Origin of the sequence: Candidatus Methanoperedens sp. (assembly GCA_012026795.1) — an archaeon.
In the GTDB taxonomy this organism is placed as follows: Archaea; Halobacteriota; Methanosarcinia; order Methanosarcinales; family Methanoperedenaceae; genus Methanoperedens.
In genome coordinates, this window is record VEPM01000002.1 from 1 (window position 1) to 57274 (window position 57274).

A 57274-nucleotide genomic window follows, 5' to 3' on the forward strand; every position below is an offset into this window, starting at 1 on the left:
AGCATAGTTAAGAGCCCGTTTCAGGTCTGCTTTTGCGTATGCCAATGCCTGGTCCGGTGCTGATATCTCAATAGTTGATGACATGGTCTTTGCCATTTTAATATCCATGCGTGTAAGATTGAGTGAAATGATGGTTGACAGGATCACGAAGAATATGCCGATAACAACGAAGGGAACGCGGGCCGAGTCGTCGCGGAGGAAGAGCCTATTCATTTCCTTTTCTCCCATAAAGACAATGTTGCCTGTGCCCGGTTAATGTTTATTCGCGAAAAAACTTCAATAATGACCCTGTCTTTTGCCTCAATTATCGTGATAGCATTATTCACATACATATCCGCAAGTTCAGTCGAAAATGATCTGATCTCTTCACCGGTTGCAGCCTGTATCTCTTCTTTTGCAGTTGCCTTAAGATAATTTTTGAGCTTATCTGACATTGTTCCTGATAAGTCGGAGCTAACGTTATCCAGTGTGTTATTTATCTCATCATTTATTTCCTGGTCAAGGGGTATTTCAGAATCCAACAGGAGGCCATTGACATCTTCAATCATTTTGTTCCTGGATTCATCAAGAACAGGTCCCAGCTTTTGATCCACTATCAGGCCAACGGAATCATCAACTGTATCATTAATTATGTTATTTATTTTATTAGAGATCTCCGTCTCTATCACATCACGGGCCGACTCATTGTTTTTCAATTCTTCCAGAGTAAATGAAAAGTTTCCGAACCTGCTGTTATTGAAATTATTCTCGATAATATCCTCCACGCGTTTGCGTGAAATTACGATGCTATAAGGCATCGTGATATATGCTGATTCCACATATGCGTTACGAGGTACAGGTTCCCCGATATCCAGGTTTCCCCCGATGGGGGCGCCGGTAAAAGGCCGCCATAATATTGTGAAATTATAATCATACCTGTCCCCGATTTGCTCATCAAGATAATTTTTCATGATATTTTTTGAACTGCTTGAATAATTTGTCATCATGAAATTCAATTGTGTTCTTGTTCCATTGTAATAAATAACCCACTGCACCGCCGCATTCTCAGCCGCAATATCAGAAAAAGTCTTATGTTTTAATTGTTTCCCTGCAATTATTTTTTTACCTGTTACAAAAACCGGGGAATTATTCAACGGGCCAGCAACTGCATCTAACTGATCGCCTGCCACTATATATTCAAATTCATACACCTTTCCATTCAGAAGCGTGAGCAGTGTATCCCCCGAATTCTCCTGGCTTTTTGATTCAAGCGCCGATTTGACCTGGGTGTTGCCTGTTATTGAAGGAAGAAGTATTACTGCCGAAATAGAGATCATGATAAGGAACAGGAATATATCAAAAGTAGTAGAGAAACCAGCTGTATCTTTATATAAATTGTTCCTCTCATTCTGTTTTGTCATCATTTTCTCCATATTTTAACAGTAAGTATACCTGGCTGCTCCTCTACATCATTGAACCTGACAGTTACAGGTATTGAAGCAGAAACACCGATCTTTGATTCGCCTGAGTCCGGATTTTTGATAATGATATTATATTTCCGGTTTTCTGAATTTGAATCGATCTTGAACATGAAATCGTAATAGGAACTATATTGCTGTAATATTTCAGCAGGGTCGAGATTTTCCAGTTTTTCCGAATCAATCACACCAGGGTAGCCGCCAGTCAATGCACTATCCCTGCCAAGCTTCTGGGCAAGATTTGCTGCATCCTCATAATGCCCTGCGATGAAAGATTTTTCCTGGTATGTCGTATAAGCCTGGGTAATAACCGCGATAAAAACAATAAATCCAACGACAGCCAGAGCCATAGCTGGAAGCTCGGTATAGGGTTCTATCAATCCTTTTTCATCACTGGTAAACGAAGACATAATCTCTTTTTTGAATTTCCGTTTGATTCTTATAATGGATTATTACCTTTTCGATGAACAGGGGCTTATCAAGGTCAGGGGTAAAAGGGCTCACAGCGAGCTCTTTTCGCGTTGATTCGAATATCGCATCTACTTTTTGTTTATCAACCTCAGTATCAAGAGGACTTGATATATCCCCGTTTTTTCCGCCACCTATAGTATCGCTTATATATTTTCGAAAACCGGATGTATTGCCCCAATTACTGTTCGGGGGATAGACGTATGTTATCAAAGGTTCGGCATATATTAATTCCCTGTCTTCCCATATAGAGGAGCTAAGATTTGAATGTACATTAACATATTCCGTGGATATCTCTATTCTTATATCCCTGTTATTCTCTTCGAAAACGTAGTTGTATTTATATCCTGGTATGGTAATACTGTCAACGGCTTCTATTTTTGAGGTTATATCATAGGCTATGGTATCAAGATCCAACCTGCTCTCCCGCTCCTGGAACATCGGGTATATTTTAAAAGCTGTAAGAAGCAGTATTGCTGCAAAAAGGATCAATCCGATCCGCGTAATAAAAAAATCAGCCCATGCGCTGTCATTTCGTACGAATAATGTAAATACTCCGGTTTTATTCGATCCTGACATAAGTACCATTTTTGTTTTTTACAAGTTCCATTGTTAAATCATACTCTCCGGGATAAAGCACGAACGGCCTGTCCAGTTCCGTGGTGTTTGCACGAAAACGTGCTATCGATGATCTTGTTTGCACCCTGCCGTCATCCAGGACATAATAAAATACATTATCAGTATGCAGATTTCCTGCTTCCGGAGGACTAACATTACCATCAGGCATTCCCCCAAAAACCACAAATGCGGCATTATCCGGTATTTCTACATGTATGTTTTCCACGGTTCCTGAGAAGTCGGCAGGATCATCAATATCCCGCGCTCCTCCCTGGATATATATCAAAGAAGCGCTCTTGTCGATTAGATCAAGCTGTCCTTTGAGCTTTTTTTCATTTGCATTATCTATGAAAAGATATACAGCCTTTGCAGATAGGCCGATAATAACCGAAAAAAGAATAACAGTAACCACAAGTCGCATTGGCAGGCCTTCGGCAGCTGAGTCATTATCAAAGAAATTTTTATGTGTCATAAATTTATTTATTTTCCAAAGCAATTTTCCCCAAAAATAGCCTGATACAATAAGAATCTATCTATCCTGATCCATCAAAATCTCTGCTTAAAATCGCTAATATTGCGGCGATCCTTTGCGAATTTGAATAATACTATAAAAATTAATACCCAATTTTTAAAAGGTCTATTCTGTTAATATCTTTTAAATCATCAAAGTGTGCATCATCGGAAACGATCTCATTTAAACCATTCTTAACCATTGTCACATAATGAATTGCATCCCCCAGTTTCCAGCCTTTATTCGGCATTGGAAGTGCTTCAATGAGAATTTCCGGATTAAAGGATAGCAGCATAACTCCATGCTGGTTTATCTCTTTCAATATTCCTGCTATTTTTTGTTCTGAAAGCTTTTTGCCTTTCAGGAACGCATATATCTCGACCATTGTATGAACAGAGGTCGCTGCGATCTCCTTTCCGGAAGCTACGTCTTCAAGGTACATCTGGGCTACGTCTCCCAGCCTGTTATCCCCTATAAGGTTTGCTATGAGTATGTTGGCATCTACGTATTTCATTCTGTCCCCATTGCCGCATATCCTTCTTCTATGCCCTCATCTATCGTGCCTTCGTGCCTGATTATTCCATGTACCCGCTTTACAGAATTTATACTTCCGCGGTGAGGATAAAGTACTGCCCTCCCTTTCTCGATAACGAATTCCACAGTTTCCCCGATATTGATCCCCAGCGCCTTACGAACATCTTTTGGGATAACTACAAGATATTTTTCATGTACTTTTACTTCAGTCATAGTTATACGTATAACGTTATACGATAAAAACTTTATTATGGCATGAAGATACTCCTGATAAAAAACCCTTTTCATCATAACATAATTATTTAACCTTTGGTGCAAGTACTGATTTCAATGATTTATATAAAGAGGTAGGACAATGGTACGATTGGAACGAGAAGGAAATTCGTTCGTATTCATAACAGGGAAAACTCAACCTGTGCAGGATATAAACATCCTGGTAAATGCGTTATCTGAACTTCGAAATAGTTCTCCTGACGCCTTAAAAATAAAAGAAGGGCTTCTGTATATTGATAATTCAAATGAGTCTGATATCCTGGATGAAATTAAGAATATACTCAAAAAAGCCCTGGAGAGTAAAGAATAAACGTATAGATAATTATCCTCTTTTAGGTATTGATGCCAAAATTGTTCCTTATACCTGTCATCAATGTTCTGGATGTACATGATGCGGCAATGAGGGAATGGCTTGGCGGTCTTGAAGATAATGCCATTAAAGGACATCTTGAATATCCATTTAAACTTGAGAGATTTTTTTCTGAAAGCGCAAGGCTCGCATTAATAAATGGGGACAAAGTTCATGATGAAATCCTTTACCTGTTCAATAGTATTGATCCGCAGGCAGTTTTCCTTAATATTTCAACAGATTTCCATGAACTTGAAAATAAATATAATAAACGGATGATCTCACCGTTTGAATTCTGGCTGGAATATTATGAGAATATCTCAAAAGATATAAGCGAACCTGCAAGAACACTTTACAGGATATATTTAAAAGAGACCATTGATAAAAATATCAGGCTCATAGAAAGTAAAGAGCGCCTTCCTTTGAATGTACTTTTTTATGGGCTAAATATAAAATCAAGAGATGAACTTATTCCTGTCTATGATGAAGTCTTCAGCCTTGTCGAGGTATTCACATTAAAAATGGCGCGGGCAGTCAATGAGATTATGAATCTTCGTGAAAAGCCAAGACACCTGTGGCATAGTCCATTCAATTCAGCGCGGATGGGTATTTCATATGAAGAGACTGAAAAATTTTATGATGAGCTCCTGAGCAGGTTTAAAAGGCTTCTTAAATATAAAGCAAGAGATTATTTCGTAAAAAACTTATGGGAACATTCGAGGACATATGCAGAATCGCATGAAAAATTTCTTGATCATAAGATAAATGAAGATGAAATTAAATTTTCAAATATTACAGAATGTATGAAAATATTGGGATTACAGATAGGGCGATCTGAAATTGTGATACTTTGCGAGCCTGTGGATTATAATGCAATTCTTAATTTTTTAAAAAATAATGCGGACCCGGCTTTCTCAGGTTTTTCCATGCAGGGGGTAAGTCTTACCGGGCTATTTGAAAAAATGAAACCATTTATCCAGAAAAACAGGATAATGCAATGTAATTATGAAATTGCCATGGACATTCTCGGGCGTGAAATACCAGAAAGATTCACAGGTCATAGTGCTACTCTTGTCCCGAAATGATTTTTCACCGTGCTAAAAATAGGTAATGAATATTCCCCATATCACAAGAACAATCCCTCCTGCAATAATGAAGCGTGTGAATGTCTTATTGACAAGATCGCTTAGCATTGACGGACCCGACCATTTAACGATTATCATCTTATTCCCTGTACTTACGAGGCTTGCGAGAATTGCAGTTATCGCACTTGTGCTATATGAAATATCGCCGTTCACTGCAAGCGCGGCTGCTGATGCCGTTACTACGGCGCTGCTTATAAAGCCGCCCAGCGCAGTAGCATAAACACCTGCTGCACCAGCCCAGAGGTTAGCATATTTTGAAACGATAGATAATCCTGTAAAGCCAACAGCAAATCTTATCGCGGGTGAAAGCGCGAATGGTGATTGCAATTGGATCGATTCGCTAACGTGTCCGGTGTTTTTTGATCCTAAAACTACAGATGCAGAGTAAATAATGATAAATATATGGGGAATTGCCATCAGAAAGGCTACCTTTCCTGTCGGATCCGCAATAAGGGCGATTATGAGGTTTCGAATAAGCATTGAAGAATTGCACAAAATAATCCCTGTAAAACTGGATTCGGTCAATTCGTGTCTATGTTTTGCCATAGCTGCAAGCGCTGCTGTTGTGGCTTCGCTGTTAACAAGCCCTCCCAGCATTCCGGAAATAGGGACTCCTTTTTCCGTCCCCATGTTTTTCATTATTACAAAGCTGGCAAAGCTAATGGAGGCAACAAATATCACAATTAAAAGGATCGTTCTTGGATTTATGACTCCCAGATAAACTGCATCAGGAGCCAGGGGAAAGAGTATGAAAACAACAGCGAGAAACCGGACTGCGCTTAATATTTCATCGTCCCTGAGTTTTGTTGCGAAAGAATGGAGAGGTTGCTTTTCTGCAAGGAGAAGTGTGATAATAACAGCCCCGGCGATAGCAGGGACGAATTGATCATAAGATATTAAAACACCAAGAAGGAAAGTACAATATAGTGCAATCGGACCTGTTATACCAGGGGCTTTTAATACTACATTTTTAATATATATGTATAATGTTGATATTAATGCAAAAAATGCAAGTGATATAAGAAGAATACCGGGATTGACTTTTAATGCTATGAATGAGGATATCATACCTGCGATACAGGCTATGGTAAATGAGCGGACCCCGGCGATCAATTCTTCTTTCTCAGGCCGCCTGTGTTCCCTTTCAATGCCAATAAGTATTCCAATAAGCACAGCCAGGGCTAATTTCTTAAAGAAATCAAAATTGACATCCATATCATTGAAAAATTGCGGTACAAGATCAAGCATTGATATTCTAATATTAATACTTTTATAAATACTTAATTTCTTTCATCCCTCAAAGAGTCTGAATTGCAATTCCTTAAGTAATGCATGTAAGCATCAACCAGTCCGAAACAGCCAGTCAGCATCATATCCCCGTAAGGAGAAGCAAAACTGAACTCCAGTTTTGAGCCGCGCATGATCTCACGTTGCGGACCCGTGACCAATATTGAGCCAATATTTTCAAAGCCAATCGCTTCTTTCACATAACACCCGTGCCCGCCATCATTAAAAACCTCATCAAACCCGAGTGTTCCATTACATAATCGCATCAGGTAATCATCAAGTTTCCCTGAGGTCATCTGCTGTGTGTGGTGTTCCATTAATGCGATGAGTTTTCCATTATCAATGATCCCGGAAAGTGTGTGGCCATTGCCGATATTTACAACAAGATGCGGCTCGCGGGCACACTCATCAAGAAGTGCTCCCCGTATTGCAGCCATTCCCGTATCCATCAGCATTGCACCAGGCAATGTTCTTTCCACAGCGATCATCCTTGTAAAGCGCTCCGGGATTTTTTTCGTATTATTCGTATATACAAAAGAATCAAGTGTTGCGCCTTTTTCAATGATTTCCCTGAAATATTCAAACCGGAAGACGCGATTGCTTCCGGCCGGAGAAAATCCGTGATCCTGGACAGCTACGGCAAAATTTTGCGGGATTGGAACACCAAAAAGAGCAAAGGCTTCCGTAAGGGCGGCTTTATCTATATCGCACATTTTGATAACCGAAGCATTTAGTTCGGTTACTTCATTCTCTTTTACAATGACAACACCTATTTCCTTTGTCTTTTCAAGATCGTCATTCAGGGTGAGAGCTGCTTTTTCTGTGGCAAAAACTGATAGGTTTGCTTTTAAATGCCTCTTTATTGCGGCCGCACATGGGCCTCCCCCCATTGTTTCACCCGTAAGGACAATATCTTTTTTCAATGCCGTCTCTTCAATGATCCTCTGGGCAATGATCCGGGTCTGCGATGGCAAAACCATCTTAAAGCAATTTTCAATATTCTCATGGCTGTCATAGAGAAGAATATCCTGTGTCCCCATTCCGACATCAATAGCAAGAAGCTTCATCGGAGATCACTTAAGATTTAATAATATTTATATCGAACTATCATTTAGAGCTTAGCCATGATATAATCACTCAGCTTTAAATAACCCGATGAGAATTCAAAGATTAATTGAACGCTCACCGCAAAGAACGCAAAGGGCGCAAAGATTTGCTGCTATGCTTTGCGTTCTTTGTGGTTTATTGTATCGTTTCCTTTCGGGCTAAATATGCATGATTGACTATATCATCGACCTTAATTCTTCCACACTTAAGCTATTGCAGCTTCCCTTACTTTATTAATCTGTGGATCAAGACTTTTGATAATATACTGAATATTATCAACCGCGCTCTCCTCAAAATATGCTTCATTACATTTCGAACATATCCATGCTGGAACATCGTCGATCAATAAATGATAGCCCAATCTATTCAATGCGTATGTTGTTTTTCCTTTTTTCATCTCTCCGCCACAAAAGTGACATTGCATTTTATTTTCTCCGAGTTCTTAGATTTGTTTCCCTTGTAGAACATTCTTCAGCGGCTTTGAACTATGACTGATCGCAGCAATTTCAATAATCTCTCCTTTGATACGATATATTATTCTGTAGTTTTCATATATCTTCTCACGTATATTCTCGTCCTCATATTCAGGCACAATTCGCCCAGCTTTAGGAAATTGAGGAATAGATTTTACGGCTGCATTTATTTTGTTAGCAAAAAGAGTTGCATAAACTTCTGAATCCTTGGCAATGTATTCACATATCTCTTCAAAGTTAGAAGCTGCCTTTGGAGACCACCTTATCTTTTGAGCCATTTGGCCATCCGCTTTTCAACCTCTTCATGAGGTATTCCCTTACCTTCATCAAGCTCCTTCAGACCAGCATCAACCTGCTGCTTGAAATACAGTTCTGCCATAATATCATCGACAGTAATCTCTTCAGGAAGAGCCTCTATCATACGGATGACTTGTTGTTTTACACCATTCACGCTTATTACCTTCTGGCCAATAATTTCTTATTCCTCCTATATCTATCTTATCTCCCCTCTCCTCCTCAACTCCCTCACAGCCTCCTCCACCCCAGTCCCATGCTCTCCCTTCGTTACCAAGCGTGCAACTTTTTTCAGATCAGGATGCGCATTCCCAACAGCCACCCCAAAACCAGCCACCTCAAGCATCTCGATATCATTCGGGGAGTCCCCGAAAGCCACGAAATCCTGCACATCAAGACCCATCATTTGCGCGATCCTTCTCAACCCTGTACCTTTATTGACCTTTTTGCTCTTGATATGAATCGCGAACCCGGTATCAACAATATCCACAGGCGCATTACCCAGGAGTTTTCTTGCTTTATCCACATCGAAATTGCGCCGCAAGCCTATTTCGGTGATCCTGTTCTCACGGTCAAGCATCTCAAGGGAGGAAAAGTGCTGCTCCAATATCTCTAAAGCCTCCCTGCACTCTTTTATATGGGATGTGTCAGCTTCAACTTTCCCGCACTCAACGACCCCGCCATTCTCAGCTATCACGATACCTCTTGTTCCCAGGAGTTTTGCGACTGTCCGGGCAACGCAGAGTACGTTCCCTGTAGCAACGACTACCTGAACGTGAAGGCTTCGTAATGCTGCAACGGCTTTACAATCGATACTCCTGTCGCTATATGTAATTGTTCCGTCAATATCGACTACGACAGCTTTGTATTTCACATCCTTAATATCGATTCTTAATCCTTAAGCCCTTCTGACGTAACCGAGAATATCGCTTCGCCCTCAGGTAGATTCGGAGAATCCACAAGCCTTGCTATTCTCTTCTCACCTTTGGATTTTCGCAGGTACAGCCTGAATGTCGCGGTATGTCCCACGATATGCCCGCCAATGGGTTTTGTGGGGTCGCCGAAGAATGCATCGGGTTTTGACATCACCTGGTTGGTAACGATAATCGCAGCATTATAAAGACTTGCAAACTTCATGAGGTCGTGCATGTGCTTATTGAGTTTCTGCTGCCTGTCTGCTAAAGTTCCGCGCCCCACATATTCAGCCCTGAAATGAGCGGTCAATGAATCAACGATCAGCAGGCGCACCGGCTTATCGGTATCCCTGAGCTTTAAGGCAAGATCATTTGCAGTATCCACAAGCAGTATCTGGTGGTTTGAATTATAGGCTTTTGCAACATGGATGTTCTTCAGGAACTCCTCAGGATCATACTCTGTCCCGTATTTTGCAGATAATCCCATTACCATCTGGGTTATCCTTTCTGGCCTGAAGGTATTTTCAGTGTCAATTATTATCACTGATCCTCCGAGTCCTCCTTCTTCCTTTGGGAGCTGCACATTTACAGCCATCTGGTGGCCAACCTGCGTCTTTCCCGAACCGAATTCCCCGTAGAACTCCGTAATTGACTGGGACTCAACCCCGCCCCCCATGAGGTCGTCAAAGGCCCTGGTGCCAAAACTTAATTTTCCCACAAGCTTCCTGCGCTCAAGAACAAGGTCGCCTGTTTCAAATCCCCCGACATCTGCGGCCTGTCGTGCCGCATTAATGATCTTCTGTGCGGTTGATTCCCCGATCTCAGCTATACTTGCAAGTTCGGATGAGGATGATACGGCTATGGCTTCAATTGAGCCAAAACCCGCTTCTTTCAATTTCTCTGCTGTCGCCGGACCTACACCCGGTAAATCTTCCAAAGTTTTTCTTTCTGCCATGTTGTTTCTCCAGTGCACATTTTGTTTGTTATATGGTGCACAATTATCCATTATCTTGGCGTATCTATTAATAAACCTTATGAGAGCGGGGTGAAAGTAATATTACTTCCTGATAACCTGGATGCTTGTCCTTGCTCCTGCGCTCAGTTCCACTTCCTCGTTCCTTCCCGATTTTGCAAAAACATCCACAATGCGGATCTCACTTCCGATTTCAAGTTCATTTATAAGGTCTGCATGTTCGCCCCACAGCGCAACTTTTATGCGCCCTGTGTCATCTGAAATATAAATATTTGACACCTTGCTTTTTGTTCCATCAGGCCTGTCGAATTCCCTGATCTCATCAATTCCAGATACATGCCCGGCCACGCTATAAGCTGAATTAATACCGATATCGGATATTGGCGTGAGAGGTTCGTTATAAGTAACTACCGCGCTGCTTCTTGTAATTCCCCCGCCTGAACCAAGCGACAGTTCTATCGAGTTGCTGAATGTATTTTCCCGGGCGTATGCATTCATTACTTCCACTATATCCCCTGCATTTACACCAGGGGATTCAGCTTTTGCATCCCATAAAGTAACCCGGATTTTCCCTGTTTCATCACCTATGGTAATATTTAAGACCTTACCTGTCTTTCCATCCTTGCGTGCAAATGTACGCACTTTCCCAATATCAAGCACCTTGCCAAGAACATTCAGGTCGTTCATTCCTGCTTTAATCTCGCTGATCTTATGTGGCTTTAAATTTACAGGGACTTCTTTTTCTATATGCTCGACATTCCCGCCCCTTCCCACGTTTACTTCAAGCCCGCGCTGCCCCTGTTTGACAAACCCTTTCACTTTAATAGTCTGCCCTATCTTTAAATCCCCGATCTTCACAAGGTCGGCAGCCTCATCCCATAACGCAGCCCTGATAGAGCCGGTTTCATCCGCAAGATTAAGATTTACAACGCGGCCCATTGTATCATTATCTCGTGAAAACTGTTTAATATCCCCGACAGCAGTCACCTTTGCAATAAAAACAACATTGCCCTTATCTGCTGTCATATCCTTGATCTTAACATTCTCATTCAACCCCAGTTCGCTTGCAACAAGCATAGCTGCGGTGCGCGGATCGCAAAGACCGTTCATTTCCGTAAATTTGGTTTCAACCCTTGACCTGAATTCGTCGGGTGTAAGTTTCCCTTGAAGTTTTTTGAAGATCTCTTCAATCTCTCCGAAATTCACCATATTATTTTTTCTTTCCCTTTTCAGTTTCTTTGGAGGTCCCTGATATATATTTTTTCACTTCGGAAACGGCCAGCTTCCTGAATTTTCGCGTTGAAAGTTCAATCACTCCTACCTCGATGTTCAATTCATTCAGGCCGCCTTCTGTTACTGTCTTGAGAGCTTCAAGCCCAAGAACAATAGCTTTATCAAGATCAATATCCTCAGTATAATTTTTCTCCAGGAACTCCATTATTTCAGGTCTTCCTGAGCCAATTCCGGTGGCTTTGTATTCAAGCAAAGCCCCACTGGGGTCGGTCTCAAAAATGCGCGTTCTATGTCCTTCGATCCCGGCAATAAGAAGAGATGTCCCGAAAGGTCTTACTCCGCCTGTCTGGGTGTAGGACTGCTTGAAATCGCATATCTCTTTGGACAGGGTCTCGATCCCGATCGGCTCATCATAAGTTGTCTTGTTGATCTGGGCCTGTGCGCGCGCGAAATCTACAAGAGCCCGCGCATCAGCTACCAATCCCGATGTTGCCACCCCTATGTGATCGTCTATCTGGAAAATTTTTTCAATGGATTCCATCTCCACAAGTCTAGTGGTGGCACGCTTATCTACTAATAAGACCGCGCCGTCCTTTGCTTTAATTCCTATTGCTGTTGTTCCTCTTTTCACAGCTTCACGTGCATATTCTACCTGGAACAGCCTCCCATCAGGGCTGAATACGGTTATTGCACTATCATATCCTGTTTGTGGTGACTGCATCATATTATCTCCTGGTTTTTATGTTTCAAGGTTGCAGAGTATATATCTATTTCTATACTATATTGGTTTTTACTCAAATAATATGTCATTTTCATCTTTGAATTCATAATCAACTACCTCAAGTTTGATCGGAAGCCCGTCTTTATCATAGCATCTATAGCTATTAAAATCAAATGGCGCACCTGCAATAATATGAACAACTCCTTTCTTATCAAATAGTTCAAGATCCGGGCCGGAAGGCGCCATATTCCCGGATGGATGGCTGTGAACCGATCCGATCGTATGTATGTTTGGAAGCATGAATAACTGCATCACTGCGCTCTCATCGCTTGACTCTGTGCCAGGGACTACTATGACTTCAGTAATGACATCCCCCCGCGCCGAAAGCATACCTGCAAATTCATTTGGTGCTGATGATTTGCATACTTCAAGTATGAATTGTAAAGTATCCCTCGCAATTTTCATGTTACCTTATTGGTGCGAAATGTATATATTAACTTAGCATTATTAGAGGAAAGTCCTGGGCTGGTAGCTTAGACAGGCAGAGCGTCGGACTCTTAATCCGACGGTCGTGGGTTCAAATCCCTCCCAGCCCGCTATTGATTTTTCGAATAACTATCAAGAAAACAACGATTGAATCTTACTTTTGGCTATTCAATTTTAAATATAATTACATGATCATTATAATTAATATTCATTATAATTCTTAGAAAGCTTTATTTATATGTTGTTTCTTAGATTGATCAGAGAGAGGCGGTGAAAAAACGCTTAATCCTTTATTCAAAACTCTTTGATTAAACCATGCTTTAAAAAATCCGAGATTCATGGGAATTTGCCTGATGGTAGTGTGGTTAACACATCAAAAAGGAGGTAAAAAGAATGTTAGATAAAAAGACTATAGTGGTAGCAGCCGCTTTAATGTTGTTTGGTGTAACAATGGCATTAGGAGCGGCCAATGTAATTGCAAATGGTTCTGGCATAGTAACCGGTACTAAACCAGCGGTAGAAGCGAACTGATAATCGGACAGAGCGGAACCCCGGCGAACATATTGGTAGTTACTCAAGCAAACGAATATTGTTTCAGAGGAACCGTAACTGATGTTACCGGCTATGACTCGAGCCATATACAAGTTTCAGGGACGATAGTAGGCGGTGGCACATTTGATGCTAATGCAAGTACAGCAAATGTCCTCAATAAATGGACATTACAAATAACAGGTGACATTGTTAACAATGAGAATTTTTTAAATATTTGATCCCCGCTGGTTTTTCCAGTTGTTTGATTTTCATCTGATTAATAATATTTTGAGTAGTTGCCAGCTTTGGAAAATACCACTCTTTACATCGAGCGTAAACTATATCTATGATTGTTCGTAAATATATGAACTAACAGTAAATAAGTCAAAAAGGAGGTATAAAATGACATATCAAAAGAAGAGACTTGGATTGTTGGTTGGTTTTAGCGGCGCGACATTTTCATTATTCATTCTTACGCTATTCGTTCCGGCCACAACAATATTCTTTGCTTTAGTTATCGGATTTCTATTTGTTCTGCCAATAGCAGCATTGGTATCATTATTTTTAGGAGCTTATACGGTTCCAAAGAAACCGAAAAAACCATCAAAAAAAGAAGTAATAATTTCTACAATCAGTTAAAATAAAAAAATTACAGCTAAAAATGGCTGTGATTCATTTTTATTCTTTAATTAAAAAATAAAAAATTGGTTATGCTTCTGCGTGTGCCGCTGTTATTTCTTCAGGAGTATATATTTTAACCTCGTGAGCACGTGCTTTATTTCTTAAGAATTCCGGCACTATTTTCAATGATTCTTCTTTACTATCTGCATCTACATACGCCCAGCCTGTATGTTCTCCTGAACTACATGCAAAAGCAAATTTTTTAAGTATGTCTTTTCCCTCTTTAAGTGTCTCATCAAGTGCCTTCGTACACTCTTCGGAAGTGTGCGTTGATTCAACTACATATTTTGTCATATTTTGTTCCTCCACTCTTTTAATTTTGTATACACTATTAGTGTATATTGATATCTACCACTTCTTAGTAAATATACTTTATTTTAATCAATGCGCAAAACTATTAATACTTTAAAGAAGCGCTAAATCAAGATATCATATGGCTTTTCACGTAATGCTGATCCCAACTTTAAGCTGTCCCGCTAATTGCAGTTATTGCTGGAGTTCCGATAAAGGCTCCCCGATAATGAGTATTGAAACCATCAAAGAAGTAGTTGAGTGGCTCAAGGATTTCCGGTCCGATCAAGTCACATTTACCTTCCATGGCGGTGAACCTCTCATGGCAGGCGCTGGTTTTTACCGTGAGGCGCTTCCATTACTGGCAAAGAACCTCAGTCACTTGAAACCGGCTTTTGCACTTCAGTCCAATCTCTGGTTAATGACCCCTGAAATGGCTCAAGCCCTTGCAGAGTATAATATTCCAATCGGTTCCAGTCTCGATGGCCCAAAGGAACTTACTGACCTCCAGAGAGGAAAAGGATACTTCGATAAGACCATGAAAGGTTTTCAAATCGCAAGGGAAAATGGTCTTAAAGTGAGTTTTATTTGCACCTTTACATCCCATTCTGTAAAGCAGAAAGAGGAGATATTTAATTTTTTCCTGGAGAATGGCATAACCCTGAAATTACATCCTGCGCTTCCTTCAATTCGTGATGATACCCCAGAAAAATTTGCACTTTCCCCGGAAGAGTACGGGGAATTGCTGGTTTATCTCCTTGATAAATACCTGGAAAACATGGGCAAGATCGAGATCATGAATATTGACCACCTCTGTAAATGCATGTTTACCAGCCGAGGCACTGTTTGCACCTTCGTTGATTGCATGGGAGATACTTTTGCGGTAGGTCCTGACGGGAGCATATATCCATGCTATCGTTTCATAGGCATGCCTGAATATGTTATGGGAAATGTGAGAGATCATCCCCGCAAGGAAGACCTTGCAAAGTCCGATGCCTGGAAGAAAATGTTCCAGTTCAAGGATTATGTGGACCAGAATTGCAAGGAATGCAGCAACATCAAATTCTGCAGGGGCGGATGTCCGTATAATGCAATAGCTCCTTATAATGGCGAAATAAAGGGCGTTGACCCGCACTGTATTGCTTATAAGAGGATATTCAAGGAAATAAAGGACAGGTGGGAGAATGAGTTTTTTGGCTTCTCCGCCCCCGATATGCCGATGTTCGGTCTTCCGGGAGAACCGAAAAAGACCGCAAAGCATGGAATAATGCCACTGATGATGAAGCGCATCCAGTCACATGATTCGGGTTAAATATCGTTAAATACCATAATAAAAAATAAAAAAGGTGATAATATGGGTGAAGTAGTAAAACTTCAAAAGTCAGGTAAGAACCTGATAATTTCCATACCGATCGCAATATGTGAAAATTTAGATCTCAAGGATGGAAATGAAGTTGAGATCGAGCAATTTACATGTAGCGGTGAAAATGGGTTACGAATAAGATTAAGAAAATGAAATAGATTAAAAAATGAATTTTCCTTTTCACTTTATTTTCCTGATTATCTCATCAACCATCCTGCTTGACTTTGCGCTCCCTCCAAGGTCATAAGTCAGGTATTTGCCTTCGGAGATAACTTTTTCCGTTGCCTCGAAAACCGCTTCGGAATTCTTTTTCTCGCCAAGGTAATCAAGAAGCCATGCGCCAGCAAGCACTGTTGCCACAGGATTTACCTTATCAAGCCCGGCATATTTTGGTGCAGATCCGTGGGCAGGCTCAAACATCGCATAGTTATCACCGATATTTGCCGAATAAATGAGCCCGATGCTTCCCACAAGAGCGGAACACTCTTCGCTCAATATATCCATGAACAGGTTCGTCGAAAGCAGGACTTTCCGGTTGAATATCTGCGGGTTCTTGATAAGCTGCTGGGCTATGTTATCTATATGATATTCTTCCAGTTCAATGCCTGGATAATTCTTTGAGACTTTTTCCGTTTCCTCAAGGAACGTGCCGCAGGTCTGCTTGAGAATGTTGCTCTTGTGGATCGCCACAACACTCTTCCAGCCTCTCCTTACAGCTTCCTCGAATGCGTACTTTGCGACATTTCGGCATGCAGGCCGGGTGATCTTTCGAATGGCGATAAAAACATCGTCTGTCAACTGGACCTCCTTTCCGATATACAGTCCTTCGGTGCCTTCTCTTACACAGACAAAATCCACATCACCAAGAGGTTTCTGGGTATTTGGAAAAGATTTGATCGGGCGGACGTTAGCATAGAGGTTGAACTTCTGGCGGATCGATACAGCCACACTCCTTGGTGAGCCTGCGCCGCCAGGTGTGGTCGTGGGGCCTTTAAAACCAGCGTCAGTGTCACCGAGAATATCCCATGTTTCCTGCGGGATCAGGGAATCCCCGCCGTTTTCTTTCCACCATTGTTCTCCACCTTCGCACATTATGAACTCGACTTTTGTACCGACGGCTTTTGCCACCCTGAGCATGCTATTTACAAGTTCAGGTCCTACGCCGTCGCCTTTTATGACTGCTGCTTTTTTACTCATGATTTACTTCCTGCCCCTTCATTTCTTTGAAATGCTATTAAGTTTATCCAGGTACATTTTTAATGTGATCAATGACAGGGTAGTTGAAATTATATCTCTCCAGCTACCGTTTTCCTGCTGTTTTCCAAGAAGCCATTTGATGGATGGCGCGATGTCCTCATCCTCTACTCCTGAAACGATCAAAGCCTGGATAACAAGGTTGCTTGTTGCGATATAAGTCCAGCCCCCGTCCTCTCTTTTTGAAAGCAGCCAGCTTGCACGATCGTTTATGAAACCGCAGTATTTTTCTTTGTCCTGGATAGAAAGTGCAGTAATTATAAGAGAAGTTGTTCCGGGATGCTCCCATTTCTTCCCATAATTGCTAACAAGCCATTTGCATCCGCTTTTATTTTTTATGCTGCATTCTCCTAATGCCATGAGAGCATAAGCTGTATCAATTTCACTGTTGTTCCAGTTATCGTCGAGCTGCTGTTCCTGTATCCAGGTGATTATTCCGGGTTGTACTTTCCCGCATTTGCATAGAGCAATGAATGCTCTTGCAGTATCAGTAAGAGGAGTTTGCGTTTCCCAGAAACCATCTTTTTTGAGGGATAACAATTTTTCGATTAAGGAGGATGCGGGTTTATTCCATAATGTTAATGCCTGGATGGAGCGGGATATGTCCTTGATGGTTTCAGGTTGTTGTTCCTTTAGCCATTCCAGCCCGCGAGAAGCTGCATCGGTCAGGTCACTATGAACCATATTCAAACTCCATAACTTCTAAGTACGTTTAATTTCATTGACAAAACAAATGTTTACTGATGCTATGAAATCTTATATCTTATGCCCGCCTGTTTTTCAATAATTTATGGTTTGAAATTTCATCCCATTAGATACCTTTAATAACAATCGGAGGAATTATTAGCGACCCACAAGGGGCTGTGGCCTAGTCCGGCATGGCGACGGGCTCCAGCGGAAAACCGGAGAAATCCGGGGTCAAGAGACCCCGGAATTAATTCCGGGGTGTAATGATGAGCAACGGGTCTACCGAGTGAACCGGACGCGGTAAGCAATGAGGAACCGTTGGAGCACTGAACGTGCTGCTCAAAGATTAAATTGCCAAAAACCTGGCATTTTCGGAGAGACCCGTCGATCGTGAGTTCAAATCTCACCAGCCCCACATTATAATAAAATAATTAGTATGGGCTTTGGATATTCAGAACAGATACTAATTGCATTCTCTCTTTATCAGCCCTGATTGGAGAAAGAACTGCGAAAGGCAAGAGAATGTCAATGAGAATTTTTATAAGTTCGACTGGAAATCTTCAAAGAGCAAACTTGTCTTACCTATTCTCCTTCTTCCATATAGTATTATCAGCCTTCCACCCGGTTTATTCCATTCTTCTTCCAGTAAAGACATCTCTTGATGGCGGTCGATAAATTTACTAATCATGATTAGTACTAATTTGGATTAGTATAATTTTCCTGCATACATAGTATTTTGAGCCAGACCTTCTGCGCTATACATACCTGGCTTCCTTCATGTTGAAGTGCCTGCCATCGTCGATAATCACATGATCAGGCACATCTATGCCCATTATTTCCCCGTTTCAACCAGCTTCTTTATGATATCCACTAATTCTTTTATCTCAAATTCTTTCCAGCCTCTTTACCATCCCTTCATAAAACCTGCACCATTCCTCAAAGCCACACCCCGAATTCATTGGCATCCCTGCCCTGAAATCCCTGGTAATATCAAAATACTCCTGTGAAAACCATGGCGCCTTAAAATCAAACTGGTCAAAGTCGCCCCACTCTTCAAGAGTGTTCATGGGCTTTAATCCGTTCTTAACCGAGGCCTCATACAGCTTGGTGTGCGGGTATGGCGTAAAGAACGATAACAAAATATCCATGTGTTTAAGTTTTCCCATTTTCCCGTAAGCAGAAATGATCGTATGTATCTCTTCAAATGTCCTTGTCACCTCTTCTTTTGCATCCATCCCCGGAATTCCCACCATGAATGAGCCGCGAATATCGAGATCATTTTCTATACATTTATCAACGCACATTTTTATCTGGTCAGTCTTTGCTCCCTTATTCATAGCATCAAGCGCCTCCTGGAGCCCGCTCTCAAAGCCAATGAATATCTCATGGATTCCTGCTTTTCGCAAAAGTCCCCATACATCATCATCCATTCTCGAAAGCTTCTCCATCCTGCCATTGACGCTCGTGAGACGAATCCCCGGGTCTTTCTCTATCAGGAGCATGCAGATCTCTTTCACCCGCTTCACATTGATGAAAAAATCACTGTCCCGGATCATGAATGTATCAATGTTGTAGGTTTTTGCAAGATACTCAAGTTCCGAAACAACTGTTCCTGCTGTAAGTCCTGACCAGCGCCTGCCGCAAAATAGCGGCTCTGAGCAGAAATCACATCCTGCCGCACAGCCAATACTTGAATAATAATCAATACATCGATCAGCGAATTTATACCCTTTGACATGTCGCTCTACATCTATCATGTCATATCGTATGGGAGGGAAAGAATCAAGGGATTTGAATTCCTGTCCCGGATTTTCAATTATTTTCCCACCTTCTTTATAGGAGACACCTCTAACCCCGTTAAGGGATTCATTATTCCGAAGTTTTTCAACCGCTTCTTTAAAAGGAATCTCTCCCTGCCCCCTGATAACAATATCAATACAGGGATTTTTGAGGGTTTGCACTGGCTCTGTTGATGGGTGATACCCTCCCCAGATGACCGGAAGCTGCGGATAAAGTTCCTTGACAGCTTTGCACACATCGATACCATCGCTGATCTGGTAACAGGTCATGCTACTAACCCCCAGGCACAGGGCTTTTTTGGCGGCATCGATGATATTTCTTTTATAATCATTATCTGCTACTGCATTGACTATTTTAACGTCATATTCATCACGAACCATTCTTCCAAGGGCAAGAAGCGATAGAGGAACATTCACAAGCGGGACTTGCAGGGATGTTGTCATTTTATTGGGGATCGCAACAGGATGTTCCACAGGCATCGGGTTAAATAAAATTATAGTGTTCTTTTCCATTTTTCACACTTTGCGTTTGATACTTTAAGCATTAACATAATATAAGTGTTTATATTTCATATAAGTTAAAAAAGTTCTAAATAGTATATAATAAATCATAGAATAAAAATACGATACAGATATGGAACCGATAATCGAAATTCGCTCTATAACAAAAAGCTATGGGAATTTCAAAGTACTGGATAATGTGACACTGGGCATTGAAAAAGGGATCATATTCGGTCTTCTCGGACCTAACGGTGCAGGAAAATCAACATTGATCAAAATCCTTTCATGCCAATCAAGACCATCATCGGGTCATGCATTTATATCCGGACTTGATGTTGTATCTGATAAAAAAGATGTACTTTCAATCATCGGAGTTGTTCCCCAGGAGAACAGTTTCTATGATGAGCTTACTGTGAGTGAAAACCTCATGTTCTTCGGTTCGTTATACCGGATACCTGTAATTGATATCAAAAAGAGGAGCCATAAAATACTTACGTTGCTAAAGCTGGATGAAAAAAGCAATGTAAGGGCCTATAACCTGTCCGGGGGAATGAAGACAAGGCTAAATATCGCATGTGCTCTCATTCATAAACCAGCGGTACTGATCCTTGATGAACCAAGTGTGGGGCTTGACCCGGTGTCAAGAAAAGCCCTCTGGGAAACTATCCGGGTTGTTAACAGGGAAGGAACGGCGATCCTTCTTACGACACATTATATGGAAGAAGCGGACTTATTGTGCGACCGGATACTGATAATGAACCGGGGAAAAATAGTTATCGAAGGAAAACAAGATGACTTGAAAAAAAAGGTAGGTGAAAAGGTTATTTTAATAACAAGCTCACCGGGGAATTATGAGGCCATACAACATAACCTGGGCTCCATTGAAAATATTTCTTCGTGCAGCGTAAATGAAAAAGGGCTTAAAATAACTTTTACGGATGAGCAGCCACTTCAGGCAATTTTTGAGATTTTTGATTCGAAGGGAGAAACGATCCGAAGTATCGAATCAAGTACGCCCAGCCTGGAAGACGTATTCATTCTTGCTTCAGGAGAAGAGTGGCATTGAGCATTGTTCCGGTCATAAAGAAAGATTTTCTGGTATATGTCCGCCACAGGAAGACTTTACTTTTGATATTTCTTGCTCCTATTCTTATTATGATATTGATCGGGTCGGTTTTTTCAGGAGCCTCCGGTGAAGGTCTGAAAGAAGTAAAACTTGGCGTTGGGGGCGGGTCGGTATCCGGAAATGACATAATCGAAGAATTAAACCGCAGCAAAATGTTCATAATCGTTAAAGAAAACACTGATGACCCGTCTGTTATCGAAGATGGGGTAAGTAAGGGAAAATACAGCGCCGGAATATTCATTCCCGAAAACCAGACGCAGTCTATGAAATTGTATATTGATAATTCCCGCGTCCAGATAGCGCCTGTAATATCCACGGTTTTCCTTACCACTACTGAAAAAATGTCCTACGAACTCACCCTTGGTTTTATCAGCACGCTCTGGGAAAACCTGGGAGAGATGGAGTCAGAACTTGGCCCATTAAAAGACGGTGTCTTTTCAATAAACGGGAATATCAGCAGACTGAACAATGATACACAGAATGTGCTTGTCCGGCTGGATGAGATCAATGTAACCAGGATGAATCAATCCATTAGTATGATGAAAACCGCACTTGACCAGATGGGAATTGATCTCTCCCTGACGGCTGTGGATTTAAATACAACGCGTAGTGATATTTTAGAACTTGATAAGAATGTTAGTTCTATCTATAATGACTCGGCAACATTGAGGGACGACCTGAAGTTTGTGGTCGATAATATCGATTCTACAGATGCCGCATTATTTGCGATCCAGGCCGACCTGCAGGGAACATATAATTCAACATGTGCCATTTCTTCAACACCACAATGCATATCCATTTCAAGCACCATCCGGCAGATCCAGGATTCAAGGGCGCTTTTACTTGAAAAGACCGACCGGATAAGATCACTTAATAACGGCCTTGCAAATGTTGCCCAGAAAAGCTATGAATTGCATGAAAAACTGGTACGCACCGACATCAGGTTGCAGAATATGCAGACGTTGATCAGCAATTACATTTTTCAAATTTCAAATATCCAGGGTAATATCTCAAATATCGAGACTGCAATCGTGATACTGGATCAGGTCAAGAATCAGTCATCCGATGTTTCTATCCAGATGAACAACCTTTCTACAGAAATGGAAAATAGCACTTCAAACCTGGTATCAGAGATCAGCAGGACAAAAAGTATCCTGGGCGATGTAAGAACAAAGTCGCCTGCTGCTATTGCTGCGCCCATTAAACTTGAAAGAGAGCCAGTATTTAAAGACATGTCTTATCTTGATTTCCTGATTCCTGCTATCGTATCCATCGTCCTGATGTTCATTTCATTCCTGCTCTCCTCAATCACAATTGTGCAGGAGAGGACCAAAAAGACCCTGCTAAGAACACTTTTGACACCATTATCCCTGGAGGAGTTCATTTTCGCAAAGACCCTGGCTCTTATTCTTATAGCCATGTTCCAGGGGATCATCCTGGTCGTTGTTGCTTTCATGTTCTACGGGATATTGATCCCGGCTGGCCAGATGGGGCTGTTGTTCCTTGTTATCCTTGTATATTCAGCAGCTTTCATAGGTATCGGTATGGCTGTAGCAACATTCGCAGAATCGGAAAATACGGCCATGTTATCATCCCTTGTATTGAGTATCCCCATGCTTTTCCTGTGCGGTGTTTTTTTCCCATTCGAGACCATGCCGGCATTGATGGTCAAGATAGGAAGCTCCCTTCCTATCACTCTGGGTATAAGGGCTCTTGATTCGGTATTGATATACCAGGAAGGGTTTAGCGCGCTCTCCGGATATCTCCTGCCGCTTCTTTTATACGGCATTGCCGGACTGGGACTTGCATATATCCTGTTAAGGAAGGAAATTATGGATTGATTATGGCATGGTTCGAAGCAGATATCTTCAAGAAATGTGTTGAGGTTGACCTGCATAAATATTCAACAAGGACAGCGCTCATGGCAGCCCGCGAAAAGATCAAAGAGGCTTATGAGCACGGGTTCAGGCATGTGAAATTGATACACGGGGCAGCAAATATTACGAACAAGGATGAGGGCGCAAGTATAAAGTTCGCATTGCGTACCATGTTAAAAAGCGGGCAGCTTGACAAATGGATAGGCAGGAATGGTTCCAGGGTCCGGGATGGATCCATGATACTTGAAATCAGGAAGAACCCGGTGGCGGTGGAGCGGGAGTGGGAAGAGATGCCGATGGAGGATTATTAGACTTAAGTGTTTCCATTTTAGTAAACAGCTAAACAAAAACTTTTAATAGTATTGCCTCCAATGTATTATCGGGGTGAATTGTATGGTAGATTCTAAAATACTAGATAGTTTATACAGACTGGCAGATCAATTTATTGCCTTTATACCAACACTGATAGCAATAATTGTTCTAATAATTGTTGGATGGATTTTGGGAAGATTTATCGGAAAAATCGGGGCTAAAGTGTTAGACAAGATAGGACTTGATAATCTTATTGATAAAACAGCTCTGGGAGGAATAATAAGAAAAGCAGGAATGAGCACTGTAGGATTCTTCGAGTCAATTATCAAGCTGTTTATTTATATAATTTTTGCTGCTATAATTCTGGATATACTAAGAATACAGATTATAACAGATTTTGTCACCCAGGTTATTTCATATATACCTCTTATAATAACGGCTTTGATAGTACTGATCATTGGCTTGCTAATTGTTGATTTCCTTGCAGATATTATCCGCAAAAGCCTTGTTGCTATGGGTGTAGATGATAAGATTATGAAGAGCTCTATGGGAGAACCCCTGAAAGCAGGTGGAACATCTGTCTCAGGAATCGTTTCTGGCTTAGTAAAATTGTTCGGTTATCTGATATTTATATTGGCCGCCGTAGAGATATTGCGTTTTAGATTCCTTACTGAATTCTTGATAAATGTATTAAATTACATTCCGAATCTGTTTACAGGGGTCCTGATATTGATAATCGGATTTTTGTCCATCGACATTGTAATGGATTATTTGCAATCAACAATGAAAGGAATGAAAGTCGAAGGTTCAGAAATATTTATTCCTTTGATGAGGGGCTTTTTATTCCTGGTATTGATAGTATTAGCACTTGACACAATGTTAATCAAAACCAGTATTTTCTATATATTCCTCGGACCTCTTGCGTGGGGTGTCGCCGTAGTCGTGGCATTTAAGTATGGGGTAAAAGATGCTTTAGTAGCATATGCAAAGGAGAAAAAATAGGTTTTTCTCCTTTTTGAATCCTGAAATGAGATAATCTCTTTATATCGTAAATCCATAAGACAGGATATGCTTTTTGATAAATATTGCGCCCAGATCGATTCCCTTAACACCGACAGTGCAACAAAAAATGCTATGCGTGTATCCTTCACAAGAAGGATGGAATTATTTGGCAACGATCTTCATTTTTTCAGGGAGCCTTTTACACCGATATCGTTGACCGGAACCCGGTGCTCTTTGAAATGCAAGCATTGCGATTCATATTATCTTGGTCATATGCTTGATGGCTCAAATGGCAAACTGCGATCGTATGCATATCGCCTGGCTGGCGCTAATGGAATATTATTAAGCGGCGGAAGTTTACCTGACGGAAGCGTTCCTACATACTTGCAGGCTGATGAGATCGCACAAATAAAAAAGGATACAGATCTTAAAATTAGCGCCCACACCGGGATCATTAACAGGGGACAGGCAGAACTTCTTTCAAAATATCTTGACATGGCACTTGTTGATGTTATCGGGAATGATGAGACCATACATGATATCCTCGGCCTTTCTGCAACGATACAGGATTATGAAAATACATTATCGCACCTTTCGTCTTTCGGGATCAGGCTTGCGCCGCATATCATTGTAGGGCTGCATAACGGTAAATTAAAAGGGGAAATAAGAGCACTTGAGATAGCCAGGAAATTCGATCCTGAAGCGGTCGTAATTGTTATATTCATACCCACAAAAGGGACAGCATCAGAAGGAGCAGAGCCTCCTCGGATTGAGGATGTTGTAAAGGTAATATCAAAAGCGCGGGAAATGTTTGATGTGCCCCTGTCTTTGAGCTGCGTGCGCCCCGGGGGACGATACCGTTCAATGCTTGATAAGTACGCGATCCTGGGCGGGATTGACAGGATGGCTGTTCCATCAAGAAGCGCCTACAGGACAGGGCAGGATATTGGTCTGGACATTATTGAGATACCAAAAATGTGCTGTTCTTATGGAGTTTGAATGAAAAAGATTGCAGGGCATGATGGGGTAGATATCCATGCACCCGATAATTCAAGATTTTCCTTCTTGAAAAGCCCTTATGCAGCCCATAAAACAAACAGTGCGGTTGATATTTATTATGGATATTTCGGGGGCGAGGCTATTTCCCCGGTTGGTGGAACGGTAATCGATATCCGGAGTTTTGATACACCTACACCTTTTAAAGGCAGGGATTCTAAGGAATATCTTATAGCAATACAACAGGGAAAATATGTGGTTAAAATAATCCATATAGAACCTGATATTTCAATCGGCGAGGAAATATCAATTGGAGAACGCATAGGGACATTTATCAAAAATGGGTATTTTATTTTCTGGAATGACCCTGTTATGCATGTCGAGGTCAGGGACCCATGTAATTATTTGCGCGCATCGAATGATCATGAACTTTCACCGGATATTGCATGGAAACGCCTTCCTTATGGGAAAAAAATGGAATTTGAGTGTGTTGTTAAAATGGTAAATAAGAATTATTCTCTCCTTTATGCCCCATTCCGGACCTGCGGGATAATTGGAGGATTCGCAATTGATGGAGGATTTGTTGATGGCTATATCAGTTCAAATGGGGAAGACCATTTCTTTGGTATTCTCAAACCAGAAGGATTTTTCCGTCCGGAATGTTCTCTTCTTCAAATAACAAAAGAAAATAAATCGGTGAAATGTTCGGGGATTGCCTTTTCTTTATCTTTCAATGAACCCCGGATAAAGCTGATCCCGGAAAAATATGGTGATAAACCGCTATCTAAGGGCGATAAAATCAAGATCTTACTTGATATTGGTTAATTACTTCATTCTCATGAAACTCAATATCCCTGATTTTCTTTTCGAAGCCTCACTCTCAATACATCTGCTGCACTGCTTATATCGGTTTCATAAAGATCCCTGATTATTGAATCATATAAAATAGAGTAGATTTGAAGAAGGTCTTTTTCTGCTTTATCTTTTAAATCCGTATTTTCAGGTGCCAGCATTAGATGAAAATCATCCTGGTGTGTTATTACAAATTTCCTGAGATCTTCAACTTTTTTCATTCCCTGTAATAATCCGAGCACCCTGAGAATTGGCGCTCCTCTTTTTTTTCGCTGCCTTGGACCATCATGAATGTATAATCCAACAAGTCCGTTGTTTGTTTTTATTATTGCAGTTAAGGTGAGGGCACCTGCGCCGCTGCATACTTCCACCTTTTCGCTAAGCACACGATAACCACCATCGGATAATTGTTGTTTTGCGAATTGCAGGATGGATATTTCATATTCTTTTTCAGGAATACCCCAGTAATCATTCATGATAGCAAGCTGGTAAGGATGGGTATTTATATGTATCTTCAAAGGTGAAAGATGTAGAATGAAGGATATGGAAAAAGAAATCAAGTCAATCCCTAACCTCCCAAAAAAAGAGTTTGACAGGGTTCTAAAAATGGTAACAACTACTGTTGTCGAGGTCATTGTAAAAAACGAGAATGGCATACTACTTGGGAAACGCAATACAGAGCCATTTCGCGGAATGTGGCACCTGACGGGCGGATTTGTGCATTACAATGAGAAAATATCAGACTCAGTAAAACGGGTTGCAAAACGTGAGATCGGAGTTGATGTCGGGATCGTGAGATTACTCGGGATATATGAATACATAAATGAAGATCCGCGCGGGCATATGATAGCGCTTGCACATATTGTGGGGATTCAGGGCGGAAATATTGCGCCAAATCAGGACAATACTGAACTGAAGTATTTCATAAAGGCACCAGAAAATATGATCCCGTATCAGAAAAAGATTTTTAACGATGCGATGAAAAATAGCTAAATATGTACACGGAATATTAATTTACTGCCCTAATATTCCCTTGGTTTTGGCTGGAACATCTTGATATTTACTGGTTTATAATTAATTTGCGCACCACCTGGCGTGAATGTAACAAGCGTGTGTTTCAGCCAATTGGCATCATCCCTTATAGGATAATCCAGGCGAAAATGAGACCCGCGGCTTTCTTTGCGCACCTTTGCCCCGGAACATATAGCTTCAGCAACATCCAGCATTCCCTCAAGCTCGATCACATTTACAAGTTCCTGGTTAAAAATCGTGTCTTTATTCCGGACATACACATTCTTGTAACGCATTCTGAGTTCCCTTATCATATCAAGTGCGATTGCCAGATCAAACTCTGTCCGGAATATTCCTGATTTTTCATCAAGGATGGTTTTAAGTTCATCTCGTATCCTGTAAAATTCTTCACCAGCTTTACGCTCTAATAATCCTGATATCTTTTTCTTTTCATCCTCTGTGGCCCTGTCGATCAATTCTTTTTCCCCCTCCCTGTTCGAATTTACATATTTTTCCGCATTTTCTCCTGCAATTTTGCCGAAAACAATAGTCTCAAGAAGCGAATTTCCCCCAAGCCTGTTCGCCCCGTGTACACTGATGCAGGAACATTCCCCGCACACATAGAACCCGGATATCGATGTTTCACATTCCTTATTTGAGGCAATGCCTCCCATGGAATAATGCTGCCCTGGCCTTATCGGAATTGGTTTTTTGACAGGGTCGATATTAGCAAAGTCAATTGCTATCTGCCTGATCCCTGGCAGGCGCTCATTTATTTTCTCTTCCCCAAGGTGTGTAAGATCAAGATGGACATATCCACCCTCAAATCCCCGGCCTTCGTTAATCTCTGTCTGGATTGCACGCGCAACGATATCCCTTGGCGCAAGATCAAGCTGGTGAGGTGAATATCGCTTCATGAAGCGCTCTCCATTCCTGTTCACAAGAAAGCCCCCTTCACCGCGCGCTCCTTCCGTTATGAGGATATTGGTTCCGAAAAGGGTTGTAGGATGGAACTGTACGAACTCCATATCTTCAAGCGGTACTCCTGCCCGATATGCTACGGCACAGCCAGATCCTGTGTTAATTACTGAATTTGTGGAATGTTTGTATATCCTCCCATAACCTCCTGTTGCAAAGATCACAGCCTTTGCCTTAAAACCTTCAACGATCCCGTCAGGAATATTATATCCTGTGACGCCGCAGCATCTCCCTTTATCAACTACGAGGCGGGTTATGAGCCATTCATTATAGAACTTGATACCATTCTTTAGCGCCTGTTCATACATGGTATGCAGTAAGTGGTGGCCTGTCCTGTCTTCTGCATACGCAGTCCTTGGAAATCCTGCACCTCCGAAGGGACGCTGGGCGATCCTGCCGTCGTCTGTTCTTGAAAAAAGCGTTCCCCAGTGTTCCATCTCAATGACACGGGCCGGTGCATCCTGGCAAAGTACCTCTACAGCATCCTGGTCAGCAAGATAATCACTACCTTTAATGGTATCAAAGGCATGATCTTCCCATCTGTCATTAGTTGCAAGCACAGCGTTTATTCCACCCTGCGCAGCAATGGAATGCGAACGCAGGGGATGGACTTTTGATATGACGGCTACATCGGCTGATCTTACAGATAAGGCAGCGCGTAATCCGGAAAGTCCGCCCCCAACTATGATAATATCATGATTGAACATAGTTATACAATGGTATATGCACAGGGAAATAAATATTGTTTTTCTACTTTTTTCCGGCTTCTATCTCCATGTACCCTGCTTCATCCCCCGAAGCCAGCACAACATTCTTCGACCCGCAATTTCCGCATACGCTTGAGTTAATTAAGCATCTTCCGTTCCCCAGAGCATCAAGCTCAACGTAAAAATTCCCAGTTCCATATTGTATTTTCATGATTTTATCAAGCTCTTCTTCATCTTCTTTCGTTTCGGGGCATCTTGAAACTTCAAAATATCTTTCCTTCATGTCAGTCCTGTTTCCACAATCCTGGCATACCTTCTGCCCAAAACCTTTGCCTGGTATATCAATTTTCAATTTTTTCAGTTCCTCAGGGGAGATTTCCCTGACCTCAATGGTCCCCGGGTTTTTCGTACCTTCTACTTTCTGTGCTGCCACAAAAGCTTTTCTTGCGTCATCTGTGCGTTTTTCAAGAAGACATGCTTCACCGCATATACGAAGTATTTCTTTTGTTGGAGTTTTATCTGCCAGTTTGTAAGCATCAAGACCAGGTGTTACCTGTCCTGTATTGAAACACACATCACCGCAGATAACCAGTTCATCTTCAGGCGGGGTCTTATTAGCTAACTTGTACGCCTCCAGTCCATCCGAAAGCCTCCCGTCTTTGAAACATATGTTGCCGCAAATAATAAGCTCCTCTTCGGGCGGCTTTTCTTTAATGATCTTATACGCTTCAAGAGCAGATGTGATCTTCCCTTTGCGCAGGCACTCTTTTGCGATAACAGCGATCTTCTCTTTGGGAAGTGGCGTTCCGATTATTCTTGAAGCATCCACTGCCGAATAAATTTTTTCTTTTTCAAGATATTTATTCACATATTCTGAAAGTACATCTTTAGGAAGCTCTATGCCTGCTGCCTTTGCCCCGTCAATTGCTTTTTGCATCCATCCATTCTCAAGATATTTCCTGATATATCCATTCAGTTCTTCCTTTGAAAGCTGCATGTCTGTGACTCTGGCGGTATCTATTGCTTCTGCCATCCTTCCTGCATCAAGGCATTTTTTTATGTAAGCTGTAACTTTCTCATCAGTCATTTTCTTTTTTCCGGATATGTTCCATGCTCCTGCCAAACATTCAAACTTTAAAATTGATAAAGATTTCGTATGCGATTTCTTTGGGGAGTGATAAAAAAAATTAAAAAAACTGATCCACCGTCTCCACCGCCCGTATTATAAGTTTTACACTGTTTTCAAGATCATTCATGCTCAATACATTTACAGGGGTATGGATATATCTTGATGGTGTGCTGATCACGCCTGTTGGTATTCCTTTCCTGGTAAGGTGTATGACAGAAGCATCAGTTTGTCCGCCTGAACCCACCTTTAACTGGTATGGAATATTCCCCGATCGTGCTGCACCTTGCAACCACTTCAGTACAGGTTCGGGTACGATTATTCCGCGTCCTTCGGCGTCACTTACCGTAATAGCAGGCCCTTTACCGATTTCAAGCGCTGAATCTTTTTTCTCAATCCCCGGATGGTCTCCGGTAAATGTGACTTCTGATACGAGCGCGACATCGGGGTCAAGCCCGAAAGCAGAAGTACGGCCTCCCTTGAGGCCGACTTCTTCCTGTACAGTAAAAACAGCATGTATGGTGGCCTTTACATCCTTAACCCGCTTCAGAGCCTCGATCAGTACGGCGCAGCCTCCACGGTCATCAAGGGCCTTACCTGTGACAAAATCATTACATAGTGACCTGAATTCGGTATCCGATGTGATGGGTGTTCCCGGGAAGATGCCATGTTTCTCAGTATCTTCTTTGCTTGTTGTCCCCACATCTATGAACATATTTTCGGCTTTAACCGGTTTTTTTGTTTCTTCCTCTTTCATGGCATGGGGAGGTTTTGAACCTATGACGCCATAGATAGGACCATTCACTGTATGCAATATCATCCTCTGGTTCAGGAGGGTCTGGTCAAACCAGCCGCCAGTTGTTGTAAAATAAATAAAACCTTTTTCATCGATATATTTTACCATAAGCCCGATCTCATCCATATGAGCGGCAAGCATCAATCCGGGAGATCTGCCGTTTTTCGTGGCCACAAGATTTCCCATTTTATCGGTCCTGATCTCATCTACAAAAGGCCGTATCTCCTCTTCGATGATATTCCGGACATTTTTTTCATATCCCGAAACCCCGTGAGCGTTCGATAACCGTTCCAGAAGATCTTTTATTTTATCCATAATTGTCATTTTATGATTCTCTGGTGTGGGTATCAAACTATTGTTTTACAAGAAAGCATTATCATTTCCGGATTCTACATTACTGGAGGGACAGGGAAAATCATAAATATTGGTTTCACAATTAAACGCTTGGGGATGGTACCTATAAATCTCAAATCGTTGCAGATTATTGGAAAAAATATTAAATCAAAGATCAATACCTGGTTTAGCATTACAAGAAATCAATATCTATCGATTGCCTTTATTTTATTTTCTGCTTTTCTTGTAAGAATGTACCTATCTACGTCCGAAGGATTTGAATTCGATATTTCACTGTTCAGGACATGGAGCCGCGGAGTTCATTTTACAGGAATTTCTAATTTTTATCATGGTGTAAAGTCCGATTATCCTCCGTTATATATATATATTTTATGGGTAGTAGGAACATTTTATAAATTATTCATATCTGCATCCTTTGACATCCAGTCCCCTGTTTTTACAATTTTGCTAAAGACTCCTGCTATAATAGCTGATATTGTAACAGCCTTATTGATATTTTTGATCGTAAGAAAATATGGAAGTTTCAGGCTGGCAATCCTGTGCATGACGGTTTATGCATTCAATCCTGCTATCATCTACAACTCTGCAATATGGGGTCAGGTGGATTCGGTTTATACGCTGTTTTTAATGTTTGCTCTTATGGAATTTGTCTCAGGAAAGCCGATGATTGCAGGAAGTTCTCTTGCCCTGGCGATCCTGACCAAACCCCAGAGTCTTGTACTTGTTCCTCTTTTTGCGCTGGTAATGCTGAAAAAACATTCTCTATTTAAATCCGTAAAAGTATCAATTGCATCATTTGCCGTATTTGTACTTGTAGCATTGCCTTTCTATCTGAATACATCGATTTTTGGATTGTTCAAATTATATTTTTCATCATATAGCCAGTATCCGTTTAATTCTTTAAATGCTTTGAATATATGGTCTTTTGGAGGTTTGTTCCAGCCTGATAATAAGATTTTCCTGTTTTTGACATATAGAATATGGGGATACCTTTTATTCAGCCTGCTTTTTATTTATGTGGCGCACGTTATCATAAAACGAAAAGAGGATAGATCGATATATATTGCCTCAGCAATATTATTTTTCGGATTTTTTATGCTGTTTACCCGGATACATGAAAGGTACCTATTTTCTCTTTTTGCTCCGCTTGCAGTTGCAATGGCCCTTAACAGACGTCTTTCTTATGTGTATTTATTAGCAACAATAACTTTTTTGTTCAACCTGTATTTTGTCCTGGAGGAATCAAAAACAGGCATTGTATTTGTGAATAGTAGATTCTTATTACCTCTTACAGCAGGGATTAACCTTATCCTCTTTATATATACAATTTATTGTTTTTCATCAGATTTAAATAGTTTAAAAGTAGATATTAAACACCCAGGAATTGAAAAACATCATGAATAATGGAGAAGTCAGAGCGCTTCGCAAAGCATTTGATTCGGTTAAAGAGAGGCAGGCTTTTAACCAGTCAAAAGGCTTTGCAGAAAGAACAAAGAGACTTATTTCATCACGGGAACTTTGTGTGGGAAATGAAGTGCTTCTTGAACAGGCTATCGCAAATCTCAAGAAAAACGGAATAAAAGTCTGTCTTGCCAGGGAGAAGCAGGAAGCGCTTGATATGATATTGAATGAGGTAGGGAAGGAAAAAATCATCGTAAAATCAAAATCCAATGTGACCAAGGAACTGGAATTAACAAAATTTCTTGAAAAAAACGGGTCAACTGTTGTGGAAACAGATATCGGGGACAGGATATTACAGGTATTGAATGCAAAACCTTCGCACCCCACAGGTCCTGTGACCCACCTTTCAGCAAAACAAATTGCAAAAGGTATCTCACAATATTATGATGTACCTGTTGCTGAAACACCCGAAGATATCGTGAAGATAGTAAAAGCGGATATCGTTTCAAGCCTTGATAATGCAAAAATCGGGATTACGGGAGCCAATGCCATTGCTGCCGAGGAAGGCTCTATCATCATGACACATAATGAAGGGAATATACATGAGGTCATGAGAAAACAAAAACATATTGTAGTAACCTCGATAGATAAGATATATCCTGATATTGAATCTGCTATAAATATGATACGGATACTGTGTTACAATGCTACAGGCGCAATAATCCCTTCATTTGTTGATATAATAACCAGCGTAAGCAAAACAGCAGATGTGGAAAAAAAATTCATTAAAGGGGTCCATAATCCATCAGAAATAGTTCTTGTTCTGGTCGATAATAGGAGGAGCGACCTTGCAAAGAAGGGATTTAAAGAACTTCTTAAATGCATAGGATGCGGGAATTGTTTGTTGCATTGTCCCATGTACAATACTATCGGGAATGAATACGCAATAGATAGCTACCTCGGAGGGAAGGGATTAGCTTATTATTCGGTATATGCCAATGAACCGAATGAGAAACTGGAGTTATGCCTTGGCTGCGGGAAATGTATGGAAAATTGTCCCCTTGAACTTGATATTCCTGATCTGATCAGGAAGTTAAGGAGCACCGGTATTTCTTCGGAAGTGTATTATTTCTTGAAATCCCATATTATCTGGGTATATTACCAGGCTGTCTTGAGATTGGGGAAATAGTTTATCTTCGTATTATCATCAGGAATAAGACCACAGCAGGTGCCATAATAATTTATCTCATACCCATTTTCCTTTGCAAACCTGATCGTCCCAAAAGTCGGCGCCGCAATTCCCGACACACCGCAAAGAAGTGCGATCTTTTCAATATCAGCCCTGTCTTTTCCGCTTGAATGGGCGCATCCTAATATGACAGGAATATCAGGGAACATAACGATCGCTCTTCTTATGATTTTTTCAAAATCTGATGGATCCGGCTTAATATGCTGCATTGGCGTCCCTGCAACCGGCATCAGTCCGGTTATGATTACCGTTGTGGGCGCTATCGAGCTGATCATTTCAATGGCGCGGTATTCCCCGTTCAATTTCCCGAAATGGATGCCCACGCAAACATGGGGAAAAATGAGCAGTCCTGAATCCGAAATGGCATGGAGGCTGTCCATATATTCTTTTTCGGAAATATGAAGGCCGTAAATATCCAGCACTGAAGTCATATCGCCCATTACATCAAATCCGATGCCATCAAGGCCGGAGTCTTTTAATGCCCCTGCTTCTTCCCTAGATATGAAACCTGTATGCGCGATAAGAATAAGATCAGTTGTTTCCTTTAGTTTTTTTATTGTCGATATTAAATTTTTAATTGGCACACGCCCCCGCTCATCACAGCCTCCTGTCAGCAGTATTCCTTTTGCGCCTGACCTGTGGAGCATAAGGGCTTTCTTTTCAAGCTCCTCATTTGTGGTTGCAGGGATCAGGCGCTGTAATAATTTACCCTTACAATGCTGGCACATAAGGGAACATGAATTTCCTGTGACGGATATAGAAGGGAAAGTGTCCGAAGTGATGAAGAAATTGATTTTCTTATTTAAATGACTTTTTTCAGGCATGGAATTTATCCTTATATTTATATCCGTATATTACAACTCCTCCAACAAAAAGTAATACACACAGGAGATAAATATAAAATGCTGGGAAAAACCCGGTATTGAAAAATGGGTTGAAATCAGAAGGATAAAATGGTTTGATATCACGATATAAGGGTGAATCAAAAAGGATATGCAGGAATATCCCTGAAAACGATGCTATCCAGATACTTTTTGATGAAAAATCCTGCGATAGTTTGAGTGTCACAAGTGTGTCCTGGAGATATTTATCCGTTTTAATCATTAAAAGTGCAAGAATTATGGCAACAATTGAACCGCCTGCAAAAGAATGAAAAAAGCCATGAAGTGGATGACCGGGATTAAAAAACAAAATTAGGAATGGTTCTACATCGACAATGACATTTGCAATAAGGAATGTGGGGAAGTGGATATACCGGAATAACAACAAACCGAAAAACAACGCAGGGCCAAGATGAAACGGTGTAAAGGGCATGATTTCTTTCATTCCAATGATCTTTTTTATTTTCTAATTGTAACGGCCTTCACCCTCAACAAGTTCTCCGCTTGCTGGAACCCAGCCATGCTTTTCTCCTGTTAAAGTAATACCTAAACTTTCACGATATATATTAAAAGCCCAACCACCGGCGAACCATTCATTTCTTCCATCCAATGACACAAGAACTTCAACAGTAGCATTCGGGGATGATCCATAGTCAGCATATATGATGCTATCATACCTTTGTGTTTTCAGTGGAATTCCATTCGAAGGGTATTTATAAGAAGATGGTGTCAGGTTGAATTTTTGAGAAAGGAGAGGTTCATTTTCAGTTGCATTCTTAGTATCTATAACATGGTCAGCCACCATGGATACACTCAAATATTTATCTCCCATTGTAAATGAAGAACTATTTCCTGTTGGAATATCACCTGTTTGACCGGGAACGGGTGGTTGCAGCTCGACCAGCTTTTTGACCCCAGGAACAAATTCCTTTGTACTGATTTTTAACATTTTACCATATTCTGTCTCAATTATACTAAGATTCCAGTCATCAGATACTCGTGCATTTTCATTTATTGCCATATTTGCCATCGTGATGTCATTCCCAAGAACTGGAATCGGAACATAAAAAATCGGTTTCTCCAGCTTTGAATCTGTAGTTAATGAGATCGTGTAGCCATAATGGCTGCTGAGAGAAGATTCATCATATCTTGTAAATTCGTAAAGAAATACGCCAATTATTATAACTATAAATAGCATTAGTCCAAGTGCGATTTTTAATAATTTTCCCATGATTTGATATGTTTAAATTTGTTATTCGGTATATATTATTTTCCTATACATCAGAAGAGCTGAGGAGGAATTGTAAAGCGCCTGACCCTTGCGTACATTGCAATAAACAAAGGTTAATGATTACCGCAAAAAAGATTAATCATGAAGTATATAATAGAAGGGAGGAACAACTATTAATAATCTTCAGAAGACCGAAGACTGGGTGATGATAGCTTTAGATGATTATAACGATGCGCTTTCGGATTTCAACGAAGGGAGGTATCCAAGCAGTGTTTACCATGCACAGCAATGTGCAGAGAAGGCATTAAAAGCACTGTTATCTTTTTTTGGCGTTGTTCATGAAAAAACTCATTTTCCTTCAGATATCCTTGGAGAAGATATTCTTAGCGATCCCGAAATCACCTCAAGGTTCCAATTGACAAAAGAACATATTCAGTTGATGTTGAAAATGACTGAATTAGCTTCTATCATAGAAGGTCAAAGAAGCATGCCAAGATATGGCTGGGAAACAAAAGACAGGATTATTAGACCGTCTGAGATTTATAATGAAGAAAAAGCGGATGAAATTATCCGATATACCGTCGAAATAATGAGTTTATTATGTCAATTCTTTGAAACATTACAAACAAAACAAATGGACAAATTAGCCAGGGAAATAAAGAAATGTTTGAACAAATAATCGAGCAATATATAAAGCAGATATCAGAGAAATTCGACATAAAAGGTATTATCTTATATGGGTCAGTCGCAAGAGGTACCGCAAAGAAAACAAGCGATATTGATCTAATAGTTATCGTCTCAGGATTGCCTGACATTAAAGATAGGTTCGATTTTATCAAAATCAAGAAGCCTTCTAAATTAGAAGCCGTCTGGATGACGCCGGAAGAGCTGACAGGAATGGTTGACGCCAAAACCGGCTTTGTTGTAGATGCGTTGCTTGAGGGGAAGTTTTTAAAAGATGATGGGACGGTTACGGATGCGAAGAATAGACTGGAAAAATCACTCCAGAGACTTCATGCTGTAAAACTAACTCATGGCTGGTTCATACCGCGAGACAATCTGAACGAAGTGATAAATTTTTATTAAGGCGCCTGCTAAAAGGAACTTCTGGCTTGAAACCATAAAAATCAAGAAAAACGAAATGCGCCGAGGGGGGGAATTGAACTCCCGAGGGGCGTAAGCCCCACAAGCTTTCCAGGCTTGCGCCTTAGCCGCTAGACTACCTCGGCATGCAAAAAAGCATCAAATAGCGGTATCGATACTTCTTGCCCTTAATACATATTTGAAGTATAAAAACCTGTTCAGGATTGGAATTTTTGACCGCAGATTCCGAGTCGCACCCAGGGGAACTTGTTTCATCTAATTCGATTCACCGCAAAGGTCGCCAAGAACGCAAAGAGTAGCAGCAAAATTTTTGCTTAGGGCTTCGCTTTCCATCCTTTTGGATATGTGCCTGCCTCCAGAAGAACCCTGTCAGTACTTACAACGATCCCGGTAGCAGCTTTCAAAATATCTATTGTCTTCATCTGCGCTTTACCCAGGGACACTACTTCGCCCTTTAACGTAAAAACAGCAACTATGTCGCCTTTTTCAATCCCGGTCTCAACCGAAAGCACGCCAGGCGCGGCAAGCCCTGCGCCATGACATACTGCATCCACAGCATTATCGCGTATAACTACCTTTGGAAGATGCGAAACCCCGAATTCCATGGGGAGGATGACTTTTCGCAATACACTTTCATTCCCGTTTTCCTTCCATTCAACATAAGCATCCTGCAGATCCTGTAGAGTGATCAGCGTTTCATCCTCCCGGAAAGGACCTGATTTTGTGCGCCTCAATTCCTGCATGTGCGCGCCTGTTCCCATTGCCATCCCCATGTCGTGGCATAATTTACGAATGTAGGTTCCTGCCTCACAGCCTACCCTGAAAAGTACATTATTCTCCTCTACTTCAAGAAGTTCATTATAATAAATGGTCCTGATCCTTGTTTCTCTCCTTACCGCAGATTTAATTGAAGGTTTCTGGTAAATATTACCTGTAAACTCAGACATAACTTTCCGTATAACATTTTCCGGCATTACCGTATGCAGCTTCATCAGGCAAACATACTCTTTCCCTGCCGTAAGAAGACCATCAACTGCCTTTGTCGCATCCTCAAGCATGACAGGAAGAAGCCCGGTCACATTGGGGTCAAGAGTGCCGCTATGTCCTGCTTTGTTCAAACAAAGGATTTTTTTTACCCATGAGGTTACTTCATGACTTGTTGGCCCGGCCGGCTTGTCAAGATTGATAGCCCCTTTTCTAATATATTCTTCAATCGGGCGATCCTGCGGTTTCTTACCATATTTATCGTCAGTCGTATCCTCGGATTTTATCAGTGTCTCTCTTTTTACTTCAGATGGCAGTATCATATCGGGAAACCAGCTGCTTTTTCTATAATTTCACTTATCTCTTGTGCGCTCCACTTACTTGAATCTATTACTATATCATAAACTGACAGGTCTTTAATATCCAGGTCATAATATTTCAAATAACGCTCCCTTTCGCACTCCTCCCTTTCAAAAGTTTCTTCCATTGCTTTTGCTACCGATTTACATTCTCTCTTAGCAATACGCTCTGCCCGGACTTCAAGAGGCGCTTTTAGCCATATCTTAAGATCAGCATCTACAAGAAAACCGGAAAGCCTTCCTTCTATCACGATATTGTCTTTCTCATTTGCGATCTTTTTTTGCATCGCATCGATCTCATGATCAATTTTTTCATTGCATCTGGCGATTTGCCCGAACTCATCAAGTGACATACAGCGATCGTGTGCACATTTGCGGAATATATCTCCCATGGACACCAGTTCCAGCCCGAGCTTAACTGAAATTATCTTTGAGAGAGTGCTCTTACCGCTTCCAGGAGGGCCGCTGATTGTGATTATCAATTAGACTACACCTTTGTATCCAGTGGCATTCCACCTATATTCAATGCCTTCCTGGTCATCTGGCTGACAGGTATTGAACACATGAAATACCAGAATAGCCAGTACTGGAATACCCAGAAAGCAGTTGCATCTAATTTCTGTTCTCCCCAGAAAGGAAATATCATGGTAGCATCAGGGTTCTGGCTGATGAGAAGATACACCCAGTAGAAAAGCGGGATTGAGATAATACTTATATAAAGCATGGGCTTGAACTGCTGCTTGAACATTTCCATCTGGTCGCCCATCATTTCAGCATATTGCCCTTCTAATTTTTTTATCTTCTGGGTATTATTTGACAATTGGGCCTCACGCATTTCCTTCTGGATTATTTTCGATTTCTCCTGGACACGTTTCATTAATCCCCAGTCCATTGTATATTTCTGGATTAGGGATGCATAAAGACCGGTAAAAGCCGCCAGCACGAAAATTATCATATGGATCGGAAGCCAGCCCAATAATGGCTTCAAAAGTATATCCATAAGTTTGCCTATTACATCCCTCATTTCGGGAAATATAATAATACCAAACATTAAAAAAATACCCATAACTATTGCAAGCTTATTTAGTGTCTTTTTTATCATATTCCTCCAATGCTTTTTTTATTTCTTCAAAAATCTGCGGGATTTCTTTGCTTCCATCAATTGTCCGGAGTATTTTTTTCTTATTGTAATAATTTATTAATGGCTGCGTTTGTTTTTTATATACATTTAACCTGTTTCTTATGGCTTCGGGTTTATCATCGTCGCGCTGGTATAATTTCCCATTGCATGCATTGCATGTATCTTCTTTTTCAGGACTGTTGAATAAAATATGGAAACTTGCCCCGCATTTGCACATTCTCCGTCCGGACAGGCGCTTTATGAGTTCGTTGTCATCCACCGAGATATTAAGGACTACATCAATCTTCTTACCCGATTCTGTCAATATCATCTGCAAAGCATCAGCCTGCGGGATCGTCCTGGGATAGCCATCTAACATAAATCCTTCATCGCAATCTTTTTTTGACAACCTGTCCTTGATAAGTGTTATCAAAAGTTCATCCGGGACAAGCTCTCCCCTTGACATATAAGATTTTGCCTTTATTCCGAGACCTGTATTATTATTAATGTTTTCACGCAGGATATCCCCCGTAGAAATATGGGGAAGTGAATAGTATTCCTGTATTTTTTTGGCCTGTGTACCCTTTCCTGCTCCGGGAGGCCCAAGTAAAATAATATTCATCTCGATCGAATCCGTAATGGTCAGGTGTATGTAATAAATCTTTTCAAAATAAACGCCAAAAAAAGATTATTCAAGCAAATTCTTGCCCTTTGTAAAACCCAGAACCGATGCGGATAGTATGATCAAAACGATCAGGCCAACTGATATGTATATCGTGGTCACGCGGTCAATATTTTTTAGTAATATCTTATATAAAACATCTGATGTCCATATGCCTATTATTAGGCCCATGAATCCGAAAACAATTGCATACACAGTATTTTTGAGGAAATTTGATAAATTCATAATCTTGTTGTGTATAGTATTTTATCAATATTAATTTATCGTAAGTATCAAAAAATTAATAGTAAGGACTACCATTCTGGATGTCTATGACACCGGAAATTCTTGAATCTTATCACAATCACATCACGGAAAGGCAAAAACAGGGAATTCCCCCGCTTCCGATGAATGCCGGGCAGGTTAAAGCGCTATCAGTCCTTGTTTTTGACCCCCCGCAAGGCCAGGAAGATTTTATCCTTGAACTCCTGAAAGATCACATTCCACCTGGTGTCGACCCTGCTGCTCTTGAAAAATCAAAAATGTTGCGAAAAATTGCCCTTCGCGAGAAAAGATCAAAACTTCTCACGCCGCGCGAGGCAGTCTCCCTTTTAGGTATGATGAAAGGCGGTTATAATATTGAAACGCTCGTTGAATTGCTGGATGATCAGGAACTTGGGGATGAAGCAGTTACTGCCCTCTCAAATACGATCCTTATTTTCGGTTTCTTTGACCGGATAAAAAAGCTTTCGGCTACAAACCCCAACGCAAAAAAAGTTCTTGAAAACTGGACAAAAGCACAATGGTTTACAGGAGGATATGGAATCCCCGAAACACAAAAAGTGACGATATTTAAAGTCCAGGGAGAAGTAAATACTGATGATCTTTCTCCGGCATCACGCGCCGGGACCCGCGCCGATATCCCGCTCCATTCTCTCTCCATGCTTGAAAATCGCTATCCAGGCGCACTTTCCGAGATAAACAGGCTTAAAAAGAAAGGAAATCCGATAGCATTTGCAGCAGATGTCGTTGGAACAGGAAGCAGCAGGAAATCAGCAGCCAATTCCCTTATCTGGTGGATAGGGCAGGACATTCCCGGTGTCCCGAACAAGCGAAAAGGAGGAGTGATACTCGGAAGCCAGATAGCTCCAATATTTTTCAACACGGCGCGAGATAGCGGTGCTCTTCCTGTCAAATGCGATGTCTCAACACTAAAATCAGGCGATGTAGTTACACTGGATTTCAAACATGGGAGGATACTTGGTGAAAAAGGGGAAGATATTGCGTCATTTTGCCTTGAGCCTGAAACACTTCCTGATGAATTCAGGGCAGGCGGGAGGCTTTTGCTTTTAATAGGAAAAGAACTCACAAAAAAAGCACAGGCTGCACTTGGTGTAAATTACGATATATTCATCAAACCAAGGGAACCCGGGAATTCAAATCGCGGTTACACGCTGGCTCAAAAGATCGTGGGGAAAGCCTGCGGACTTCCGGGCGTGCGCCCGGGGCAATCATGCCTTCCAAAAATATCGACTGTCGGGTCACAGGATACAACAGGCCCGATGACCGCTGATGAGATCAAGGAACTTGTATGCCTTGAATTCATGGCGCCTCTGGTTATGCAATCCTTCTGCCACACAGCTGCATATCCGACGCCTGCTGACAGAGCAATGCATAAAGAACTCTCGCAGTTTTTCAAAGAAAGGGGCGGAGTTACCTTAAAACCCGGTGACGGGATAATCCATTCATGGCTCAACCGTATGATCCTGCCCGACACTGTTGGCACGGGAGGCGACAGCCATACAAGGTTCCCGATAGGTATTTCATTTCCCGCGGGAAGCGGCCTTGTGGCATTTGCCGCAGCATTAGGGGTAATGCCGCTTGACATGCCTGAAAGCGTACTTGTAAGATTTAAAGGTAAACTAAAAAAAGGCCTGTACTTACGTGATGTTGTCAATGCGATTCCTTATTTCGCAATAAAGCAGGGCAAACTGACACTTCCGAAAAAGAATAAAAAAAATATCTTTAATGGCAGGATACTGGAGATGGAAGGTCTTCCCGACATTACTGTGGAACAGGCATTTGAACTTACGGATGCAAGCGCAGAGAGATCAGCCGAAGCTGCTGTGATAGCGCTTCCAACAGAACAGGTGGCACGCTTCCTTGAAAAGAACATATCTATTTTAAGATCGCTCATTGAGGAAGGTTATGCATCAAAGGCGCTTGAAACACGGATAGCAGCCATGCAGGAATGGCTTGATAACCCCTCTTTGCTTGAAGCTGATCCTGATGCGCAATATTCAGATATCCTTGAAATCGATCTGTCCGCTATCAATGAACCTCTTCTTGCCTGCCCTAATGATCCTGATTTTATCAAACCATTATCCGAGACGCAGGGAGTTAGAATTGATGAAGTGTTTATCGGGTCATGTATGATAGGGACCGAACAGCTGGACAGGGCTTCCGGAATACTTGAGAAAGCAGGCAGCATTAAATCCAAGTTATGGATCGCTCCGCCTACAAGGCTTATCGAAAAAAGTCTTAAAGAAACAGGTGGGTATTCCACATTCAAGGAACTCGGCGCAAGAATGGAAATCCCGGGATGCAGCCTTTGCATGGGGAACCAGGCAAGGGTAGCTGATAATGCTGTAGTATTTTCCACATCTACTCGTAATTTTGATAACCGCATGGGTAAGAATGCACAGGTCTATCTTGGTTCGGCTGAGCTTGCTGCGATCATCGCAGTTCTTGGCAGGATTCCAACACTTTCGGAATATCAAGAATTATTGGAATAAGGAATATTGCATGGATATATTTTTAGCTGTTAGAAGCTTTGCAACTAAAGTACCATTTTTGAGTGACTGCAGGTGCAGACAGAAGACTTAGGTGCAACTTTGTGACTTTATGTCCAAATGCGACTCTAAGTGCAAAGCTGCTCTTAGAAAAGGGGTTAAATATACGTTAGGTCAATTAAATTATATAAGAAAATGTGGAGTGAGATTATATGGACGATATTAGCAATAATGAAATCAAAGGACTGAACAAGTTTAAGTATCAACAGCCGCCGCCTAATCCTAAACCTATCCCCGTTCCTGAGCCGATCCCTGAACCGACCCCGGAACCTAAACCTGTTCCACAGCCAACCCCTGAACCCAGTCCGGAACCTAAACCTATCCCGGTACCGGAACCCGTTCCGGAGCCAACCCCCGAACCGAAGCCGGAACCTAAACCTGTACCTGTTCCGGAACCTATCCCGGAGCCAACCCCTGGTCCTACACCCCAATAAACCTATCCTGAAATTGAAATAAGATCAAAAATAAGGGCTATGTGATACTCAACCCGAACTCCCCCAATCTCTCCTTAGCTGCTTCTCTCTTTTCCTGGTGGTCTTTCAGGAATTCCCGCATGAGCTTCGCCGCAAATTTCTTGCAATTTCCGCATACGTGCGTGCCTCCTACACAGTCCTTATAAATCTCCAGAAGCTCATTATCGTCCTCTACAAGATGGTAAAGCAATAACTCATACACGCTGCATTTATCAGGCTCGCCGCCAAGCTTTTTCTGCTCTTCAAGCGTTACCCTGCCGCCAGTTATTGCGCGCATTACTTTCTTTGCCCCATCTTCGGGTCTGTCAGTGAGGGCTATATAGCTTTCAGGGATGCTGCTTGACATTTTGCCGCCCTGGAGTCCTGTCATGAACTTGTGATATGTAGAAGCAGGGGGCATGAAGGCATAACCGCCATGTTTCAGTTCTACTTCGCAAACTACCGGTTCAACTTCTTCAAGAGTTCGTCCGGAAATATCCACATGTTCTTCGTAGAGTTTACCACCTGTGCGCTTTGCAATTTCCTTCAGGGCTTCCTTTGGTGCCGCTTTTCCGCGGACGCTTATCAATCCATTCTCTGCGCGGCGTTCTTCGATCATAAACATATTTGTTTTATAAGCAAGCCCCCTTGTCAGCCTGATATGCGGATCCTGGTCAGAGCCTACCGGAATAACAACTGGTTTGGGACCTCCGAATTCTTTCAACTGCGGATGCAGGATGTCAGCGCTTTGCGTAAGTGCGCTGACCATGTGCGCAATGTTTGTCTCACCTGAAAAACCATATATGGCAGAAAGCTCAGAAAAATTCGCTTTAATGCCAAGTTCAAATGATAAGTCTTTCACTGGCTTGAACCCTGATTGGAAATAAATATGCGCACCAGGCTCAAGACCAAGAGCTATTGCGCTTAATATATATTCATTTATTCCCAATTCTCGGCATTCTTTCCAGCTTTTTCCCCTGACTGCATGCGCTTCCATATCCGCAATAGCAAGGAACGCATCCCCGCCCTGCTGCTGGTGCCAGATGATCTCTTCCATGACCATTTTATGACCCAGATGTGCCTTTCCCGAAGGCATAAATCCGCTCAATGCCGCAAAAGGTTTTCCCGATATCATCGCACGAAGGACAGAATCATAGCTCCTGTGCCCGAATATGACATGCCTGCGCATGTACCTGTGTGGATTCTTTATCTTTCCGAGGAGGTCGTCAAACTTTGAAATCCCGAATTCGTCAAACAGTTTTGAATAATTATCGATTTTGACAACGCCCCAGGGGTCAAGAGTAGTCATGTGCCCTATTCAGGGCTTATAAATATGTAAAGTTTATCATGAGTCATAAGGTTTGTGATGAATCAACCTGAAAGTTCTGTTTTCAAAAATAGAAAAATATATACGTTATAAAATGAAAGTATAACATCAACAGGTAAAACCATCTTATGGATTTTGTCTGAATTAAAAATTTTTTATTCGTGCAAAAGGGAAAAAGGGAAAAACGGCAAAACGGGGAAAAACGGATATATTCAAACCTTCTGGAAAGGTTTAGGCACCATGATAGTTACAAAGCATATATCCATTGACAAAGAATGTGTTGACAAATTAAAATCGCAACTGGAAAAGCATAATGGGAATTTCAGCGCTGCAATAAGAGATATTATCGATCGTAATGGTAAATCCGCTTTTCCGAATAATTCATCAGCAATAGATACTTCCCTCTTAAAATGGATGCTGACAGAGACCGATGGTACACTTATTCCGGACAATGTAATGGATGAATTGCTGGATCCGGTATTGATCAATTCAATAAGGAAACTGGAAGATTGTCTTAATTGCAGGTTCAGGGAACTTGAATGGGATATTAATATTGAGTTCAAATATGATAACGATACGTTACCAAGCGGTGTCATGATAGAATTAAGAGGGGAAACTAATAAGATACGAACCGTCGCCCGCATATTATCACAATATATGGTTAAGAATTCTCTTGAAAAGATACCTCTTGAGATTATGTCTGTTTTTAATATTAATGAATGTATCCGGATTGAACTTGCAAGATCAACTAAAAAAGAGGCCACAAACAGCCTTCTTACTTTTTTTGGGGGTATGGATGAGGTAATAAAAGGAATAAAAAGTCGCCCACAATTCTGGAAGGCAATAATCAAAAGACACCTGTTAAGCAATTATAATATGGTTACAGTTCACAGGAATTTCTTTGAAGACCTGCTTTCCAATAATATACCACTTGGTGAAATAAGCATCGAAAACCTTGCAAAAAAACCGATACAGGAAATACCATTAAAAGACATGCTTTTATTAATAAAAGAAGTTTATGAAACTTCCCGGGTAATTGACAAGGTAGAGATCGATAACGATAATTTAATAATATTTCATAGTTACAGGTCTAATGAAGCCATTGAAAAAATAAAAAAAACACTTGTACTGCTTTTAGAAGCAAATGGTCATTTATTCGATCCCAAAACAACGGCTAACATGATAGTATTGACCCACAGGCCTGACGTGGGCCTGAAAGTCAATGAGATTATTAATAATTTGAAAACCAGCAGGACGAGCTTTGACCAGGAATTGGTGATGTTCATGACTTTTTTAAAAGGATTAAGGGACATTCCGGATATTCCATTATCTTTTATAGCTTTAGGACGAAAGATCGGAACTTCGTTAATGCAGGAGTATGAAAAGGAGAATGGTATCAAGAACTGGGACCTGGAGACATTTAAAACCGTTTTTGAAATAATAAATTCAAAGATCCATACAGAAAGTGAATGGAAATTAGATGGAAACAATCTGCTATATACAATAAGGAAATGCCATATTGCCACAGAAGGGAACAAATTTGACAAATATATATGTAATACATCCAGGGAAACCTTCAAGGGTGCGCTGAATTATGCTTTCGGGAACAAGGCAGTATTGGAGATCAAGAAATTGATATCCCACGGAGATAAATTGTGCGAAGTGGTTATAAGATTGCCTTGAATATAAAAAATAGTGATATTTATATACATTAAATCCGAATCTAATAATATCATGGTTCACAATATTTATTTTTCAGTATGTGGGGAAGGTTATGGTCATTCAAGCAGGGATATGGCAATAGCCGCGAAACTTAAAAGTGCGGGGGCAAATGTTCTCATGGGGAGTTATGGTTATGCGCTGGATCGCCTGAAAAAGAGTTTTGATTGTATTAAAATTGAGAAAGAATTTGAAATGACGTCAAAGGATGGAGCCTTTGACCTTAAAGCCACAATTTCACAAAGTACGAATTCAGTATTTCATTATTCAAGAACAATATCCCAGGAAAAAAAGATCATGGAGGATTTTTCTGCAACATGCATGGTTGCAGATGGCAGGGGCGCCTCTGTTTTTGCGGCCTTCAAACTCGGGTTGCCCTGCATTATAATATCCAACCAGACAAGCATTGAATCCTTTTTCAAGGAAAGTAAATTCCTTTCAAACCTTGTGGGTAAGCCGGTGGATCTTACCCTTAAAACTACGATGGCGCTTGCTGAAGAAGTCCTGATCCCTGATTTTGCACCACCTCATACTGTTTGTCTTAATACGTTAAGTAAAAGTTCCCATGTAATGAAAAAACAAAGATTTGTCGGGCCTGTAGTATCTGCCAAATACGAAACCCAGCAGCCTGAACCAGTTGGCATAAAAAATCCATTCATATTAACCATTCTCAGCGGGCATTCGTTCAGCCGTCCCATTTTTAATGGAATATTAAAGATCGCGGACAGGTTCCCTGAGATAAATTTCCTGGTGTTTGCAAGATTCAAAAGCGATAATATCCCAAAAAACACAACTGTTGTGGGATTTTGTGAAGATCCATCTCCGTATATAGCAGCGGCAGAGCTTGTTATTGCCCAGGCAGGCCACAGCACTGCCATGGAAATCCTGACACTTGGAAAACCAGCCCTTATTATCCCAATTAAAGGTCATATCGAACAGGAATATAATGCATCACGAATGAAAGAACTTGGGGTATGTGAAATCCTGGATTATCAATCCTTTAATGGCGAAGGTCTCTATGAAAAGATCAAACTTCTTTTGAATGAAAAAGGATTCAAGGAAAAAGCGAAATTATTTTCTGAAAATGCACGGGAAATGAGAGGATCACAAAAAGCGGCAGATATTATCCTGGAGTTATCGAACCGGATACAATGTTATTAAGGCACTTAAAAGCAATTTATTTAAGCCTGAATGATATAAATACGATTTCAATGAGAACAATCGACTGGAATAACAATAACAGCAATATTGCCATGATAGACCAGACCCTTCTGCCTGCTGAGTATAAAATTATAGAATGCTCTACAATAGATTCATTATGCGAAGCCATAAAATCCCTTCGTGTCCGCGGCGCACCTGCACTGGGGGCAGCGGGAGGTTTTGGTGTCGCTCTTGCTGCATTTCGAAGTAATGCCAGCTCAGTAGATAGATCAATGGATGATATCCATGATGCTGCAAACACCATAATAGCTACCAGACCCACAGCAGTAAACCTTTCATGGGGAGTAAAACGCGTGTTGGGGGCATTAGAGGATGCAAAGAACATCAAAGAAATAAGAATGTTCGCGCTTGACGAGGCAAAAGCAATAGCTGATGAGGATGTGCAAAAGAACATGCAGCTTGGGGAGCATGGCGCTATGCTCCTTGAAGACGGGGATACTGTCATGACACACTGTAATGCCGGAAGGCTTGCCTGCGTGGACTGGGGAACTGCACTTGGGGTTATCCGTTCTGCTCGCGCCCAGGGAAAAGACATAAGAGTAATTTCCTGCGAGACACGACCGCTAAACCAGGGAAGCAGGATAACAACATGGGAATTAATGGAGGACAAAATTCCGGTAACGCTTATCACAGACAGCATGTCAGGCCATGTAATGCGAAAAGGCATGGTTGATAAAGTCATTGTGGGCGCAGACAGGATCACCCAGGATGCAGTGTTCAATAAGATCGGGACATATACACATTCTGTCATTGCAAAAGAGAACCAGGTGCCATTTTATGTTGCAGCGCCTGTTTCAACATTTGATTTTGAACGGTTTGAAGATGAAATCGAGATCGAATTAAGAAAACCTGACGAACTGAAGTATTTTGGGAAATACCAGATAGCTCCAGTTGGGGTAAATGTTTATAATCCGGCCTTTGATGCAACCCCGATGGAGAATGTGACTGCTCTTATCACAGAAAATGGGGTTTTTTATCCGCCATTTCTCCTTGAAGAAGTCAAGGTACATACATGATTATTTTTGTGACATATTATATCTCAAAAAAATAACACCTGGAAAAAAATATTTTTAGGCAGACCCGAAAGAATTATAATATCCCACGTATATGACTTTATCCGGTAATATAGGATGGAAAGAAAAATGTCGGATGTATATAATAAAGTTCTATTGGATTTAAAGAGAATGAATGGTGTGAAAATGATCGCATTGGCAGGCCGCGATGGTTATCTTATCGGTGAACATGCAACCGAAGGATCGGAAATGCTTACCCTGATGTCAGCAAACATGCTACGGGCTGCTGAAACGGCCACTAATAAGCTTGAGAAAGTCAATCCCCACCGCGTGATAGTAGATTATAAAGGAGGAAAGCTGATCACAACATCAGCAGGCTCAAAAGCGTTGATATCAGTTATGGCGACAAATGATGCAAAACTTGATCCCATCATAAAAGAAATTGAAAAGACAGCTGATATAATAAAAGATATCCTTTAATTTATAGAAAAAAGTTAAGTTCAAAAGATATGTATTAGTAGCATGTCTATTTCAATAGCTCTTGCCGGGAAACCTAACTCAGGAAAATCAACATTTTTTAAAGCCGCAACGCTTGCGAATGTTGAGATAGCAAATTATCCTTTTACCACTATCGATGCGAATCATGGCGTGGCATATGTGAGGACTGTATGCCCATGCAGGGAGTTGAAGCTCGTTTGCGGTAATTGCCGGGATGGTGTGAGGTTCGTGCCTGTTGAAATGATCGATGTGGCAGGTCTTGTGCCTGATGCCCATAAAGGACGGGGACTTGGCAATGAATTTCTTGATAATCTCAGGCAGGCAAAGGCCATAATCCACGTAATAGATGCATCCGGTGGCACTGATTTCGAAGGTAATCCCGTTACAGTGGGTTCGCATGACCCGCTTGGGGATATAGAATTTCTTCCGCATGAAATAACCATGTGGATGGCAGGTATCCTGAAGCGCAACTGGGAAAGGCTTTCAAGAAAGGTAAACGCAGAAGGACTGAAGATCGAAGAGACTATCGCAGGCCAGCTGGAAGGCGCAGGAATAACAGAAGCACATGTGAAAACAGTTCTTTCAAGAATGAGGTTGCCGCGCGATAAGCCCCAGGTATGGACAGAAGAGCAGATAATCGAGCTATCAGATATGCTCAGGGCTGAAAGTAAGCCATATATCATTGCGGCCAATAAGGTAGATATTGCTTCACAGGAAAATATCGAGCGCCTTTTGAAAAAGGGAGCTATCCCGGTAAGCGGGGCAACAGAAGTTGTGCTGCGCCTTGCAGATAAGAGCGGCGCCATAAAATATATTCCCGGAGATGCTGATTTTGTTGAATCGCCAAACCTCTCCGGTGCCCAGAAAGAAGCATTATCAAAAATCCGGCTGCTTCTGAAGAAGAATGGCGGCACAGGTATCCAGAGGTGCATCAATGAAACGGTTTTTAGGCTTCTTGAACTGATCGTTGTTTATCCTGTTGAAGATGAGAACAGGTTCACAGATAAGAAGGGCACAATACTTCCCGATGCGTTCATTATGAAAAAAGGCAGTACGCCAAAAGACCTTGCCTTCATGATACATACGGATATCGGAAAGAGTTTTCTTCACGCAGTAGATGCTCGCACCAAGATGAGGCTTGGGGAGAAACATGAGTTGAAGAACGGGGATATTGTGAAGATAGTGTCTGTGAAATAGTTGAAACACGGTTATAATAATCAAGGTTCAACTATTTATTATAGTTAAAAACCAAACAATTCAAATTATCTTTGCGATCTGGTATCCCATATTTCGCACTTGATATAATAAATTTACGATTTATCTATGGAATATGAAACTAACAAAATTACTATGTGGATTTTGTAAGAAAATTGCATTTATTCAGACAGGATGATAAGTATAAGTTACTAAAATCGTATCCTGTCGATCCTGTTAATCCTGTCAAAATATGTGGTCTTTACGGTTATGGATTGGAAGAATAAAATCTAATAATCATGAAATAATGTGCGAAATGGGATAAATTATTCTTGACTATAATTACCCTTAAATATTCCCCTAACCAACAAACAATCATGCTTCTTAAAGAAATTATCCAGATGCTTGAAACTATCGCTCCCCCCTCGCTTGCCGAAGATTTCGATAATGGCAGGATCGGGCTTGTGCTTGACAGGGGCAACGACATTAAGAAGATCGCAGTCGCACTTGACCCGACCGACTCGGTTCTTAAAGAAGCAGTACGCATCGGCGCAGACCTGCTCATAACCCATCATACTCTTATATTTGACCCTATAAATCTTATCTCAAAACGATTATCAGATACCCTGAAAATTGCAATCGATAACGATATTTCCATATACACGATGCACACTAATTACGACAAAGCAGAGGGCGGAGTGAACGATGTGCTTGCCGGATTACTGGGATTGAAAAATACTGTTCCTCTTGCCCTGGGAAGGATTGGTGAGACCGAACCGATAAAAGCGCCTGCATTCGCAGCTTTTATCGCAAAAAAGCTGGACACTCATGTCCAGTATAAAGGAAATGAGGTGATCAAGAAGGTGATGGTGGTGGGTGGAAGCGGATTCAGGCGCGAATACATAGATATCGCAATAGAGAACGGAGTTGATGCTCTTGTTTCCGGGGAAATGCGCCATGATGCGATACGATATGCTGAAGGGTTATGTCTTTTTGATGCTACCCATTATGCAACAGAGGCGCCGGCGATGAGAAAATTATGTGAGAGATTACCTGAAGAGTCTTCTTATATTGAAGATAAACCCGACGTTAAAGTGTCTCATTTACAGGCATAGAGTAATCACTATTTCCTGCTTCAAGTATATGATTGCATTCTAAGGGAAAATATACACTTTCATCTTATTATATCTACTTATATACTAATAAAAACTAAAATATACCTTTTATTCCCCCTAAAACACAAAATAAACCCAAAAATTGTCAGAGTATTTATATTGATCCGGGTTATTTTAGTAGAATGAGGAAGTCATTAATCTCATCATCGATCTACGTGTATACTTTAAATAAAAGTTACCCTTTATGGCTTCCTCCACACCTTTTAAAGTTTACTAATACACATACATATTCCCATACGGCCTCAGCGACAGCGGCACCAGCTTTGTGAACTTTGCACTCATGACCTCGTTAAAGTCAAATCCGAAATATTCACAGTATTCCTTAAGATATCCGCTGATGAGTTTCGTATCCTCCTCGCTCAATTCAAGGCAGCTCACTTCTTTTCCGAGATGGTACGGGTCAACCTTCCCGCGGATGTAAATTACACCCCCATGCATGCCAGTCCCGACATAATCGCCAACAAGCGGGCTCTTTCCATTCATGCCAAGAAGGATCATTATCCCGCCTGCCATGTATTCGCCGAAAAAATCACCGGCTGTGCCGCCAGCTATGATAATCGGAACCTGTTTCTTATACTCTTTCATATGGATACCCACACGGTAGCCCACATCTCCCTTGATGTAAAACTTCCCGCCGCGCATTCCGTATCCGATGATATCGCCCACATTGCCGTGGACAATGATCTCACCAGCATTCATGGTGTTGGCAAGACCATCCTGTCCGTTAGCGTTTACGATGATCTTGGGTCCATTCATAAAAGCTCCGAGGTCATTACCGGGAGTGCCGTTAATGGTGATTTTCACATTCTCGTTCAGCCCTGCGCCGATATACCTCTGCCCGCCTATGTTATCAAGCTCGAACTCTTTCTCGCCTGATGCTACCGCATCGCGGATCATCTTGTTCATTGGCCTGTAATGCATGCCTTTTGCATTTATTCTCATAAAGCATCACTTCCATAAATTAGAAATATCCGTGAAAATCCGTCCGATCCGCGTCATCCGTGTTCTAAGTCGATGCATTATTTCCTTCCCTGGCGCTTCCCAATTATCAAATTTCAACAACAAATTATCCATAATAATCACTGTCCTATTCCTGCATGTTTAATCCCGAGGATATCCAGCGTTTCCTGTGAAAGACCTACACCCCGCAAGCGCTCGCGGCTTCCGCGCAACGATTCAATCGCATTTATCCCAAGCGAGCCCAATACTTCCTGGATCTCATGACCCCATGCAGTAAGCAGGTTGCACAACCTGTCTGCTCCTACCTCCGGGTTCAGCCGGCGCACAAGTTCAGGCTTTTGTGTCGCAATGCCCCAGGCACAGTTGCCTGTGTAGCATTTCTGGCAAACGCGGCAGCCCATTGCAATGAGTGATGCCGTGCCTATGACACATGCATCAGCACCAAGCGCAATAGCCTTAACGACATCAGCGCTCTGCCTGATGCTTCCTCCGACAAGGATAGAAGCGCGGTTGCGTATACCTTCCTGCCTCAACCTATCATCAACTGCTGCAAGGGCAAGCTCAATTGGTATTCCTACATGATCCCTGATGACCATGGGAGCGGCTCCCGTCCCGCCCCTGAAGCCGTCTATCATTACTATATCAGCGCCTGCCCGCACGATGCCGCTGGCGATGGCAGCGACGTTATGAACTGCCGCGATCTTGACAGATACGGGTTTCTTATAATCTGTGGTCTCTTTTATAGCGTATATCAACTGAGATAGGTCTTCAATTGAATAAATATCATGATGCGGCGCAGGAGATAGCGCATCCGTGCCAACAGGTATCATACGGGTCTTTGAGATATCCTCTCCAACTTTTTCGCCAGGCAGATGCCCGCCTATTCCTGGTTTTGCGCCCTGCCCGATCTTGATCTCAACAAGGGCGCTGTTGTTCAGGTATTTGCTTGTTACACCGAAACGCCCTGATGCAACCTGGACGATTATCCTGTCAGTATAACCTGCAAGGTCTTCATGCAGCCCTCCTTCACCTGTATTCATGAGCGTCCCCATGCGCTTTGCTGCCATTGCAAGCGCTTTGTGGGCATTCAGGCTTATGGCGCCATACGACATCGCCGCGAAAACAATGGGTATATCCAGCTTCACCTGCGGCGCAAGTTCTGTCTTAAGGCTGATATTATCAATATCTCCCTCAAATTCAAGTGCTTCAGGTTTAGCGCCAAGATAAGTTCTAAGCTCCATTGGCTCCCTCAACGGGTCTATCGAGGGATTTGTCACCTGGCAGGCATCTATCAGCATGTGATCCCAGTAGATCGGATATGGCCTGGGATTGCCCATGCCCGTCAGTATGATGCCGCCGCTCTCAGCCTGTTTCAGAATATTCTTCCTGATCTCTGGCGACCAGTTGTAACCGTCTTTGTAATCAAGGGGGTTATGGATAATAGTGATAGCGTTTTCTGGACAGAATGTAGCGCACCTGTGGCAGGCCACGCACTGCCTGTTGTTTGCCGTGACCTTATCCTTGAATTCAATAGCACTGAAACTGCAATTAATTACACAGCGCTTGCATTTCCGGCACCGTTCATGGTTAATATTAACAATGAATTCTGCAGGCAGTTGTGATTCCATTATTCCACCTCTGCCTTCAGGGTTCCAAAAACAGGTGTTCCTGCCATGGGGCTCCATACTTCGTCAAGGTCAGGCGCAATTTCCCGGATCGCTGATTCCTCAGATGCCATGTAAAGCATATCGTCCTTGCGCGCCGCTGTCATAGGTCGAAGCTTGATCCTGTCGTTCAATCCGATCATGCCCCGGTTATGTCCGATTATTATGCTAAAAGGCCCATTTAATAGAGTACTTCCATATACCTGCCTCAGGGCAATTGCTATCTTCTTTTTCTGTGATTCCATGCGGTCAATATCTTTCCAGAATGGCGCTGCAAGCGCTTCAGCTGCCTTTTCAACCGGAAGCTTATGCTTTCGGACGAGCAGGTCGAACATATAAGCGATAACTTCGGTGTCGGTTCTTAATTCAAGCTTGTAACCGAACATCTCAAGATAGCGTTTGTTGATGCCATAAGAGGATATTTCACCGTTATGCACCACGGACCAGTCAAGAAGAGTGAACGGGTGAGCGCCACCCCACCAGCCCGGTGTATTTGTGGGAAACCTGCCATGGGATGTCCATATATATGCACTGTAATCTTCCAGTTTATAGAAACTCCCTATATCTTCAGGATAGCCCACACCTTTGAAAGCACCCATGTTCATGCCGCTTGATGCAACGAAAGCCCCATCTATCTCAGAGTGTATCTTCATTACGGTTTTTGTGACATAATCTCTCTCTGAAAGGAATTCAAGTTTATTCTCAGGCACCTCAAGAAAATATCTCCACAGGATTGGAGGATTGGATACGCCATTTTGTCTTTGCGTGGGTATGGCTTCATCCTTATCGACGTTGAAGTGGTCCTTGAAGAATTCTTCAGTGTTCTCTTTTGCCTGCATATTATCAAACATCATGTGAAAAGCATACATGTCTTTTCGTTTCGGATAAATACCATAGGCTGCAAACCCTCCTCCAAGCCCGTTTGAACGGTCGTGCATGCAAGCAATGGATCGGATGATCACTTTGCCGCCAATGCGTCTTCCATCTTCGCTCATTAACCCTGATATCGCACATCCGGACGGTATTCCATCAGATTTCATTTTCTTCTCCTTTGTTATTAATATGATCAAGTAATTTCTTCAGTTCCTCTCCACCGCTCTTTGGTGGCTCTGCAAGTTTCAGTTTCTTTCGCATACTTGTTGGCTCACCAAGTCTCCCGTCTTTCCTGAACATCTCGATACTTGCAGCAAAGCCTTTTGGCCCCATTCCTTTTTCAATGGCCATATGCTTTAGTTTGTCAAAAATCTTGTTCATTCCCATTTTCTGGGGACAGAGTTCATAACATGTATAACAGTCAACGCATTGCCAGATGTTGTGAGACCCTGTAACGGCCTCAAGTTCACCTGAAAGTAATCTTCCGATTATTTCATTTGGATTGAAATCCGGATTCACCTTTACAACAGGGCAGTCATTAACACAGGCTGCGCACTCGTAACATTTACGGATAGCGGAAAGATCGAATACTTCTTTTAACGTTTTCAGGTATTTATATTTTGAATCCCACTTTGACAGGAATTCTGCCAAATCGATCCTGTGCATATCCATCCCAAGTTCCTGCGCTGAGAGACCCATAGCCAGACCAAGCAATTCAGGGTAAAACAGAACCGGAACGTTCAATTTTTCCCCTGTTTTTTGCATCATATACTGGCGTGAATCGTATTGCATGAAGCATGAAGGGCAGGTAAGTGCTATCGCATCCGCTTTTTTTGTGACTTCCATTAGTTTTATACGTGCAAGGGCTGTTGCCTCCTCCGGTTCATCCGCAGTATTGAGATTGCCGCCGCAGCAAAGCATTTTTGTTTCATAGTCGATGCTTTTTGCACCCAGCGCTTCTATTAAAGCGTCGAATTTTTTGGGTTTGTTGGGGTCATCAAAAGTTATTGATGAACTGGGACGAAGCATGTGACAGCCATAATGGGGTGCTATTCTCATGCCGTCGAATGATTTTATGAGGTGCTGTTTGATCTTCGGTAAACCGATCTCATCATGAAGTACCTCAACAAGATGTTTTACCTCGACCGTTCCTGTATATTCCAGGCCTGCAGAAGCAAGAATTGCGTTTACTTCGTCCCGTATTCCGGGATTTACACGCATTTCGACTTCCACGGATTTTAATGTGCTGTAGCAACCATTACATGGAACCAGCAGGTTATGGCCTGTTTTTTGTGCAAGTGCCAGGTTCCTTGCTGCTGTTACGTACCAAGCAAGATCTCCGATCGGCTTTACTATGCTTTTTGTAGGGCAGCATGTAGCCCCTTCAAGATCGTGAAGAATGCAGCCGAGCTGTGATAATACAAGCCTGGTTGATTTTTCCATGAAAGGGAAACGTGCTGGGATGATACAACCTAAAAACAAAGTATATTCTTGCATTATTTTCTCCAGTTGGGGAAGCAAACGATAGCTCTAATACTATATAAATTTAACTCGGAAAGGGGAAGGATACTGGCGATATATTATTAGTTATATGTGAATAAATATAACAAAACCGTTTATGATGATAATCTGCGTTATGAGATTTTTGCCATAAGACCGCAAGGTTTTTAAAGGGATATATCTTATTAAGCAAGGGTTTGCATAGATGAAAAAATAATGCATCCATGCGAACATCATCCAGAGAAAAGTAGTTAGAATTAGATATTTCATAATTATACAGGGGTCACAGATATCAATTGTGACCTGATAGATCAATGTTACTTGTCATTCATGGTTTGGGTTATAAGAGAAAGTCAAAGGGTCCGGGACTAATACAGTACTTTAGTTCAGGATAGGTACTTTCAAAAATAACAGCCCAAACGAATGAAATCTTTTTCTAATACTGTTCAAAGGGAGGGTACATTATGCAAAATTCAGATACAACAAAATATATCATTCATGCTACGATAAAAGCAGACGGAGTAATAGAACGCCCGGATGTTGTCGGGGCAATATTCGGACAAACCGAAGGGTTAATAGGAGCGGATCTTGACCTGCGGGAACTGCAAAAAAGCGGCAGGATCGGAAGGCTTGAGGTCAACATAAAATCAAACATGGGTAAATCGGCAGGAACAATAGATATACCCTCAAGTCTTGATAAAGTTGAAACCGCAGTCCTTGCAGCAAGCCTTGAAACCATCGACAGGATC

At 41.7% G+C, this 57274-nt stretch carries 62 protein-coding genes, 2 tRNA genes and 2 pseudogenes (1 of these 66 cut by a window edge); 26 read left to right on the plus strand and 40 right to left on the minus strand.

Annotation, left to right across the window (positions count from 1 at the left end; genetic code table 11):
• From FIB07_01340 to FIB07_01370, 7 genes are all read right to left on the minus strand, one after another.
• Positions 1–213 (minus strand): hypothetical protein (locus FIB07_01340; protein ID NJD51492.1); only part of this gene is annotated, 213 nt, incomplete at its 3' end.
• A complete protein-coding gene (locus tag FIB07_01345; GenBank protein NJD51493.1) occupies positions 210–1403 on the minus strand; it encodes a hypothetical protein in 1194 nt (397 codons plus the stop codon). The genes FIB07_01340 and FIB07_01345, both read right to left, overlap by 4 nt.
• Complete coding sequence (locus FIB07_01350; protein NJD51494.1) at positions 1400–1867, minus strand: hypothetical protein; 468 nt, start codon at positions 1865–1867, stop codon at positions 1400–1402. Before FIB07_01350 ends, FIB07_01345 begins: the two co-directional genes overlap by 4 nt.
• Positions 1848–2513, minus strand: a complete 666-nt coding sequence (locus FIB07_01355) for a hypothetical protein (protein NJD51495.1) — start codon at positions 2511–2513, stop codon at positions 1848–1850. The genes FIB07_01350 and FIB07_01355 overlap by 20 nt, the downstream gene beginning before the upstream one ends.
• A complete protein-coding gene (locus FIB07_01360) occupies positions 2488–3015 on the minus strand; it encodes a hypothetical protein (protein ID NJD51496.1) in 528 nt (175 codons plus the stop codon). Before FIB07_01360 ends, FIB07_01355 begins: the two co-directional genes overlap by 26 nt.
• 142 nt (positions 3016–3157) lie before the next feature.
• On the minus strand, positions 3158–3568 hold the full coding sequence (locus FIB07_01365; GenBank protein ID NJD51497.1) for a type II toxin-antitoxin system VapC family toxin: 411 nt from the start codon (positions 3566–3568) through the stop codon (positions 3158–3160).
• A complete protein-coding gene (locus FIB07_01370) occupies positions 3565–3879 on the minus strand; it encodes an AbrB/MazE/SpoVT family DNA-binding domain-containing protein (GenBank protein NJD51498.1) in 315 nt (104 codons plus the stop codon). The genes FIB07_01365 and FIB07_01370 overlap by 4 nt, the downstream gene beginning before the upstream one ends.
• Positions 3880–3943: 64 nt before the next feature.
• Between FIB07_01370 and FIB07_01375 the strand changes: the two genes are divergently transcribed.
• Both FIB07_01375 and FIB07_01380 read left to right on the plus strand, forming a co-directional pair.
• Positions 3944–4171: a hypothetical protein gene (locus tag FIB07_01375; protein ID NJD51499.1), complete on the plus strand. Its 228-nt coding sequence runs from the start codon at positions 3944–3946 to the stop codon at positions 4169–4171.
• A gap of 32 nt (positions 4172–4203) precedes the next feature.
• Complete coding sequence (locus FIB07_01380; GenBank protein NJD51500.1) at positions 4204–5295, plus strand: hypothetical protein; 1092 nt, start codon at positions 4204–4206, stop codon at positions 5293–5295.
• A gap of 12 nt (positions 5296–5307) precedes the next feature.
• On the opposite strand, the gene FIB07_01385 is transcribed toward FIB07_01380, so the two are convergent.
• From FIB07_01385 to FIB07_01430, 10 genes are all read right to left on the minus strand, one after another.
• Positions 5308–6570: an MgtC/SapB family protein gene (locus FIB07_01385; protein NJD51501.1), complete on the minus strand. Its 1263-nt coding sequence runs from the start codon at positions 6568–6570 to the stop codon at positions 5308–5310.
• 65 nt (positions 6571–6635) lie between these two features.
• Positions 6636–7709 (minus strand): pyruvate formate lyase-activating protein, encoded by a 1074-nt coding sequence (locus FIB07_01390; GenBank protein ID NJD51502.1) that lies wholly within the window; start codon positions 7707–7709, stop codon positions 6636–6638.
• Between the two features lie 245 nt (positions 7710–7954).
• Positions 7955–8173: a type II toxin-antitoxin system MqsA family antitoxin gene (locus tag FIB07_01395; GenBank protein ID NJD51503.1), complete on the minus strand. Its 219-nt coding sequence runs from the start codon at positions 8171–8173 to the stop codon at positions 7955–7957.
• 18 nt (positions 8174–8191) lie between these two features.
• Entirely contained in the window at positions 8192–8500 is a 309-nt protein-coding gene (locus tag FIB07_01400) for a type II toxin-antitoxin system RelE/ParE family toxin (GenBank protein ID NJD51504.1), read from the minus strand.
• Positions 8485–8673, minus strand: coding sequence for a hypothetical protein (locus FIB07_01405; GenBank protein NJD51505.1), 189 nt, complete (start codon positions 8671–8673; stop codon positions 8485–8487). The genes FIB07_01400 and FIB07_01405 overlap by 16 nt, the downstream gene beginning before the upstream one ends.
• Before the next feature lie 42 nt (positions 8674–8715).
• The gene (locus tag FIB07_01410) at positions 8716–9390 is read right to left on the minus strand and encodes a phosphoglycolate phosphatase (GenBank protein ID NJD51506.1); all 675 of its coding nucleotides are present in this window, start codon (positions 9388–9390) and stop codon (positions 8716–8718) included.
• A gap of 17 nt (positions 9391–9407) precedes the next feature.
• The gene (gene radA / locus FIB07_01415) at positions 9408–10385 is read right to left on the minus strand and encodes a DNA repair and recombination protein RadA (protein ID NJD51507.1); all 978 of its coding nucleotides are present in this window, start codon (positions 10383–10385) and stop codon (positions 9408–9410) included.
• 102 nt (positions 10386–10487) lie between these two features.
• Positions 10488–11612 carry a replication factor A gene (locus FIB07_01420; protein ID NJD51508.1) on the minus strand — a complete coding sequence of 375 codons (1125 nt, stop codon included), beginning with the start codon at positions 11610–11612 and terminating at the stop codon, positions 10488–10490.
• A 1-nt stretch (position 11613) separates the two neighbouring features.
• Positions 11614–12360 (minus strand): archaeal proteasome endopeptidase complex subunit alpha, encoded by a 747-nt coding sequence (gene psmA / locus FIB07_01425; protein ID NJD51509.1) that lies wholly within the window; start codon positions 12358–12360, stop codon positions 11614–11616.
• A gap of 66 nt (positions 12361–12426) precedes the next feature.
• Positions 12427–12822, minus strand: coding sequence for a metal-dependent protease of the PAD1/JAB1 superfamily (locus FIB07_01430; protein ID NJD51510.1), 396 nt, complete (start codon positions 12820–12822; stop codon positions 12427–12429).
• A 57-nt stretch (positions 12823–12879) separates the two neighbouring features.
• Between FIB07_01430 and FIB07_01435 the strand changes: the two genes are divergently transcribed.
• The 3 genes from FIB07_01435 to FIB07_01445 all read left to right on the plus strand — a co-directional run bounded on the left by FIB07_01435 (position 12880) and on the right by FIB07_01445 (position 14013).
• Positions 12880–12953: transfer RNA gene (locus FIB07_01435), tRNA-Lys, on the plus strand.
• Positions 12954–13406: 453 nt separating this feature from the next.
• Positions 13407–13613, plus strand: coding sequence for a hypothetical protein (locus FIB07_01440; GenBank protein NJD51511.1), 207 nt, complete (start codon positions 13407–13409; stop codon positions 13611–13613).
• A 163-nt stretch (positions 13614–13776) separates the two neighbouring features.
• Positions 13777–14013 (plus strand): hypothetical protein, encoded by a 237-nt coding sequence (locus FIB07_01445; GenBank protein NJD51512.1) that lies wholly within the window; start codon positions 13777–13779, stop codon positions 14011–14013.
• Between the two features lie 69 nt (positions 14014–14082).
• Here FIB07_01445 and FIB07_01450 read toward each other — a convergent pair whose 3' ends face one another.
• Positions 14083–14349, minus strand: a complete 267-nt coding sequence (locus tag FIB07_01450; GenBank protein ID NJD51513.1) for a hypothetical protein — start codon at positions 14347–14349, stop codon at positions 14083–14085.
• A 139-nt stretch (positions 14350–14488) separates the two neighbouring features.
• Here FIB07_01450 and FIB07_01455 point away from each other — a divergent pair, with 139 nt between their 5' ends.
• Entirely contained in the window at positions 14489–15658 is a 1170-nt protein-coding gene (locus FIB07_01455) for a TIGR04083 family peptide-modifying radical SAM enzyme (GenBank protein NJD51514.1), read from the plus strand.
• Between the two features lie 231 nt (positions 15659–15889).
• On the opposite strand, the gene FIB07_01460 is transcribed toward FIB07_01455, so the two are convergent.
• From FIB07_01460 to FIB07_01475, 4 genes and pseudogenes are all read right to left on the minus strand, one after another.
• Complete coding sequence (locus FIB07_01460; protein ID NJD51515.1) at positions 15890–16906, minus strand: isocitrate/isopropylmalate dehydrogenase family protein; 1017 nt, start codon at positions 16904–16906, stop codon at positions 15890–15892.
• Between the two features lie 18 nt (positions 16907–16924).
• Positions 16925–17647 (minus strand): terpene cyclase/mutase family protein, encoded by a 723-nt coding sequence (locus FIB07_01465; GenBank protein ID NJD51516.1) that lies wholly within the window; start codon positions 17645–17647, stop codon positions 16925–16927.
• Between the two features lie 562 nt (positions 17648–18209).
• Positions 18210–18338, minus strand: a pseudogene (locus FIB07_01470) (ATP-binding protein).
• Positions 18339–18534: 196 nt separating this feature from the next.
• On the minus strand, positions 18535–19962 hold the full coding sequence (locus FIB07_01475) for a radical SAM protein (GenBank protein NJD51517.1): 1428 nt from the start codon (positions 19960–19962) through the stop codon (positions 18535–18537).
• 121 nt (positions 19963–20083) lie between these two features.
• Between FIB07_01475 and FIB07_01480 the strand changes: the two genes are divergently transcribed.
• From FIB07_01480 to FIB07_01505, 6 genes are all read left to right on the plus strand, one after another.
• The gene (locus FIB07_01480; protein NJD51518.1) at positions 20084–21016 is read left to right on the plus strand and encodes an ABC transporter ATP-binding protein; all 933 of its coding nucleotides are present in this window, start codon (positions 20084–20086) and stop codon (positions 21014–21016) included.
• A complete protein-coding gene (locus tag FIB07_01485; GenBank protein NJD51519.1) occupies positions 21007–22917 on the plus strand; it encodes a hypothetical protein in 1911 nt (636 codons plus the stop codon). The genes FIB07_01480 and FIB07_01485 overlap by 10 nt, the downstream gene beginning before the upstream one ends.
• Positions 22918–22919: 2 nt before the next feature.
• Positions 22920–23264: a Smr/MutS family protein gene (locus FIB07_01490; protein ID NJD51520.1), complete on the plus strand. Its 345-nt coding sequence runs from the start codon at positions 22920–22922 to the stop codon at positions 23262–23264.
• A gap of 82 nt (positions 23265–23346) precedes the next feature.
• Entirely contained in the window at positions 23347–24267 is a 921-nt protein-coding gene (locus FIB07_01495; GenBank protein ID NJD51521.1) for a hypothetical protein, read from the plus strand.
• Between the two features lie 66 nt (positions 24268–24333).
• Entirely contained in the window at positions 24334–25266 is a 933-nt protein-coding gene (locus FIB07_01500) for a radical SAM protein (protein NJD51522.1), read from the plus strand.
• On the plus strand, positions 25267–26088 hold the full coding sequence (locus FIB07_01505; GenBank protein ID NJD51523.1) for a hypothetical protein: 822 nt from the start codon (positions 25267–25269) through the stop codon (positions 26086–26088). It begins immediately after the preceding gene.
• Between the two features lie 20 nt (positions 26089–26108).
• Here FIB07_01505 and FIB07_01510 read toward each other — a convergent pair whose 3' ends face one another.
• The gene (locus FIB07_01510; protein ID NJD51524.1) at positions 26109–26591 is read right to left on the minus strand and encodes a hypothetical protein; all 483 of its coding nucleotides are present in this window, start codon (positions 26589–26591) and stop codon (positions 26109–26111) included.
• 58 nt (positions 26592–26649) lie between these two features.
• On the opposite strand from FIB07_01510, the gene FIB07_01515 reads away from it, so the two are divergent.
• Positions 26650–27108: an NUDIX hydrolase gene (locus tag FIB07_01515; protein NJD51525.1), complete on the plus strand. Its 459-nt coding sequence runs from the start codon at positions 26650–26652 to the stop codon at positions 27106–27108.
• 29 nt (positions 27109–27137) lie between these two features.
• Here the strand turns inward: FIB07_01515 and FIB07_01520 are convergent, their stop codons facing one another.
• The 3 genes from FIB07_01520 to FIB07_01530 form a co-directional block, all read right to left on the minus strand.
• Complete coding sequence (locus tag FIB07_01520; protein ID NJD51526.1) at positions 27138–28811, minus strand: FAD-dependent oxidoreductase; 1674 nt, start codon at positions 28809–28811, stop codon at positions 27138–27140.
• 43 nt (positions 28812–28854) lie between these two features.
• Positions 28855–29898, minus strand: a complete 1044-nt coding sequence (locus tag FIB07_01525; protein ID NJD51527.1) for a hypothetical protein — start codon at positions 29896–29898, stop codon at positions 28855–28857.
• A gap of 100 nt (positions 29899–29998) precedes the next feature.
• A complete protein-coding gene (locus tag FIB07_01530; protein NJD51528.1) occupies positions 29999–31048 on the minus strand; it encodes a M42 family metallopeptidase in 1050 nt (349 codons plus the stop codon).
• A gap of 135 nt (positions 31049–31183) precedes the next feature.
• Between FIB07_01530 and FIB07_01535 the strand changes: the two genes are divergently transcribed.
• Complete coding sequence (locus FIB07_01535) at positions 31184–32491, plus strand: hypothetical protein (protein NJD51529.1); 1308 nt, start codon at positions 31184–31186, stop codon at positions 32489–32491.
• Positions 32484–33677, plus strand: coding sequence for a lactate utilization protein (locus tag FIB07_01540; GenBank protein NJD51530.1), 1194 nt, complete (start codon positions 32484–32486; stop codon positions 33675–33677). The genes FIB07_01535 and FIB07_01540 overlap by 8 nt, the downstream gene beginning before the upstream one ends.
• Here the strand turns inward: FIB07_01540 and FIB07_01545 are convergent.
• The 3 genes from FIB07_01545 to FIB07_01555 are packed head-to-tail and all read right to left on the minus strand — an operon-like array spanning position 33647 to position 35849.
• Entirely contained in the window at positions 33647–34561 is a 915-nt protein-coding gene (locus tag FIB07_01545; protein NJD51531.1) for a radical SAM protein, read from the minus strand. The genes FIB07_01540 and FIB07_01545 overlap by 31 nt on opposite strands.
• A complete protein-coding gene (locus tag FIB07_01550; GenBank protein ID NJD51532.1) occupies positions 34554–35051 on the minus strand; it encodes a hypothetical protein in 498 nt (165 codons plus the stop codon). The genes FIB07_01545 and FIB07_01550 overlap by 8 nt, the downstream gene beginning before the upstream one ends.
• Positions 35052–35084: 33 nt before the next feature.
• Positions 35085–35849, minus strand: coding sequence for a hypothetical protein (locus FIB07_01555; GenBank protein ID NJD51533.1), 765 nt, complete (start codon positions 35847–35849; stop codon positions 35085–35087).
• A 205-nt stretch (positions 35850–36054) separates the two neighbouring features.
• Here FIB07_01555 and FIB07_01560 point away from each other — a divergent pair, with 205 nt between their 5' ends.
• Together FIB07_01560 and FIB07_01565 are read left to right on the plus strand one after the other, a co-directional pair.
• Entirely contained in the window at positions 36055–36528 is a 474-nt protein-coding gene (locus FIB07_01560; GenBank protein NJD51534.1) for a HEPN domain-containing protein, read from the plus strand.
• A complete protein-coding gene (locus FIB07_01565; protein ID NJD51535.1) occupies positions 36513–36935 on the plus strand; it encodes a nucleotidyltransferase domain-containing protein in 423 nt (140 codons plus the stop codon). Before FIB07_01560 ends, FIB07_01565 begins: the two co-directional genes overlap by 16 nt.
• 58 nt (positions 36936–36993) lie before the next feature.
• Here the strand turns inward: FIB07_01565 and FIB07_01570 are convergent.
• The 6 genes from FIB07_01570 to FIB07_01595 all read right to left on the minus strand — a co-directional run bounded on the left by FIB07_01570 (position 36994) and on the right by FIB07_01595 (position 40323).
• Positions 36994–37078: transfer RNA gene (locus tag FIB07_01570), tRNA-Ser, on the minus strand.
• Between the two features lie 189 nt (positions 37079–37267).
• Entirely contained in the window at positions 37268–38260 is a 993-nt protein-coding gene (locus tag FIB07_01575) for an RNA-guided pseudouridylation complex pseudouridine synthase subunit Cbf5 (protein NJD51536.1), read from the minus strand.
• The gene (locus FIB07_01580; GenBank protein NJD51537.1) at positions 38257–38778 is read right to left on the minus strand and encodes a cytidylate kinase; all 522 of its coding nucleotides are present in this window, start codon (positions 38776–38778) and stop codon (positions 38257–38259) included. Before FIB07_01580 ends, FIB07_01575 begins: the two co-directional genes overlap by 4 nt.
• 5 nt (positions 38779–38783) lie before the next feature.
• Positions 38784–39398, minus strand: coding sequence for a DUF106 domain-containing protein (locus FIB07_01585; protein NJD51538.1), 615 nt, complete (start codon positions 39396–39398; stop codon positions 38784–38786).
• Positions 39376–40038, minus strand: coding sequence for an adenylate kinase (locus FIB07_01590; GenBank protein ID NJD51539.1), 663 nt, complete (start codon positions 40036–40038; stop codon positions 39376–39378). The genes FIB07_01585 and FIB07_01590 overlap by 23 nt, the downstream gene beginning before the upstream one ends.
• A gap of 66 nt (positions 40039–40104) precedes the next feature.
• Positions 40105–40323 (minus strand): hypothetical protein, encoded by a 219-nt coding sequence (locus FIB07_01595; GenBank protein ID NJD51540.1) that lies wholly within the window; start codon positions 40321–40323, stop codon positions 40105–40107.
• A gap of 98 nt (positions 40324–40421) precedes the next feature.
• On the opposite strand from FIB07_01595, the gene FIB07_01600 reads away from it, so the two are divergent.
• Together FIB07_01600 and FIB07_01605 are read left to right on the plus strand one after the other, a co-directional pair.
• Entirely contained in the window at positions 40422–42872 is a 2451-nt protein-coding gene (locus FIB07_01600; protein NJD51541.1) for a bifunctional aconitate hydratase 2/2-methylisocitrate dehydratase, read from the plus strand.
• Positions 42873–43138: 266 nt separating this feature from the next.
• A pseudogene (locus FIB07_01605) lies at positions 43139–43360 on the plus strand (signal recognition particle-docking protein FtsY).
• A 40-nt stretch (positions 43361–43400) separates the two neighbouring features.
• Here FIB07_01605 and FIB07_01610 read toward each other — a convergent pair.
• Entirely contained in the window at positions 43401–44690 is a 1290-nt protein-coding gene (locus FIB07_01610) for a tryptophan--tRNA ligase (GenBank protein ID NJD51542.1), read from the minus strand.
• Positions 44691–44948: 258 nt separating this feature from the next.
• On the opposite strand from FIB07_01610, the gene FIB07_01615 reads away from it, so the two are divergent.
• The 6 genes from FIB07_01615 (at position 44949) to FIB07_01640 (ending at position 51468) form a co-directional block, all read left to right on the plus strand.
• Positions 44949–46391 carry a hypothetical protein gene (locus tag FIB07_01615; GenBank protein NJD51543.1) on the plus strand — a complete coding sequence of 481 codons (1443 nt, stop codon included), beginning with the start codon at positions 44949–44951 and terminating at the stop codon, positions 46389–46391.
• A gap of 51 nt (positions 46392–46442) precedes the next feature.
• A complete protein-coding gene (locus tag FIB07_01620; protein NJD51544.1) occupies positions 46443–47588 on the plus strand; it encodes a UDP-N-acetylglucosamine--N-acetylmuramyl-(pentapeptide) pyrophosphoryl-undecaprenol N-acetylglucosamine transferase in 1146 nt (381 codons plus the stop codon).
• 50 nt (positions 47589–47638) lie between these two features.
• Positions 47639–48664, plus strand: coding sequence for an S-methyl-5-thioribose-1-phosphate isomerase (locus FIB07_01625; protein ID NJD51545.1), 1026 nt, complete (start codon positions 47639–47641; stop codon positions 48662–48664).
• A 114-nt stretch (positions 48665–48778) separates the two neighbouring features.
• Positions 48779–49141, plus strand: coding sequence for a roadblock/LC7 domain-containing protein (locus tag FIB07_01630; GenBank protein NJD51546.1), 363 nt, complete (start codon positions 48779–48781; stop codon positions 49139–49141).
• 42 nt (positions 49142–49183) lie between these two features.
• Positions 49184–50356: a redox-regulated ATPase YchF gene (gene ychF, locus FIB07_01635; GenBank protein NJD51547.1), complete on the plus strand. Its 1173-nt coding sequence runs from the start codon at positions 49184–49186 to the stop codon at positions 50354–50356.
• A 374-nt stretch (positions 50357–50730) separates the two neighbouring features.
• On the plus strand, positions 50731–51468 hold the full coding sequence (locus FIB07_01640; GenBank protein NJD51548.1) for a Nif3-like dinuclear metal center hexameric protein: 738 nt from the start codon (positions 50731–50733) through the stop codon (positions 51466–51468).
• Positions 51469–51741: 273 nt separating this feature from the next.
• On the opposite strand, the gene FIB07_01645 is transcribed toward FIB07_01640, so the two are convergent.
• The 4 genes from FIB07_01645 to FIB07_01660 all read right to left on the minus strand — a co-directional run bounded on the left by FIB07_01645 (position 51742) and on the right by FIB07_01660 (position 56522).
• Entirely contained in the window at positions 51742–52470 is a 729-nt protein-coding gene (locus FIB07_01645) for a hypothetical protein (GenBank protein NJD51549.1), read from the minus strand.
• 137 nt (positions 52471–52607) lie between these two features.
• Complete coding sequence (locus FIB07_01650) at positions 52608–54116, minus strand: FMN-binding glutamate synthase family protein (GenBank protein ID NJD51550.1); 1509 nt, start codon at positions 54114–54116, stop codon at positions 52608–52610.
• Positions 54116–55192 (minus strand): hypothetical protein, encoded by a 1077-nt coding sequence (locus FIB07_01655; protein ID NJD51551.1) that lies wholly within the window; start codon positions 55190–55192, stop codon positions 54116–54118. The genes FIB07_01650 and FIB07_01655 overlap by 1 nt, the downstream gene beginning before the upstream one ends.
• Positions 55182–56522 carry a hypothetical protein gene (locus tag FIB07_01660; protein ID NJD51552.1) on the minus strand — a complete coding sequence of 447 codons (1341 nt, stop codon included), beginning with the start codon at positions 56520–56522 and terminating at the stop codon, positions 55182–55184. Before FIB07_01660 ends, FIB07_01655 begins: the two co-directional genes overlap by 11 nt.
• A 467-nt stretch (positions 56523–56989) precedes the next feature.
• Here FIB07_01660 and FIB07_01665 point away from each other — a divergent pair, with 467 nt between their 5' ends.
• Positions 56990–57274, plus strand: the 5' end (the start) of a protein-coding gene (locus FIB07_01665) for a DNA primase (protein NJD51553.1). It continues 1101 nt past the right edge of the window; 285 of the gene's 1386 nt are visible here — the first part of the coding sequence; its start codon is at positions 56990–56992; its stop codon lies beyond the right edge, outside the window.

What these genes read in the sequence shown, in the direction of transcription:
- FIB07_01480 (NJD51518.1), top strand. Translation starts at nt 20,084, where the DNA reads ATGGAACCGATAATCGAAATTCGCTCTATAACAAAAAGCTATGGGAAT.
- FIB07_01385 (NJD51501.1), bottom strand. Translation starts at nt 6,570, where the DNA reads ATGGATGTCAATTTTGATTTCTTTAAGAAATTAGCCCTGGCTGTGCTT.
- FIB07_01645 (NJD51549.1), bottom strand. Translation starts at nt 52,470, where the DNA reads ATGAGAATAAATGCAAAAGGCATGCATTACAGGCCAATGAACAAGATG.
- FIB07_01505 (NJD51523.1), top strand. Translation starts at nt 25,267, where the DNA reads ATGAAAAAGATTGCAGGGCATGATGGGGTAGATATCCATGCACCCGAT.
- FIB07_01660 (NJD51552.1), bottom strand. Translation starts at nt 56,522, where the DNA reads ATGCAAGAATATACTTTGTTTTTAGGTTGTATCATCCCAGCACGTTTC.
- FIB07_01620 (NJD51544.1), top strand. Translation starts at nt 46,443, where the DNA reads ATGGTTCACAATATTTATTTTTCAGTATGTGGGGAAGGTTATGGTCAT.
- FIB07_01555 (NJD51533.1), bottom strand. Translation starts at nt 35,849, where the DNA reads ATGGGAAAATTATTAAAAATCGCACTTGGACTAATGCTATTTATAGTT.
- FIB07_01590 (NJD51539.1), bottom strand. Translation starts at nt 40,038, where the DNA reads ATGAATATTATTTTACTTGGGCCTCCCGGAGCAGGAAAGGGTACACAG.
- FIB07_01365 (NJD51497.1), bottom strand. Translation starts at nt 3,568, where the DNA reads ATGAAATACGTAGATGCCAACATACTCATAGCAAACCTTATAGGGGAT.
- FIB07_01510 (NJD51524.1), bottom strand. Translation starts at nt 26,591, where the DNA reads ATGAATGATTACTGGGGTATTCCTGAAAAAGAATATGAAATATCCATC.
- FIB07_01445 (NJD51512.1), top strand. Translation starts at nt 13,777, where the DNA reads ATGACATATCAAAAGAAGAGACTTGGATTGTTGGTTGGTTTTAGCGGC.
- FIB07_01560 (NJD51534.1), top strand. Translation starts at nt 36,055, where the DNA reads ATGATAGCTTTAGATGATTATAACGATGCGCTTTCGGATTTCAACGAA.
- FIB07_01655 (NJD51551.1), bottom strand. Translation starts at nt 55,192, where the DNA reads ATGAAATCTGATGGAATACCGTCCGGATGTGCGATATCAGGGTTAATG.
- FIB07_01535 (NJD51529.1), top strand. Translation starts at nt 31,184, where the DNA reads ATGGTACCTATAAATCTCAAATCGTTGCAGATTATTGGAAAAAATATT.
- FIB07_01355 (NJD51495.1), bottom strand. Translation starts at nt 2,513, where the DNA reads ATGGTACTTATGTCAGGATCGAATAAAACCGGAGTATTTACATTATTC.
- FIB07_01395 (NJD51503.1), bottom strand. Translation starts at nt 8,173, where the DNA reads ATGCAATGTCACTTTTGTGGCGGAGAGATGAAAAAAGGAAAAACAACA.
- ychF (NJD51547.1), top strand. Translation starts at nt 49,184, where the DNA reads ATGTCTATTTCAATAGCTCTTGCCGGGAAACCTAACTCAGGAAAATCA.
- FIB07_01475 (NJD51517.1), bottom strand. Translation starts at nt 19,962, where the DNA reads ATGGAAAAGAACACTATAATTTTATTTAACCCGATGCCTGTGGAACAT.
- FIB07_01465 (NJD51516.1), bottom strand. Translation starts at nt 17,647, where the DNA reads ATGGTTCATAGTGACCTGACCGATGCAGCTTCTCGCGGGCTGGAATGG.
- FIB07_01540 (NJD51530.1), top strand. Translation starts at nt 32,484, where the DNA reads ATGAATAATGGAGAAGTCAGAGCGCTTCGCAAAGCATTTGATTCGGTT.
- FIB07_01625 (NJD51545.1), top strand. Translation starts at nt 47,639, where the DNA reads ATGAGAACAATCGACTGGAATAACAATAACAGCAATATTGCCATGATA.
- psmA (NJD51509.1), bottom strand. Translation starts at nt 12,360, where the DNA reads ATGATGCAGTCACCACAAACAGGATATGATAGTGCAATAACCGTATTC.
- FIB07_01565 (NJD51535.1), top strand. Translation starts at nt 36,513, where the DNA reads ATGTTTGAACAAATAATCGAGCAATATATAAAGCAGATATCAGAGAAA.
- FIB07_01360 (NJD51496.1), bottom strand. Translation starts at nt 3,015, where the DNA reads ATGACACATAAAAATTTCTTTGATAATGACTCAGCTGCCGAAGGCCTG.
- FIB07_01640 (NJD51548.1), top strand. Translation starts at nt 50,731, where the DNA reads ATGCTTCTTAAAGAAATTATCCAGATGCTTGAAACTATCGCTCCCCCC.
- FIB07_01490 (NJD51520.1), top strand. Translation starts at nt 22,920, where the DNA reads ATGGCATGGTTCGAAGCAGATATCTTCAAGAAATGTGTTGAGGTTGAC.
- FIB07_01390 (NJD51502.1), bottom strand. Translation starts at nt 7,709, where the DNA reads ATGAAGCTTCTTGCTATTGATGTCGGAATGGGGACACAGGATATTCTT.
- FIB07_01595 (NJD51540.1), bottom strand. Translation starts at nt 40,323, where the DNA reads ATGAATTTATCAAATTTCCTCAAAAATACTGTGTATGCAATTGTTTTC.
- FIB07_01380 (NJD51500.1), top strand. Translation starts at nt 4,204, where the DNA reads ATGCCAAAATTGTTCCTTATACCTGTCATCAATGTTCTGGATGTACAT.
- FIB07_01370 (NJD51498.1), bottom strand. Translation starts at nt 3,879, where the DNA reads ATGATGAAAAGGGTTTTTTATCAGGAGTATCTTCATGCCATAATAAAG.
- FIB07_01400 (NJD51504.1), bottom strand. Translation starts at nt 8,500, where the DNA reads ATGGCTCAAAAGATAAGGTGGTCTCCAAAGGCAGCTTCTAACTTTGAA.
- FIB07_01515 (NJD51525.1), top strand. Translation starts at nt 26,650, where the DNA reads ATGAAGGATATGGAAAAAGAAATCAAGTCAATCCCTAACCTCCCAAAA.
- FIB07_01430 (NJD51510.1), bottom strand. Translation starts at nt 12,822, where the DNA reads ATGAAAATTGCGAGGGATACTTTACAATTCATACTTGAAGTATGCAAA.
- FIB07_01575 (NJD51536.1), bottom strand. Translation starts at nt 38,260, where the DNA reads ATGATACTGCCATCTGAAGTAAAAAGAGAGACACTGATAAAATCCGAG.
- FIB07_01345 (NJD51493.1), bottom strand. Translation starts at nt 1,403, where the DNA reads ATGATGACAAAACAGAATGAGAGGAACAATTTATATAAAGATACAGCT.
- FIB07_01350 (NJD51494.1), bottom strand. Translation starts at nt 1,867, where the DNA reads ATGTCTTCGTTTACCAGTGATGAAAAAGGATTGATAGAACCCTATACC.
- FIB07_01455 (NJD51514.1), top strand. Translation starts at nt 14,489, where the DNA reads ATGGCTTTTCACGTAATGCTGATCCCAACTTTAAGCTGTCCCGCTAAT.
- FIB07_01530 (NJD51528.1), bottom strand. Translation starts at nt 31,048, where the DNA reads ATGGATAAAATAAAAGATCTTCTGGAACGGTTATCGAACGCTCACGGG.
- FIB07_01460 (NJD51515.1), bottom strand. Translation starts at nt 16,906, where the DNA reads ATGAGTAAAAAAGCAGCAGTCATAAAAGGCGACGGCGTAGGACCTGAA.
- FIB07_01585 (NJD51538.1), bottom strand. Translation starts at nt 39,398, where the DNA reads ATGATAAAAAAGACACTAAATAAGCTTGCAATAGTTATGGGTATTTTT.
- FIB07_01525 (NJD51527.1), bottom strand. Translation starts at nt 29,898, where the DNA reads ATGACTGATGAGAAAGTTACAGCTTACATAAAAAAATGCCTTGATGCA.
- FIB07_01630 (NJD51546.1), top strand. Translation starts at nt 48,779, where the DNA reads ATGGAAAGAAAAATGTCGGATGTATATAATAAAGTTCTATTGGATTTA.
- FIB07_01450 (NJD51513.1), bottom strand. Translation starts at nt 14,349, where the DNA reads ATGACAAAATATGTAGTTGAATCAACGCACACTTCCGAAGAGTGTACG.
- FIB07_01520 (NJD51526.1), bottom strand. Translation starts at nt 28,811, where the DNA reads ATGTTCAATCATGATATTATCATAGTTGGGGGCGGACTTTCCGGATTA.
- FIB07_01495 (NJD51521.1), top strand. Translation starts at nt 23,347, where the DNA reads ATGGTAGATTCTAAAATACTAGATAGTTTATACAGACTGGCAGATCAA.
- FIB07_01420 (NJD51508.1), bottom strand. Translation starts at nt 11,612, where the DNA reads ATGGTGAATTTCGGAGAGATTGAAGAGATCTTCAAAAAACTTCAAGGG.
- FIB07_01610 (NJD51542.1), bottom strand. Translation starts at nt 44,690, where the DNA reads ATGACTACTCTTGACCCCTGGGGCGTTGTCAAAATCGATAATTATTCA.
- FIB07_01500 (NJD51522.1), top strand. Translation starts at nt 24,334, where the DNA reads ATGCTTTTTGATAAATATTGCGCCCAGATCGATTCCCTTAACACCGAC.
- FIB07_01550 (NJD51532.1), bottom strand. Translation starts at nt 35,051, where the DNA reads ATGCCCTTTACACCGTTTCATCTTGGCCCTGCGTTGTTTTTCGGTTTG.
- FIB07_01615 (NJD51543.1), top strand. Translation starts at nt 44,949, where the DNA reads ATGATAGTTACAAAGCATATATCCATTGACAAAGAATGTGTTGACAAA.
- radA (NJD51507.1), bottom strand. Translation starts at nt 10,385, where the DNA reads ATGGCAGAAAGAAAAACTTTGGAAGATTTACCGGGTGTAGGTCCGGCG.
- FIB07_01375 (NJD51499.1), top strand. Translation starts at nt 3,944, where the DNA reads ATGGTACGATTGGAACGAGAAGGAAATTCGTTCGTATTCATAACAGGG.
- FIB07_01650 (NJD51550.1), bottom strand. Translation starts at nt 54,116, where the DNA reads ATGGAATCACAACTGCCTGCAGAATTCATTGTTAATATTAACCATGAA.
- FIB07_01545 (NJD51531.1), bottom strand. Translation starts at nt 34,561, where the DNA reads ATGCCTGAAAAAAGTCATTTAAATAAGAAAATCAATTTCTTCATCACT.